The organism is Streptomyces sp. CA-106110 (assembly GCF_050936285.1).
GTDB lineage: Bacteria > Actinomycetota > Actinomycetes > Streptomycetales > Streptomycetaceae > Streptomyces.
The window spans coordinates 11,360,607-11,416,604 of sequence record NZ_JBNJNB010000001.1 but is presented as its reverse complement, the minus strand read 5'-3'; the positions used below and the strand labels follow the sequence as shown (position 1 = coordinate 11,416,604).

The following is a 55,998-nucleotide window of genomic DNA, read 5'->3' as shown; positions in this document are numbered from 1 at the left end:
GCAGGCCCTGGGGGAGAGCGTTGTCCGATGGCATACCAGATGTATACCAGTTGAATTAAGGCCAGTTCAATACCAGATTGAGACCATTGACGACCAAGACGCATACCAATAGCATTCCGGAGACGTTTCCGGAGGCATGCGTACCGTTTCGGGCCGCGCTCTTCGGCGAACCTTGGAGCGGATCATGTGGAACCCCTTGGACGAAGTGGTGCGACGCCAGAAGGCAGGTGAGCCGCACGGCATCACCTCTGTGTGCTCGGCCCACCCGCTGGTCATCGAGGCATCCGTACGCCAGGCGCTCGCCTCGGGAGGCACCCTCCTGGTGGAGGCGACCTCCAACCAGGTCGACCAGTACGGCGGGTACACCGGCATGCGGCCGGAGGACTTCCGCGAGCTGGTTCACGGCATAGCCACCGAGCACGGCCTGCCGCTGGACCGGGTCGTCCTCGGCGGTGACCACCTGGGACCCAACCGGTGGCGCTCGCTGCCGCCGCAGGAGGCGATGGCCGAGGCGGACGCCCTCGTCGCGGCGTACGTCCGGGCGGGTTTCACGAAGATCCACCTCGACTGCAGCTTCTCCTGCGCCGGCGACCCCGTACCGTTGACCGACGACGTGGTCGCCGAGCGCACCGCCCGCCTGGTGCGGGTGGCCGAGGAGACCGCGGGCGGCTCCGCCGGCGCCCTGCGCTACGTCATCGGCACCGAGGTGCCGGTGCCGGGAGGGGCCCACGAGACCCTGGAGGACATGGCGGCCACCAGCCCCCCGGCCGCACACCTGACCCTGGAGCGCAACCGGGACGCGTTCGCGGCGCACCACGTCGCCGAGGCCTGGCCCCGTGTGATGGCCCTGGTCGTGCAGCCGGGTGTCGAATTCGACCACCTTCAGGTGTTCGACTACCGGCGCGAGCGGACGACCGAGCTGCGTGAGGTCCTGGCGGGCGAGCCGAACATGGTCTTCGAGGCCCACTCGACGGACTACCAGACAGTCGACGGGCTGGCCGCCCTGGTGGAGGACCACTGGGCCGTACTCAAGGTGGGGCCCGGGCTGACGTTCGCGCTGCGCGAGGCCCTGTTCGCACTGGCTGCCATCGAGGACGAGCTCGTTGTCCCCGGGGCGCGCTCCGGAATCACCGATGTGGTCGACCGCCGGATGCGCGACGAGCCCTCCTGGTGGTCGGGGTACTACGGAGGAGACGCCGCCGAGCAGCGGCTGGCCAGGCGATACAGCTACAGCGACCGCATGCGCTACTACTGGCCGGACCCCGAGATAGCCGCCGCGCAGGACCGCCTGTTCGCCAACCTCTCGGCCCTGGACATGCCCCTTCCCCTTTTGAGCGCCCACCTGCCCGACCAGTACCGGCGGGTTCGGACCGGCGCTCTGACCGCGAAGCCTCGGGACCTGGTCGTCGACCGGATCCGAGACGTCCTGCGCGACTACGACCGCGCATGCCGTGTTCAAGACAAGGAGTACGTGTGACCACCTCCACCCACAACGCGATGCCCCAGGGCGGCGGGGCCGACCACACGGTCGCGGAGATCACCCAGCAGCCCTCGGTATGGCGTGAGGTCGGTGTGATCGTCGCCGACGGGCGGGACCGTCTGGACACATTCCTCAAACCGCTGCTCGCCGAGAAGGAACTGCGAATCGTCCTGACCGGAGCCGGTACCTCGGCGTTCGCCGGGGAGGTCGTCCGGTCGGCGATAGCGCAGGCCACCGGCCGGCGCGTGGACGCGGTGTCCACCACCGACATCGTCGCTGACCCCTACGCCTCCTTCCCGTACGACGTCCCCACGCTGCTCGTGTCCTTCGCGCGTTCCGGGGACAGCCCCGAGAGCGTCGCGGCCACCCGGCTCGCCGAGCAGGTCCTGACCCGCGTGAACCACCTCGTCATCACCTGCAACAGCGCCGGACACCTGGCCCGGACGCACGGCGAGAACCCCGCGTCCCACGTCCTGCTCATGCCGGCCGCGGCCAACGACCAGGGCTTCGCCATGACGTCGAGCTTCACCAGCATGCTGCTGGCGTCCCTGCTCGCCTTCGGTGCGCTGGACAACGACGGCATCGAGGCACCGGCCGCGGCGGCCGAGCACATCACCGCAGGAGGTCTGGACCAGGCCATCGACGCCCTGCTGGCCCGCCGTCCCGAACGGCTGGTCTACCTCGGCAGCAGCAGCGCGCTGAAGGGCCTGGCCCAGGAGTCCGCGCTGAAGCTGCTGGAGCTGACCGGGGGCGCACTCGTCGCGTCCTCGGAGTCCTCACTCGGCTTCCGCCACGGCCCCAAGTCGGTGCTGAACAACCGCACGGCCGTCGTCGTGTACGTATCCAACGACCCTTACACGCGCCGCTACGACCTCGACATCATCACCGAACTGCGCGCGGGCCTCGCGCCCGGCAGCGTCGTGGCCGTCACCGCGTCGCCCCACGGATTGCCCGGGGACGACACCTGGCTGCTGCCCGGGCTCGCCGGCGCCGACGACGCCGCCCTCGCCCTGCCCGCCGTGGTCACCGCGCAGCTCATCGCACTGCGTTCCTCCATGGCCCGCGGCATCCGGCCCGACAACCCGTTCCCCTCGGGAGAGGTGAACCGCGTGGTGCAGGGCGTGACCGTGCACCCGCTCCCCGAGCGACGGAACGACGTCGCGTAACAGCATCCAGAGAAAGCCGAGCGGAGGAACAACGATGTTTCTGGGTGTGGACGGCGGAGGCACGAAGACAGCTTTCTGCCTGATCGACAGCGCGGGCACCATCCGGGCCCGAGCGCTCGGAGAGGGCGCCTACTATTTCGCAGACAACGCCACCGGTGGCGTCGATCACGTCGTACGGGTCCTCGAACAGGGGATCGGGGCCGTGACCAAGGCCGCGGGCATCACACCCGCGGACATCGACCACGCGTTCCTGGGCCTGCCCGGTTACGGAGAGGTCCCCGGCGACGTCGCCGCGCTGGACGCCGCCCCCGGCCGGGTACTGGGGCACCAGCGCTACGCGAGCGACAACGACATGATCTGCGGCTGGGCTGGTTCGCTCGGCGCGGTGGACGGCATCAACGTGATCAGCGGCACCGGCTCGATGACCTACGGCGAGCGGCAGGGCCACGGCGTCCGCACCGGCGGCTGGAGCGAACTGTTCAGCGACGAGGGATCAGCGTACTGGATCGCCGCCCGGGCACTGAACGTGTTCTCCCGGATGAGCGACGGCCGGTCGCCCGAGGGCCCTCTCGCGGAACTGCTGCGCCGGCACCTCGGGCTGACCTCGGACCTCGAGGTGATCGACGTCGTACTCAACCGCTGGCAGGGACACCGCAGCGAGATCGCCTCACTGACCCCTCTGGTGGTCGAGGCGGCCGAAGCGGGCGACACGGAGGCCGCCGCCATCCTCACAGAGGCCGGCAGGGAACTGGCCCTGCTGGTGGACAGTGCCCGACGCCGCCTGAGCTTCTCCCCCGACGAGACCGTCCTCGTCTCCTACTCCGGCGGCGTCTTCCGCTCGGCCCGCGTGCTCGACGCGTTCACCACCGCGCTCAAGAGCAGCGCGGTCGAGTACGAACTGCGCCAACCCTTGTTCGAACCGGTGGTGGGCGCCGCGATCTACGCTGCCAAGCTCGCCGGCACCCCTCTCGACACCGAGGCACTGGCCACCCTGCGCTCCAGCTCGAACATAACCACCACGGAGGACAACCATGACGACGCGTGACAAACGAACCTGGATCCTCTACGCGGGCCTGCTGGTGCTGTTCTGGGGCGTCTGGGGAGCGTTCTCCAGTCAGCCGACCGAGCGCTACGGCTATCCGGACGAGATGATCTACGTCATCTGGGCCTTCACCATGCTCGTCCCGGCCGCGGTCGCACTGCGCCGGGAAAGGTTCGACCGCCGCCCGATCGCCGCGGTGTACGGGCTCGCGGCCGGACTCACCGGAGCCGGCGGTCAACTCCTGCTGTTCCAGGCGCTGTCCGATGGTCCCGCGTACCTGATCTTCCCCGTGGTCTCCCTCTCCCCCGTGATCACCGTCCTGATGGCCGTGGCACTGCTCCGGGAGCGGATCGGGAAGCTCGCCGTCATCGGAGTGATCGCCGCGCTGATCGCCATCGTACTGATCAGCATCCCCGCGGGCGCGGGCGGCTCGGTCAGCACCGGGTCCTGGCTGCTGTTGGCTGTCCTCATTTGCGTGGCCTGGGGAGCGCAGGCGTTCTTCATGCGAAAGGCCGCCCTCGCCGGCGTCAACGACGCGACGACGTTCGGTTGGATGACCATCAGCGGACTGCTCCTCGTCCCTGTCGCCATTCTCATGATGGGCGGGCTGCCCGACGCGCCCTGGCAGGCCCCGGCGCTCACCGCCGGCACCCAGATCCTCAACGCCGTGGGCGCACTGTTCCTCGTCATGGCGCTCAGCCGCGGCAAGGCCAGCGTCGTCGCACCGATCACCAACGCCCTGGCGCCCGTCCTGACGATCGTGCTGTCGCTGGTGGTCTATCAGACCCTGCCGACGATATGGGCGACGATCGGCATCGTGCTCGCCCTCGGCGGATCGACGCTGATGGTCTACGCCGACGAGAAGCGCGAGGAGATCCCCCAGGCCCTGGAGCCGTCGACATCGGCCGTCGGCTCATAATCCCCGCCGCACTCCTGCAGCTTGGACCTGGCCCGCCCCAAGGGCGGGCCAGGTCGCTCCCCCACTGCAAGCCGAGCCCCCGTACGAGGAGTACGCACATGTCCTTGGTCCCCACCGGAGACCTCGTTGCCCGGGCCGCCGCCCACCACGGTTGCGTCACCGCCTTCAACGTCATCACCCTGGAGCACGCCGAGGGCATCGTGACGGGCGCCGAGGCCGCCGACCGGCCGGTGATCCTGCAGATCAGCGAGAACGCTGTGCGGTACCACGGTGGACGGCTCACTCCCCTCGCACTGGCGGCGTCCTCCATAGCGCAGACGGCAACGGTCGACGTCGCCCTCCACCTCGACCACGTCACCGACGTGGACCTGCTGCACCAAGCGGCCGACACCGGCTTCTCCTCGGTGATGTTCGACGCCGGGGCACTGCCCTACGCCGACAACCTCGCCGCCACCGCCTCAGCGGCACGGTGGGCACACGAAGCGGGCCTCTGGATCGAGGCTGAACTGGGGTACGTGGGCGGCAAGCCCGGCTCCCCCGCCAGTGCGCACACCGAGGGAGTGCGCACGGACCCGGCGGAAGCCGCCGACTACGTGGCGCGTACCGGTGTGGACGCCCTGGCAGTCGCGGTCGGCAGCAGCCACGCGATGACCGAGCGGTCGGCGGCCCTGGACCACACACTCATCGCACGCCTTCGGGAAGCTGTTCCGGTCCCGTTGGTGCTGCACGGATCATCCGGAGTTCCCGATGCAGAACTCCGCGCCGCGGTCCTGGCTGGCATGGTAAAGATCAACATCGGGACAGCGCTCAACATCTCGTTGACCCATACCGTCCGCGATGTGCTGCTCAGGGAGCCAGCGCTGACGGACCCGCGCAAATACCTCGGCCCCGCCCGCGACGCCGTGGTGACCACCGTGCGAGACGTCCTCACCGTACTGGCGATCTGACCACGACACACCCGCGGCCCTCACGTTCCGCCCACGTTCAACACCCCCGTCAGAAATCATGTCCCGAGCAGGTAGGAGGGCGCCCAGGTCTCGGGAAGGCCAGCTTCTTCAGCCCCTGGCATCAGCCCTTGATGCGGTGTCCCTAAGGTCTGGCCACGGCGCAGTGTGGCCAGACCGTCTGGCGTGTGAGCTGTGCGGCGTGGCCTGTGTTCCCCTGTTCCATGCCGTCGTCGGCGTGGACGCTCGTGCCGCTTCTGCCGGGTTTGCAGGAGCGGGAGCATGCTCAGTCGGTGTGGCGTTGGGTGGGGTCGAGTCGGCTGAGGACGGCGCGTACCAGGTCGCGACTGTGGGCGGAGCAGGGTGCTGTGGCGGCCGTACACACGCTCGAAGCCGTCTGCGATCAACTGCCCTTCGTCCCAGGTCTCAGCCACACGGGCTGCCGCTCGACCGCCGCCTCTTCTTGCCTCAACTCAACGTCCTGCTCAAGCACTTGACGTATCTCCCTTGATCGGCAGATCCGCCGTTAGTTTGGCCCTGGCTCACATTCGGTGGTGGCGAAGCGTGAGGTCGTCTGAGGAGAGTGCGGTGACGTAGGAGCGTGAAGCGTGCCCGCCCATACATTTGCCTCGCGATGAGCTTGGTGTTGGTGTTCACGCCTTCGGTCGGTCCGTTGCTGTATGGGGGAGTGAGCGCGGCGATGACGGCATCGCGGTCTCGGTCCGGGCCCCGGGTGAAGGCGTGCAGATGGGGCAGGTCGACTGCGCGGACCTGGGCCGTCCAGCGCGGGAGGGTGTCGGCATTTGCTGGGTGTGGTGTCAGGAGCTGCGCGAAGTCCCTGACGTGGGTGGCCAGTTGAGTCATCTCGGTGCAGGCGGCGGTGAGCCGGGCCAGAAGATCTTGGTGTTCGGCCTTGAGGTTGTCGGGCCTGGTGAGCAGCATCCGGGCGAGTCTGCGTGCCGAGATGTGACTGCGGTCGGCATCCGCACGGCCTTGGTTGATGTACTTGTGCAGGAGGTTGAGGCAGCACGTGAAGCCGAGGGGCCTTGGTCTCTTCGAAGAGGTGCGGGACGGGGACGGCGGGGTCTTCGACCCGGCGTTTACGCAGGTGCTCGCGGTAGGGATCGACAAGGCTGGCACGGTACTTGGGAACGTGGAGCATTCGTTCCGGGGGACGGGATGTCCGCGCCGGCCGAAGCCGTGGAGCGCAGCGCGGTGGCGCTTGCCTGAGCGTCCAGGTGGACCCACTTCGCCACCGAGGGCACGCCGTTGGCGTCGACCGCGAAGAGCATGTACCAGCCGGGCGGGGCCAGATTCGGGTTGCTGGTGACGTTGAGGTCAATGGTGGTGCCGTTGACGGTCATCGGCAGGTCGATGAAGGGCTGGTTGGGGTCGGAGGAGTGGGTGACTGCGGCCGGGCGGATCAGTTCGGCTCTGGCGATGGTGCGGTCGACGGTGATCAGCGGCCTGAGCCCAGCCCCCCGGATCCCCACGACACCCTGACATGCCGTCAAGCGATGACATCCTCGCCAACGTGACAACGCCGCCCCGGACGGTGTACGCCGGGCCAGCGCGGCGCCGCCTTCGCGCTCGAGAGACTTGATCTGCTGGCTGGGCGAGGGTGCGCTGAGCCGCAACCGCTGTGCCGCTCTCGTCAGATTCCCCTCCTCGGCGACCGTGCAGAAGGATCTGAGCTGTCGATGTTCCACAATCTCCCGTCGCCAGTTGTTGGGCCCGTGTCGAGCCCGGCGAGGTCGGCCATTGCGAGGATCTGGTGCTCGAAGTAGTCCCGACGCGCGTCAATCAAGTTGTCGAGTCGGCCGAAGACCTCGAAGGTGACCAGGCCGAAGAGCTGCGTCCACAGGGTGAAGGCAATGGCGATGACCGACTCGGGCGCCGGGTCGGTCCAAGCGGGCTTCGGTTTTGGCGACTGGCTCAGCAGTCGGCGCAGGTCCGCGGCGGTCGCCGCGGGCAGCGGTCGGGGCGGGACCGTCGGGCGCAGCCCGCGTTCGGCGGCGTCGAACAGGATGCCGATCAGTGTCACCACGACCCCCGAGGCCGGGCCGACCATCTCGGGCGGCGCCGCGTAGCCCGGAACCGGGCTGCCGTAGATGAGGGCGTACTCGGCGGGGTGGTTGAGAGCCCACGAGCGCACCCCGTGGCTGAGCGCCAGGAACCGTGCCCGCAGGTCGTCGCGGGGCGCGGCGGCTTCGGTGGCCTTTGCGCTCGCCGCCAGTGCAGCGTAGGCGTCCGTGATCAGCGCGGTCAGCAGGGAGTCGCGGCTTGGGAAGTAGCGGTATAGCGCCGACGGAACCAGGCCGGCATCTCGCGCGACCGCGCGCAGGGACAGGTTTGCACCCTCTGTGGCCAGGTGCCGCTTCGCGATGGCGCGGATCTCCTCGGCCGTCTCGGCGCGGATCCGCGCGCGCAGTGATGGCACCGACATGACGACATTCTCGCACAGGTGCGAGAACGGCCAACCGAAGAGAGAACAGTGTTCTTGACAATCTGGTCGACGGCGACAGAATCAATCGCGAGAACACTGTTCTCTGAACGAAACGCCGTGCATCCTCGGAGGTAGGGCCATGTCTTTGCACGTCATTGTCGGTGCCGGACCGGTCGGGTCGGCCACCGCGCGCCTGCTCGCTGGCCGGGGCGAACAGGTCCGCGTGGTGACGCGGCGCGGGACCGGCCCCGACCATCCCGCCGTCGAGCGGGTGGCCGCCGACGCCACCGACGCGTCAACCCTCGCCCGCCTGTGCGCCGGGGCGGCGGCGTTGTACAACTGCGCGAGCCCGCCCTACAACCGGTGGCCTACCCACTGGCCGCCGCTGGCCGCGGCATTCCTCGACGCGAGTCGAGGCAGCGGCGCCGTGCTCGTCAGCACCAGCAACGTCTATGGCTACGGCCCGATGGACGGCGCGATGACAGAACAGCATCCGCTGCGGGCGACCGGCATGAAGGCCCGCGTCCGGGCGAAGATGTGGACTGACGCGCTGGCCGCGCACGACGCCGGCGAACTGCGCACCGCGGACGTGCGCTCGTCGGACTATCTCGGCGCGGGTACCCAGTCGATGCTCACGATGGCCATCCTGCCCAAGGCGCTGGCGGGAGCGCGCGTGCGCGTGCCCGCAGATCTGGACGCGCCGCACAGCTGGACCTACGTCGGCGACGTCGCCCGCACGCTGGTCGCCGTCGCGGCCGACGAGAACGCCTGGGGCCGGGCCTGGCACGTGCCAAGCGCCGCCCCGGTGTCCCTACGCGACCTCACCGCCCGCGCGTGCGAGCTGGCCGACGCACCCACGCCCCAGCTGTCCGTCATGCCGACGGCAGTGCTCTGGCTCGGCGGACTGGGCAACCCACTGGTCCGTGAGCTGCGTGAGACGCAGTACCAGGTCCGTCGGCCGTTCGTGCTGGACTCCTCTGCCGCGACCGCGGCCTTCGGCATCCAGCCCGTCCCGCTCGACGTGGCTCTGCGCGAGACCATCGCGGGACTGCGCGACGGCTCAGTCGCGCGCACCGATTCTTCGGCTACGGCGTCTGAGGAAGTCCGGTGAGCCGGGCGCTCTCGTTCCACAGCCGATCACAGCATTCGGCATCGGTGGTGTGCGGCGCGGTCTCCACCTGCTTGCGCTTAACGAAGAACCGTGACCCCTCGACGTCCGGCGAGGTCGCCACCCATGCGAGCGTATTGGCCCCGGTGTCGGGGCCCGGCGAGAGTGGGCTCAGTACCGAGCTCAGGATCGTCAGCGCGCCCCGGGTGTCCCGGCCCAAGTCCCGTTCCCTTGATGGCGCCCGGATGCGCGCCGTTCACCGCGATCCGGGTCTCGGCGAGCCGCCGGACGAGGCCGTAGACGACCATGGCGCTCATGTTCTTGCTGTGGCCGTAGCACGCGGACGGACGCAGGCCGTTAAGCCGGACTACTCGCCTTTGGCGGCTACCTTGAGCTTGCTGCCCGCGGAGACCTTCACGCTGTAGCCGGCCGGAATGTCGATGGGCTCGCCGGTCTGCGGGTTGCGGGCGGTGCGAGCGGCACGGTGGGTGCGCTCGAAGGTCAGGAAGCCGGGGATGACGACCTTCTCGTCGCCGTTGGCGACGACGTCGCCGACGGTCTCGGCGAACGCGGCCAGCACGGCGTCGGCGTCCTTGCGGGTCACCTCGGCGCGCTCGGCGAGCGCTGCCACCAGTTCACTGCGGTTCATGGAGTACTCCGTATCTGTGCATCGTCCCCGCCGCGCGGCGGGGACAGGTTTCAGGCAATCCTGTCACTGGCCTCTGACATTGACTCGTTCCGCCCTCGATGCCGTCCCCTCCAGGGGCATGGTGCGTGGGGTCACGGGACGCTGGAGTGTGTCTGGCGTGCGAGAGGGGTTGCGAGGCCGACTTGTCGGCCCGGAAGAGTGCCGCGATGGCAATGGCGTCGGTGATCGCGCTGCCGGCACTCTGCTCGGCCTGGGCGAAGGTGACCCGTCGGACGCGGCGGATGCCTTCTGCGCGCCCGCCCCGGCCGACCTTGTCGATGTTGGCGGCGTACAGCCGGACCGCCTGTCCCAGCATTGCGGTGTCGGGATGGAGCACGCCCATGTCGATGACATCGCGGACCCGCGCGCCGATCTCTTCCCTCCTGCCGACCCGGACGTCACTGGCGCGTGGCTGTACGTCGAGGTCGAGCCGCTCGCGAAGGAGGCTGGGTGGGAGCTGGGCGGCTGGCACGCCGCGCACCTGGTCGGCGAGTTCCCGCACGAGGAGATCGACGGGGCCGACGAGGAGCCATATATCACCCCCGCCAACGACACCCCGCTACGCCGCACCGACAAGGCAGGCCGCCCCTGCCACTGGATCCTGGGGATCCATCTCGTCGATGAGCCAAGGGAGTTCGGCGGCTTCCCGAGGAGCTGCGCACAGCTACACGGTTGGCGCGGGGTCCAGCTGGTCATGTCCAATGTCCACGCCGGTCTGGTGGACGCGAACGGCGCGGTGCTGCCGGGCGCCTCGTGGCAGCGATGTCGCACGCACTGAAATGCCCGGCGGCCCAGTCCGTGGACCGGGCGGTGGCCGTGGCGGCTCAGCGGAGAGCCAGTCAGCGTGTTCTCACAGGAAGAGGCACGGGCTGCGCGAGCTCCTCGGTAGCCGAGCAGCCCGGAGAGCAACCCGCGTAAAACGCCACCAAGAGCCTGGTGGACCGCATGGCCATACGCTCGGCTCCAGCGCGGGGACCGGAGCACACCCTATGACGTGAAGAGTCCGTCTGCGAAGAGGTCTGGCAGCCTGCCGGGCCCTGCGGGCACCTCAGTCCAGATCGTCTTTCCCGCGGAGGTGTATCGCGTCCCCCACCGCTCCGTCAGCTGCGCGACAAGAAACAGGCCACGGCCGCCTTCCTCATCGTTGGTAGCTCGCCGCAGGTGCGGGGAGGTGTGGCCGCCGTCGGAGACCTCGCATACCAGGCCTTCATCACGGATGAGCCTGAGATGCACCGGAGCATCACCGTAGCGGATCGCGTTGGTGACCAATTCGCTGACCACAAGTTCGACGACGAACGCCGAGTCCTCGTACCCCCATGCAGCCAGCTGGGCGCATGCCAGGGCGCGCGCCTGGGCGACCTCACTGGCGTCGGAGGCAATGTGCCACGTGGCCACCCGGTCGGCGGGCACGGCGTGAAGGCGCACCAGCAGCAGAGCCGCATCGTCGTCCGGCGCGGAAGGCAGAAGGACTGACATCGCCTCGTCGCACACCTGGTCCAACGGGCGAGCAGGCCGGGACAGAATTTCACACAACTGTTTGATTCTGATGTCGATGTCACCGTCCCGCCTCTCGACCAGCCCGTCCGTGAACAGGGCCAGGAGACCGCCTTCCGGGACAACAAATTCGGTGGTCTCGAACGGCAGTCCGCCCAGGCCCAACAGTGGGCCGGCAGGCAACGGAAGCAACTCCGCCCGCCCGTCCGGGGTGACGAGAACGGGGGGAACATGACCAGCGCGCGCCATGACGCAGTGTCGCGAAACTGGGTCGTACACGGCGTAGAGGCAGGAGACGCCCACTACCTGGGAGCCGAGGCGGCCAACCACGTCATCCAGCCTCGAGAGCACCTCGTCAGGTGCCAAATCGAGCGTGGCCAGTGCCTGGACCGTGGTGCGCAACCGCCCCATGGTGGCTGCCGCGTCGAGGCCGTGACCCGCCACGTCCCCAACGACCAGGCCGACCCGGGTGCCGGACAGAGGAATGACGTCGTACCAGTCCCCACCCACACCCGCAGGCCCAGCAGCCGGTGCGTAACGGTGGGCCACCTCCACACCCGTCGGCTCAGGGATGTGTTCGGGAAGCAGATTGCGCTGCAATGTGAGAGCGATCATGTGCTCACGGAGGAAACGGCGGGCATTGTCCACACAGACCGCCATCCTGGAGACGAGCTCCTCCGCCAGCGCGATCTCCTCGCCATCGAACTCGCTCGGTCCGTTCCGCGCGAGCAGTACCAGACCGAGCACCGTGTCCCGGGCGCATACCGGCACCAGGAGTTCTCCGGCCGTGATACCCCCAACCGGAACGCCACGGGCGAGGCAACGCATCCGCACGGAATCCAGCGGACTCACAGGGGGTTCGCCGCTCACAGAGCGCTCTGCTATCCGCCGCAGCCCAGACCGTTCTGTATCGCCCCAGGTGCCGGGCTCCTCTCCGTCCAGAACCCGCTCGTAAAGCTCCACCGCAACCGCGTCCGCGAATTCCGGGACGACCAGGTCGGCCAGCTCCTCGGCGGTCCGGCGGATGTCCAGACTGCGGCCGATCCTGCCGCCGGCCTTGCTGAGCAAGTCGAGACGCTGCTGCGCCACATACCTGTCTGTGATCTCGAAAGACGCCTCGAAAGCACCGATCGGCCGCCCCTTTTCGTCATTCAGGCGGAAGTAGGAGCAGGACCAGATGCTCGGACGGTGCGGATTGCGGGGTGTGGGGCTGCGGAAGCGGGCGTCGATCACCGGCTGTCCAGTGCGCACTACCCCCCGGATCAGGTCATCCTCGTCCGCGGGCTCGTCCGGCGCCAGCAACTCCCCTTCCGGCAGGATCTCCCGCCAGAACCTGCCGAGCACCTCTTCCGGTGGTATACCCAACTGCTCTTCGATCGCCGTATTGATCCACCTCACCCGCGCTTCGGCGTCGTAGACCGTCAGCAGGATCGGCGCCTGACGATGGAACCCTGTGAGCATCGCGTGATCGACCGCCCACCAGCGCATTTGCTCCACGCTGACCGCCCAGACCAGCCAGGCCGCCCCGGAGTCGCCGTGCGCCAGCGGATTGAGGGTCACCGCAACCGTCGCGGTCCCTCCATCACGGTGGCGAACCGTCCGGGTGCCACTCCGGGTCTCCCCCTCCGGGATCAGCAGCTGATCCGAGCGGAACAGAGGTCGTCCCCCGGCGCCCTCGCCGAGGACGGCGTCGGCCCTGCGCCCCAGCGCCTCCTCAGGTACGAGCCCGAACAATTCCGCCGCCGCGGGGCTCCATCCGATGACCGTCCCCGAGGCGTCGAGCACCGCCGTCGCGACGCTGGTGACACTGAAGAAGCGACCGCGACCGGGTATGGATACCGGACTTTCCGAGCTCACATAAGACTCCACCCACCGGCGCAGGCCGAGCCCCGCCGCTGTGAAACCAACGTACGCCGCCGCCCACACCACGCCAACTCGGTCTGATCCTGGCCGGCGGCCTCGGCCACGTGCGTGGCACCGAGCCGCGGAAGAGATCCCTAAGACCTGCGTTCCGCGTAATTCAGCGGCCTGGACCCGGGTTCGACAGTTACGGGTCGTGCCTAGGACACGAAAGTGCGGCCTGACCTGCGGGAACGCGTGGGGGCGCGCTGAAGGCGCGTGTCACTAGGCGCGGGTGTTCGTGCTGGTCAGCGCGTTGCGGTGAGTTCGATGACCTTCTTGGGCACGGGGAGGTTGAGGGCGGTGAGGATGTCGCGCTGGGGCTTGGTGGGCTCGGAGGTCTGGCGGTAGGTGCCGGCGGGTCCGGTGAAGGTGGCGGCCTGCAGGCGCTGGAGTTCGGCGCGCAGACGGTTCCAGGTCTGGCCGGTGGCGTTCTCGGCGACGCGGATCAGCAACAGGGCGAGCCAGCACAGCAGGACGTGGGCGCGGATGCGGTCCTCGCGGCGATGGTAGACCGGGCGCAGGTCCAGGAGTTGCTTCATGTCCCTCCAGCCTCGTTCCACCTCAAGAAGCTGCTTGTATCCCAGGGCGATGTCCTCGGTGGACAGTTCTGGGTCGGAGGACCGCAGCAGGTACTTGCCGTCGAGCTTCTCCTCTGCGGCGATCTTCTTCTTGTCGATGCGCAGGAGGCCGCCGGGGGTGGTCCGCAGGTACCGCTTCATCCCTGGTTTGGTGGACAACTGCCCGGCCAGGTGGGCGCGTTCGGCCGCGTTCAGCTTGTCGGTGCCGGTGATGGCCTCTTCGAGTTGGGTGACCAGGCGGGCGCGGATGGCGGCGTCGCGGGTGGCCTGATCGGGGTTGAAGCAGATGATGTACCGGTCGTCGGAGCCGATGTTGACTTCCTTGACCTGCATGTTGTCGCGGACGGTCGCGTAGCGGCCGGGGCGGGCGAGGGCGGCCTTGACCTCGGCGGAGCCGGAGCGGAGCTTCTCGCCGATGATGTAGCCGCCGCCTCCTTGCATGAGCGCGCGGCGGTTGGCGGCGGAGGTGAAGCCGCGGTCGGCGACCCACACGACGCGGGAGAGGGACCACTCGCGCAGGTCGCGTTTGACCTGGCGGATCAGGTCGCTGTCCGCGGTCGAACCGGGCCATGACCACACGCGCACCGGGATGCCGTCGCGGGTGACGGCCATGCCGACGACGACCTGGGGCAGGTCGTCGCGGGAGTCCTTGGACTTCCCGAAGGCGCGGAACCCCCGTTCCTTGTCGATGAGTTCGGGGTCCGCGTCCTCGGGCAGGCGGCGGCCGTCGGCGTCGCGGGGGACGGGTTCGTCGGCGTCCTCGGTCTCGAAGTAGGTGCTGGTGGTGTCGAAGAACAGCAGGTCCACTTCCAGGTTGAGCAGGTCGGTGACCTGGAAGTACGCCTCCTTGGCCAAGGCCGGTTCTATCTGGAGCAGCCAGTCCATGGCCCGGTAGCAGGACTGTTCGTCGATGGCGGGCAGGCCCTCGATGTGGACATCGTGGCTGATCCAGTCGGTGGCGGCGAGCTTGCTGGAGGCGTCCAGGGCCCGGTTGGCGACCAGTGCGAACAGCACCCGCTCCACGCGTGGGTCCAGGCGGCGGCCGGTTAGCTGGCGGCGCATCACCTGGTCCAGGCCGAGCCGGTGCCACAGTCCGTCCAGGACGTGGGTGCCGCCGAGCGGGCGGGCCTCGGTGAAGGCGAGTTCGGCCGGGCCGGTCAGCGCGGCGGCGCGGGCCGGGTCCAGCAGCCGGGTCAGCGCGGTGACCAGACGCTCGATGGCGTCGCGGTCGATCTCGTCCTCGCGGCCGAAGGAGTGCAGCACCTTGGTACGCGACACCCCCGCGGCCGGGTCCCACTCGTTGTGGGCGAGCTGGAGGTACCGCACCACTTGCCCGGACTTGTTCCTCCGCGAGGACGTACGCACATACACGTGGCTAGACGATACACACTTGTTCGCAGGTCAACGCAGTGTGATCACGCGAATCGTGTCACTAGGGCTTTCACGGGTCTCGCGACCCGGAGACCGTCCTGACCTGCACCTTCATTCGATCCCGTGCCCAAAACCGGCCCACAACTGTCGAACCCGGGCTGGAGTCATAGATCTGGGGTGTGCCCTACGCGGACATGGGTGAGGGCGTCTGAGAGGCGTTTCTCTAGGCGCTGGTGTTCGTGCTGGTCAGCGGAGTGCGGGTTCGAGGGCGATGATCTGCTTCGGTGGGGGATGCCGAGCTTGGCCAGGAGGTCGGTCTGGGTCGCTGTCACGTCCTGCGCGAGTTCGAAGACTTCTACAACTCCCATCGGCCTCATCAGGGCATCGCGAACGCCCGGCCGCTGCACCCCTTGCCTGAGCCGGGAGGCAGCCCCCTGTACATGCGCCTGTCAGTCGACACTGCCCGGGTGACCACCCAGCGGTGCGACTGCCGGGTGAGAGAGGCGATCATCTCGAAGTCCCCGTCGTAGTGGAGTACCACAGCACCGTGACGCTCCGCGGTTGCCGAGATCAGCAGGTCGGCCATAGACGTTGCGCGGTGGAACCCTGCTTGCAAGGCGAGTTGCTGGACCTCGAGGGCCCGATCCCATACCTCGTCGACGCAGTGCAGGTAGTCGAAGGCGCCCAGGAAACCGGCCAGGCGTGCAGCTTCCGCCTTGTCGCGGGCACTGTGCATCATCTCGATGCCTTTGGGGGCGCCTCGGTGTACAGCCGTGGAGGCCATGCACGTGCTCGACGTGACCCGCGATCCCAACGTTGGCCGTGGACAGGGTCTGGTGGTGCTGGACGTCGAGTCCGACGCCGATCTGACCGGCTGTCCGTACTGCGGGGCGGTCGCGGTCGGCCGCGGCCGGCACGTCCAGGTCCTGCACGATGCCCCGTACTTCGGCACACCGGTGCGGGTGCCGTGGCGCAAGCGGATCTGGCGCTGCCCCGAACCCTCGTGTCGTCGAGGGACCCGGACCGAGGAGCACGACTTCGCGCCGCCGCGGGCGTTTGGAACGGCTCTGGAGCAGCTGCACGCGGTCACGGTGCGGGACCACCAAGGACTGCGGCCGCGAAGTCGTCTGTGCTCCGCCGCCAGTCTGGGTAGCCTTCGTGGATGAGGATTCTTGAAATTCCCCATCCATGCTCAGACCGTTCACCAGACCTGCTCTTGCTCCCCACCTCGCGGGGTGGGGGATGCCGGTGAAGCGGCCCGCCTGGTGAGAGAGCGAGTGTTCAGGGGGTGCGTGGCAGTCGGTGCCCGGTGGAGGCCGATGGTGCCTGCGGAGGCGTCTGCCGGGAGATGAGCGTCTCCTTGCGGGCGGAGGGCCTGGCGGGACCGGGCCGCGGGTTGTCGATGAGGTGTCAATGCCCAGCGGTCCGGTGCCGGAGCTCCGGGCTCAGGACCGACGGCCGAGAGCTGCGCCGAGCGCGGCGATCCAGATCAGCAGCAGGGGCAGTGATAGGAACGCCATCGGGGTCAGGGCGGTGGACAGCAGCAGATAGCCGATGCCGGACGCGGTAATCGTGGCGGCGAGGACCCAGCCGGTGACGGCCTCCCAACGCCGCAGCAGTGAGCCGTGCCGCGAGGCCGCGCAGGCTGCAGTGGCGAGCGCGGCGAGCGCGAACATCTTGACGCCGTCCAGGCGCTGGACCACCTCGAACAGTGCGCCGCTCCTGCCCGGTGACGCCGGATCGGCTCCGGACACGGCGATCAGCTCCATGACGAGTTGCACGGACGCGAGTGCGGCCGCGACCGTTCCGGCCCATCCGGCGAAGCGAGCCGTAGCGTTGCCGGTCCGGCGGGCCCAGCCGAGCAGTCCGGCTCCGACGACCACAAGGCTGGCGGCCGCCACACCGTGCACAAGCAGCGCCTGGGCGATCGCCTGGACCGTCCGGTCGGCGTACGCGGTCGCGATCCGGGCGTATGTGTCACCGACTTCGGGTGTGGCGCCCCATGCGACGGCGAGCCCGACGATCCATGCCGCGGCGTGTGTGTATCCGGCGGCGCGGGAGGCGGTGGCCGGCCCCGTAGCGATCACGGTCATGCGGTGTCTCCCTGGCTTTTGTCGTGGATGGCATGGGCGAACGCCTCGCAGGCGATTCGCCATGCGGCGTCCAGGTCTGCGCCGGGCGGGAAGCGGCCGTCGAGTTCGAGCACGACCATGCCGTGCGCGAATGCCCAGAGCGAGCGCGCGATGTCGATGTCACCGTGCGCCACGCGGACCAGCGGCATCGCCGCGCGGTCCTCGAGCCCTTCGGGCAGTGCGGTGCGGACGAGCGGCCGGGTGTGGGTGATGCGGTAGAGGTGCGGGTTGGCGAGGGCGTGCCGCCGGTAGGCGCGGGCGAGCGCAGACATGGGCGGTTCGACGCCGATCTCGGCTTCGGCGGCCTCCAGTTCCTGCGCCAACTGGGCCATGCCCTGCGCCTGGAGGGCGGCCTCGACGGCGGCCTTGTCGGGGAAGTGCTTGTACAGGGACGGTGCCCGGATGCCGACGCGCTCGGCGATGCGCCGCATCGACAACGCGTCCGGCCCTTCGGTCTCGAGCAGTTCCCGGGCGGCGGCCGTGATCTGCTGCGCGCGCTCAGCCACGGCGCGCCGTCCGCGCGATTGCGATGCTGGTGGGCCGGCCGGGCCCGGCGGCGGGCAGGGTGCTGCCGGTGGTCGTGGTAGTGGTCACGGTGGCCCTTCCGCGTCGAGACTGATCCGATTGAGCTAACGTCGTTAGCCGTGTGGTCGTCACCATATGGCTAACGTCGTTAGTCATCAAGTCTGGAGCGTGTCAAAACTCCGATCAGGCCGCTGAGCTGGGGGCGTTGTCAGGTTGGTTGATGGCGTGCCGGTAGGGTGATCTTCGGGTTGGTTCACCGGTTCGGGGAGGGGCGGCGTGGAGGCTGCGGGGCCGTCGTACAAGGGGTTCCGGTTCCCGGCGGGGCGGCGTTGTCACGTTGGCGAGGATGTCATTGCTTGACGGCATGTCAGGGTGTCGTGGGGATCCACCGGGGGGCTGGGCTCAGGCCCCCCCGCGGGCAGGCCGGTGCTGCCGGTGATCTGGTCCCAGATCGCGAAGCGGGTGGTCATCTCGAGGCGGTGTTCGGTGGCGGTGAGCAGGTTGTGTCGGGGGCGGAAGTGGGGTGAGATGCTGCTGAACGCGGCCGGGAACCGCTGCCCTGCGCCGACGCTGCGGAAGCCGTTCATGGCGCGCTCGCGCTGCTTCGTTGGCTGGTGGGAGTTCTCGGCCCGGTTGTTCAGCCCCTTGTGCGAGCGGTGCTCGACCGAGGGCATGACCTCGCGGTGGGCGGCGCCGTAGGAGCGGTACGTGTTCGCCGCGATCGAGCACGTTAATCGGCGGATCCGGGTCCTGGGCGCGACCGCGCATCCGACCGCGTCCTGGGTGGTCCAGGCGGCGAGGAATCTTGTCATGGACCTCGAGGGCGCCGGCTGCCGGGCGCGCTATCTGATCAGGGACCGGGATGGGAAGTTCCCGCGGTTGTTCGACGAGGTGCTCCAGGACGAGGGTATCGAGGTCGTGCTCAGTGGCGTCCGGATGCCGAGAATGAACTCGATCACGAAGCGGTGGGTGCAGACCTGCCGGTGAGAACTGCTGGACCGCATGTTGACCTGGGATCAGCGTCATCTCCTGCACGCACTGCGCGAGTTCGAGACCTTCTACAACGAGCACAGACCGCACCAGGGCCTTGCGAACGCCCGCCCCCTCCACCTACTGCCCGCTCTGATCGAGGACCAGACCGGATCGCCCGTCTGAACATACGACGGACGATCGCGGCTTGGCGGCACCCTCCACGAGTACCAACATGCGGCCTGACCAGCACGGATGAGGTATTCGGCAAGCGCAACGCTTGCGCGTGCGCCTCTGCCGGGTGTGCGGGCGCCCCGTCCGCTGCCATGGAACCGCCGATCGCCGCGCCCGTCCCTCGCCTCACCTCATCGAAGAGCCCTGCACCACCGCGTCCGAGTCCTGCCGCCCCGGCGCTTCACCCGCTGCCGAGGCGGTCGCGGCTGCGTCGGTGATGTCGGCGCGGTGCGACTCCCGCGTCAGTGCGATCGCCGCCGCGCTGAGGAGGCACACGCCGATCAGGTAAACGCTGACCGTTGCGGAGTGGGTGCCCCCGCCGGCCCCGGCGAGCAGGCTGCTGGCGATCAGCGGCGCAGTGCCCGCGCCCAGCGTGGAGGAGAGCTGGTAGCCGAGCGAGGCGCCGGTGTACCGGGCACGCGTGCCGAACATCTCGCTGACGAATGCCGCCATCGGCCCGTACATGGAGGCCTGCAGGATCGGGTTGCCGATGATGTACGCCGCGAAGAGGAGCACTGCAGAACCACTGTTGACCAGTGCGAACAGCGGGAACGCGGCAGCGGCGGTGACCAGCGCGCCGGTGATCATGACGGGGCGGCGACCCACCCGGTCCGAGAGCATCGCGAACGCGGGGATCGTGAAGATGTGCAGCGCCGAGGAGACCGTCTGCGCGAGCAGCACGGTCGAGCGCTCAAAGCCGACACCGGTGGCGTACGTGAGCATGAAGGTGGCGAGGAGCGACTGGAGGACGAGGGCCGCGCAGCCGCCTAGGCAGGACAGAACGATGTTCTTGCGGTAGCGGCGCAGGACGGTGAGAAGGGGCGCTTCCTGCTTGGCCGCCTCCTGCGCGGCCCGACGCTGCGCCTCGGCGAAGACCGGGCTCTCGCTGGCCTTGAGCCGGATGAACAGGCCGATCACCATGAGCAGCAGGCTGAGCAGGAACGGCACCCGCCAGCCCCAGGCCAGGAAGTCGTCCTCGGGCAGCGCGGAGAAGGCGGCGAAGACCACGGTGGCGAGCACGGCCCCCGCGGGTCCGCCCATGTTCGCGAATGACGCCATCAGACCGCGACGCCCGGTGCTCGCGTGTTCCATGGCCATGAGGGCGGCGCCGCCCCATTCGCCGCCGACCGCGATGCCCTGGACCAGTCGGCAGACGACGAGCAGCATCGGCGCCCAGATGCCGATGGTGCCGTAGGTGGGCAGCAGGCCGATGGCGAAGCTGGCGAGCGCCATCAGGGTCATGGTCAGCACCAGCATCGACTTACGGCCGACTCGGTCGCCGAAGTGGCCGAAGACGATGCCGCCCAGAGGACGTGCGACGTAGCCGACGGCGAGGGTGCCGAATGCGGCGATCGTGCCGGCGAGCGCGTTCAGGTCGGTGAAGAACAGCTCATTGAAGACAAGTGAGGCGGCGGCGCCGTACAGCAGGAAGTCGTAGAACTCGATGGCGCTGCCGACAAAGCTGGACAGGGCGATTCGTCGTGACTCGGCGCGACGCGCAGCGTCGTTGAGGGGCATCTGCGGCTCCGTGGGTTCGGTGCGCTGCGGAGGGCACCCGGGGCGGCAGCCGGGTCGTCCACGGCCACCACGCGTGTGTGCATTTTCCGCACAGGCGTATGTAGATAGCGAACACCATGCGGGCGGCCCGGGAGGGTGTCAAGAGTCGTCCGAATGATCGATCAAACCGGCCGCGGCGCATACGAAGCAGGCCCCCACGACAACGTGGGGGCCCTGTAGGCAGCGCGGGGAGGTGCGACGGCGCGGCTCAGCCCAGGGCCGTGATCTCCTTGGCGACCGCCCGCATCGCGGGCACGGATGCGTCGGCCACGTCCTCGCGCGACGTGATGAGGTTGACGCACATGTGCAGCGCCGGATCGGCCATGCCCAACGGCACGGCGACGCCGTACGCGCCGGGCTCGATCTGCCCGAAGGTCCGGGCGTACCCCTGGTCACGGGCCTGCGTGACGTCGGGCGACTCCCCCGGCACGGGCGGGCGCAGCGCCGCCAGAGCCAGGCCGGCGGCGCCGACGCCGACGGGGTGGCGACTGCCGACCCGGTAGCTGAGGTGGTAGTCCACGGACCACGGTTCGACCACGGCGACGGCGACGGCCTCGTCACCCTCCGCCGCGATCAGCGCCACCGTGGCGCCGAGCTTGTCGGCCGTACGGCGCAGCACGGGCAGAGCGGCCTCGCGGACACCCGCCGCGTATCCGCGCGCCAGCGTCACCGTGCCGGACCCGGCCCGGTAGCGGCCGTCGGACGCCCGTACGACCAGATGGTGCTCGGTGAGCGTGACCAGGATCCGGTACGCGATGGTGCGGTGGACGCCCAGCCGCTGCGCCACGTCCTGCACGGCGAGCCCCTGCGGCTGCGCGGCGACAAGTTCGAGGGCGAGCAGCCCACGCGCGAGCGTCTGGGACCCGACGGCCTTGCCCGCCGTCCCGCTCCCCCGTCCCGCGGTGGGCCCGGATCCGCCGCTCGGCGCACCTTGCGTGTCCGCCACCGTCTGGTTGTCGCTCATCCGCTCAGTCTACGTGCACAGCAGTGACACACCGTCACCCCCGGGGCGCCGGCACCGTCCCGTACAGTCGGAACACCGCGCAGGACGTCACACCTGCCTCCCTGACGAGACGACCTTGGCGTCGTGTGCCGCAGCACACCGGACGTCCCCGGAAGGAAGAACCCTTGAGCGACGACGCGCCGAGCGGCGTGCTGGTCAAGGCCCTCACCGTGCTGCAGACCTTCACCGTCGAGGACACCACCCTGGGGTTCGCCGAGCTGCAGCGGCGTACGGGCTTCGCGAAGAGCACACTGCACCGGGTCCTCGGCGATCTGGTGGCTACCCGGCTCCTTGACCGCGTCGAGGGGCGCTACCGCCTGTCCGGCCTCGTCTTCGAGCTGGGGATGCGCGCATCGGTCGAGCGCGGACTGCTCGAAGTGGCCACGCCCTTCCTCGAGGACCTCTATGTGCGCACTCACGAGCTCGTCCATCTGGGCACGCGCGAGGGCTCGGAGGTCGTCTACGTCGCCAAGATGGGCGGCCACCAACAGGCGGATTCGCCGTCGAGACTCGGCGGACGGATGCCGCTGCATGCGACGGCGCTCGGGAAGGTGCTGCTGGCCCACGCCCCGGCCGAGGTGCGCGAGGCCACGCTGCGCGGCCCCTTGGAGCGCAAGGCACCCCGGACCATCACCAACGTCGACGTCCTGACGCGGCAGCTGTCCGACGTCGTCACGAAAGGCGTCGCCTTCGAGTACGAGGAGTCGGCGGTCGGCATCGTGTGCGTCGCGGCCGGGGTCTTCGGACCGTCGGACGAGATCGTGGCGGCAGTCAGCGTGACGGGCCCGGTGCACCGGTTCCAGCCCGCCCGGCACGCCACCAGCGTGCGCGCGGCCGCGGCAGGGATCTCCGCAACGCTCGGTCGCCGCGCGGAGCTGCGCAACCACTGACCCTTGAACGGCCCGAAGTCGGGTGAGTTCCGCCAGGCGGAACTCAATGCTGGGCGTGGGGCGACCCCTTTGTCCAAGCTGAGGGCATGAACGAGATTTCCCCCGGCAACGACGCCGTGGTGCAGGCGGGGCAGCGGCTGCTGCGCGCCGCCGCCGACCGCGTGCCCTGTCCCCCGGTGCGCGACCTGATCGGCAGCGACGACGTGAAGGCTGCCTACGCCGTCCAGGAACTGCTCACCACACACCGTCTCACTGCGGGCGCCCGCATCGTCGGCCGCAAGATCGGCCTCACCTCGCCCGCGGTGCAGCGGCAACTGGGGGTGGACCAGCCGGACTTCGGCGTGCTGTTCGCCGACATGAGCGTCAAGGACGGAGCGTCCGTGCCGGTCGGGGAGCTGCTCCAGCCCAAGGTCGAAGCGGAGATCGCGTTCGTCCTGGGCACGGACCTCGCGTCCGGGCCGCTTGACGACGCCCAGATCCGGGCCGCCGTGGCGCACGCGGTCCCCGCGCTGGAGATCGTGGACAGCCGGATCGCCGACTGGGACATCACCTTCGGTGACACCGTCGCCGACAACGGCTCCTCCGCGCTCTACGTCCTAGGGACCCGGGCCAAACCGCTCGCCGAGTTCGAGCCGGTCGAGGCCGTCATGACCTTGAAGCGGCACGGCGAGACCGTCTCCAGCGGTGACGGCGCCGCCTGCCTGGGCGACCCGCTCACCGCGCTCGCCTGGCTCGCCCAGACCGCGCTCGACGTCGGCGACCCACTACGCGCGGGCCAGGTAGTGCTGTCCGGCGCCCTCGGCCCGATGGTGCCCGCAGTGGCCGGCGACGCATTCACCGCCGACATCACCAGTCTCGGGTCCGTCTCCGTCCGCTTCCACGACGCGTCCGGCGTCTCCGACTCCTCCGGCGAAGGAACCTCCGCATGAAGACCAAGGTGGCCGTCATCGGATCGGGCAACATCGGCACCGATCTGATGATCAAGATTCTCCGACTGTCGGACACCCTCGAGATGGGGGCGATGGTCGGCATCGACCCCACGTCCGACGGACTCGCCCGAGCCGGGCGGCTCGGCGTTCCGGTGACCGCCGAAGGCGTCCAGGGGCTGATCGCGATGGAGGGCTTCGAGGACATCAAGATCGTCTTCGACGCGACGTCCGCGAAGGCTCACGTCACCAACGCCGCGGCGCTCGCGCCGTACGGCAAGCAGCTCATCGACCTGACCCCCGCCGCCATCGGCCCGATGGTGATCCCGGCGGTCAATCTGACCGACCACGTCGCAGCGGACAACGTCAACATGGTGACGTGCGGCGGCCAGGCCACCATCCCGATCGTTGCGGCGATCTCCTCGGTGGCGCCCGTCCCGTACGCGGAGATCGTCGCCTCGATCGCGTCGAAGAGCGCCGGTCCCGGCACCCGCGCGAACATCGACGAGTTCACCGAGACGACCAGCCATGCCATCGAGACGGTCGGCGGTGCAGACTGCGGCAAGGCCGTCATCATCCTGAACCCGGCGGAGCCGCCGCTGATCATGCGTGACACCGTGCTCGCGCTGGTGAACGCGCCCGACGAGGCCACGCACGACGCGATCCGTGCGGCCATCGCGAAGCGGGTCGACGAAGTGTCGGCGTATGTACCGGACTACCGCCTCAAGCAGCAGGTGCAGATCACGCCGGTCCCCGCCGACCAGCCCATCCACACCCTCACCACGGCGCCGGTCACCCATCAGGTCTCCGTCTTCCTGGAGGTCGAGGGAGCCGCCCACTACCTGCCGACGTACGCCGGAAACCTCGACATCATGACCAGCGCGGCCCTGCGGATGGCCGAGGCCATGGCCGCCCGCGCCAACGAACTCCAGGGAGCCGACGCATGACCGTCGCCAAGCTGTTCACCCAGGACGTCACCCTGCGCGACGGCATGCACGCCATCCGGCACCGTATCGAGCCCGAGCAGGTCGGCCGGATCGTGGCCGCCCTCGACGCGGCAGGCGTCGACGGGATCGAGGTGTCCCACGGCGACGGACTCGCCGGCGGGTCCCTCAACTACGGCCCCGGCAGCCACACCGACTGGGAGTGGATCGAGGCAGCGGCGGCCCACATCAAGAACGCCCGCCTCACCACCCTCCTCCTGCCCGGCATCGGCACCATCGAGGAGCTCAAGCAGGCGTACGCGCTCGGCGTGCGTTCAGTGCGGGTGGCCACGCACTGCACCGAGGCCGATGTGTCGGCCCAACACATCGCCACAGCCTGCGAGTTGGGGATGGACGTCTCCGGCTTCCTGATGATGAGCCATATGGCCGACGCCAGGACGCTGGCCCAGCAGGCCAAGCTGATGGAGTCCTACGGCGCCCACTGCGTCTACGTCACGGACTCCGGCGGCCGCCTCATGATGGACGGCGTCCGCGAACGGATGCGCGCCTACCGCGACGTGCTCGACCCCGCCACCGAGATCGGCATCCACGCCCACGAGAACCTCTCCCTCGCCGTCGCCAACTCCATGGTCGCGGTGGAGGAGGGCGTGACCCGCGTGGACGCGTCCCTGGCCGGCCAGGGCGCGGGCGCCGGCAACTGCCCCATCGAAGCGTTCATCGCGGTCGCCGACCTCAACGGCTGGAACCACGGCTGCGACCTCTTTGCCCTGCAGGACGCGGCCGAGGACCTGGTGCGCCCCCTGCAGGACCGTCCCGTCCGCGTGGACCGCGAAACCCTCACGCTCGGCTACGCCGGCGTGTACGGCTCGTTCCTGCGCCACGCGGAAACCGCGGCCGAACGCTACGGCGTCGACGTCCGCACGATCCTGGTGGAGGTCGGCAAGCGCGGCCTCGTCGGCGGCCAGGAGGACATGATCGTGGACGTGGCACTGGGACTCGCGCAGGCAAGCTGACGCCACGTACGACACAGGGCCGGGAGGGCAGGATCTCCCGGCCCTGCTCGGCGTGCCGTCGTGGCCGCTCCACGGCGGCCGCGTGACACCGGCCGACCCCGGGCGACGTGATGAAGCCCCCTTGACATTCCAGCCGAGCAAGCGTTCCATCGATATGACGACGGTGTAAATAACGCTCGTTAGCGTGCACATAAAGAACGAGGAGCCGGATCGTGTCCCTTACCAAGGAAGCCGCGTCGCACGACATCGCCCTTCCGTCGGGCCTGCGCATGCGCTATTACGAGGCTGGGAAGGCCGAGGCCGCACCGGTCGTGCTGCTGCACGGTTCCGGCCCCGGCGCGACGGGGTGGTCGAACTTCTCGGGCAACATCGGTGAGATCGCCAACGCCGGATTCCACGTCATCGCCCCCGACATGCCTGGCTGGGGCGACTCCGACGCCCAGGTGACCAAGGACATGGACCACGACGCGACGCTCGTGGAGTTCCTCGACGCGCTGGGCCTCGCGAAGGCCGCCCTTGTCGGCAACTCGATGGGCGCCCACACCGCGGTCCGCTTCGCCACGCTGCACCCGGAGCGCATCACACACCTGGTGACGATGGGCGCCTCACTCGGCCGCGGCCCGGCCTCTCTGTTCGGCGCGGGCGACGGCCCGAGCGAGGGCCTGACGGTCCTGGTCAAGGCGTACAAGGACGCGAGCCCAGAGAACATGAAGGCGCTCGTCGAGATCATGACGTACGACAAGGCGCGCTTCGCGACGCCGGAACTCACCCGGGCCCGCTCGGAGGCGGCCCTCGCCCGCCCTGACCACCTGAAGAACTACGTCGAGGGCCTCGCGCACGGCGCCCCCATTCCGATCAAGGTCGACCGCGACCAGATCCCCGGCATCCAGACGCCGACCCTGCTGATCCACGGCAAGGACGACCGCGTGCTGCACTACGAGACCAGCCTGTGGCTTCTGGCCAACATCCCCAACTCGCGTCTCGTGCTGCTCAATCGGTGCGGCCACTGGGCGATGATCGAGCACGCCGCCGAGTTCAACCGCCTCGTCATCGACTTCCTGTCGCACAACTGAACCGGCAACCGAATCGATCGGAACACCCCCATGACCACCTTCGACACCGACGTCGTTGTCATCGGAGCAGGGCCCGTCGGCCTCACCCTCGCCAATCTGATCGGCGTACGCGGTCACCGGGCCACTGTCCTGGAAGCCCGCCACGAACTGATCGACTACCCCCGCGGCGTCGGCCTCGACGACGAGTCGATCCGCACCCTGCACACGGCGGGCCTGTGGGATCGGATCCAGCCGTTCACGGTCCCGCACCACGTGGTACGGCTGGTCAACGGCACCGGCCAGGTCCTCGCCACCAACAACCCGAAGACGCAAGAGTTCGGCTACCCGCGCAAGCACGGCTTCGTCCAGCCGCTGGTCGACAAAGAGCTCGCCGCCGGCCTCGACCGGTTCCCGGACACCGAACTGCGCTTCAGCCACAAGGTCGTCGGCCTGGAGGATCGCCGTGACCACGTCGTGGTCACCGCCCAGCGACTCGACGCCAAGGGCGAGGTCACCGGCACGGTCACCGTCACCGCCAGGTACGCCGTCGGTTGCGAGGGCGGCAGCTCCTTCACCCGCAAGTGGATGGGCGCGCAGTTCGAGGGGAAGTCGCCCTCGACCCGCTGGGTGGTCGTCGACGTGGCGAACGACCCGATCGGCACCCCGTCGGTCTACCTCGGCGCCGACCCGCGCCGCCCGTACGTGTCCATCGGTCTGCCCCAGGGCATCCGCCGCTGGGAGTTCATGCTCCACAACGACGAGCCGACCGAGCTGTGCGACGACCCCGCGTTCATGCACTCCCTGCTCAAGCGCCACGTCCCCGACCCGTCGGCGCTGAAGGTCATCAACCAGCGCACCTTCACCCACCACGGCCGCGTGGCCTCCGACTTCCGCAAGGGCCGGGTCTTCCTCGCCGGCGACGCCGCGCACCTGATGCCGGTCTGGCTCGGCCAGGGCTGGAACTCCGGCATACGCGACGCAACGAACCTGGCGTGGAAGCTCAGCGCCGTCCTCGCCGGCGACGCGACCGACGCTCTCCTGGACACATACACCGAGGAACGCCGCAAGCACACCTCCGACATGATCGATGTGAACATGGCGGCGGGCACGGTCATGAAAATGGGCCGTTTCGGCAGCACGGTGCGCGACGCCGCCGCGTCCGCGCTCAACCTCGTGCCGAAGTGGAAGTCCTACTTCACCGGCTTTCTCCGAGGATGCCCCGGCCTTCAGGCCGGGGAGGAATCGGACTCCTGCGGAGCAGGGCAGGGACAGCCGGATCGCCGTCAGGGCGATCCGGCGTCCACTCCGCACGGTCGTGATGCCGCCCACAACGGTCAAGAACTCTCAACTGTCAGTCCTCCCAGGTAGGTTCGGATGCATGACGACAGAAGCGACCACGAAGGACACCGGGCATGCCCGGTACACCTTCCGTGTACGCCTGTCGAAGACAGCCCGGCGCGCACTCGAAGCCGAGTGGGATCGCTGCCGGTGGCTCTGGAATGAATGCGTGGCCAAGTCCCGGCAGGCCCACGCGCAGAGCAGAGCGGGCGGCGAGAAGTTGACGTGTGGTCCGGCGCAGTTGGACAGGATGCTGACCGACGCCCGCGGGGTGATGCCGTGGCTGGCTGAGGGCGCGAGCGTGCCGCAGCAGCAGGTGATCCGGGAGTTCGCCAGGTCGAGGGCGAAGGCGCTGAAGGACATCAAGGACGGGCTTGCGCAGCACCGCCGGGCGGGGATGCCCCGCTTCAAGCGCAAGCGTGACAGCCGACCGTCGCTGAACTACACCCGGCGCGGTTTCCGCCTCAAGGAGGGCCGTCTGCACCTTGCGGGCCAGATCGTGCTGAGCGTGGTGTGGTCGCGGGCTCTTCCGGCCGACCCGTCGAGCGTGCGCGTGTACCAGGACACGCTCGGGCATTGGTACGCCTCCTTCGTCGCCCCGGCCCAGGTCGAGCCGCTTGTGGAGACCGGCCACGTCCTGGGCGTGGACTGGGGTGTAAAGGAGACCGCGACCACCACGGATGACGCCTACGACCTTCCGCATGCCGAACACGGCAAGCGGTCCGCTCAGCGGCTCACGAAGTACCAGCGGATGATGGCCCGGCGCCGGCGACCGAAAGGACAGCGTGCATCCACCGGCTACCGGAAGGCGCAGGCACAGGCAGCGAAGCTGCACAGGAAGATCGCGCGGCAGCGAGAGGACACCGGCCGCAAGTGGGCCAAGGCCGTCATGCGCGATCATGACGGAGTGGCGGTGGAGGACTTCCGCCCGAAGTTCCTCGCGAAGACCACCATGGCCCGCAAGGCGGCCGACGCGGCCATCGCGGCGACGAAGCGCGCCCTGATCGAGATGGGGCGCAAGCACGCACGGGACGTCCGTCTGGTGCACCCGGCGCACACCACGATGGACTGCGCAACGTGCGGGGCGAGAACCAAGCACGCACTCCCTCTCTCGATGAGAACGTATACCTGCACCGTGTGCGCAGCCGTGTCCCCCAGGGACAAGAACTCCGCCCGCGTGATGCTGGTCCGGGCAGGTTGGAACCCGGACGGTGTCGAGGGCGTAAGACCACCTGAGCCGCTGGCTCCGGTGGCAGCCTGAGCCGTACATCCCCGCTCAACCCTGGAGGGTGGAGAATCCCCTCCCTTCAGGGAGGGGAGCCTTCAATGAACTGCGGTTCAAGCCCATGCCGCGCTACGCCGCCGGTGTCGTGGTCGACCAGGCCACACTCACCCCGGGCACGGCGCGGGCCGGCTTCAAGCGCCGCGGCCGACTGGCCCCGCTCATCGACTCCGCCGGCGACCTGTCGCCGGTCGGCCTGCAGTTCATCCAGCCCCGGGTCAACACCGCGGACGCCACGAACGTCCTCCTTGACGACGTCACCGGCGACTGGTGGACGCTGGCCACCTGGGGCACCGACCCGACGGCGTACCTCACCGACGCCGACCTCGCGCTCGTCCGCCGCCACCGGATCAGGCTGGTCTCCTTCATGCCCGAGACCCAGCGCACCTGGGCCGAGCAGCAGTACGCGAGCTCCCCGGCACCCGTCACCGTGGTCGGCGACACCACCGGCGCCCTCAAGGACTGGTTCGACGTCCGCGCCTGCGGCCTCGTCGTCCTGCGCCCCGACCACTTCGTGGCCACCGCCGCCCTCGCCCGGCAGGCACCCCAGGCCCTCGCCGCGCTACGCAAGGCGGCCTCGCTCACCGAGCAACCCGCCGAGGAGTCCGTCAACGCGCCTGTAGAGGAACTCGCCACGGAAGGAGCCCCGTCATGACCGTCGCCCTGGTCACCATGTCGCACAGCCCGCTGTTGGAATTCGCCGACCCGCCCGCCGAGGTGGTCGACGCTGTCCAGGGCGCCTTCTCCGCGGCGCGGACCTTCGTCAGGAAGTACGACCCCACACTGATCGTCTCCTTCGCACCCGACCACTACAACGGCTTCTTCTACGACCTGATGCCGCCGTTCTGCATCGGCTACGAGGCCCTGGGCGTCGGCGACTACGGCACCGCCGACGGCCCGCTCAGCGTGCCGACCGAGCGCGCCGAGGAACTCGCCCAATGGGTGGCGGAACGCGACATCGACGTGGCCATCTCCCGCCGGATGGAGATCGACCACGGCGCTATCCAGCCGCTGGAGATCCTCTTCGGCGGCATCGACACGGTGCCGACCATCCCGGTCTTCGTCAACGGCGTGGCGAAGCCCTTCGTCACAATGCGTCGCGTACGACGGCTCGGCGAGGCCATCGGTAGCTTCCTCGCCACCCTCAAGGACGAGCGCGTCCTCGTCATCGGCTCCGGCGGCCTCTCCCACGACCCGCCGGTCCCCCAGTGGGCCACCGCCAACGACACCACCCGCGCTATGCTGCTCAACGGCAGGCATCCCACGGCCGCGGCCCGCGACGCCCGCCAGCAAAGGGTCATCGACGCGGCGAATGCGTTCGCCGCGGGCACGGCCACGATCCAGGACCTCAACCCTGAATGGGACCGGGCCCTGATGACGACACTCGCCTCGGGCGACCTCTCCCCCATCGACGAGATGACACCCGCGCAGATGGCCAAGGACGCCGGCAACTCCGCCCACGAGGTGCGCACTTGGGTCGCCGCCTTCGCGGCACTCGGCGCGGCGGCCCCGTACGACGTGACGTACTCCTTCTACCGACCGATCAAGGAGTACATCGCCGGCTTCGGTGTGATGGCAGCGTGCACCACCGCGTAAGTGCCCAGTAGTACTTCGTCGGCTTCTAGCGGTGCAGGTGCCCGGTCCAGCGCCGCAGCAGGTCCTGGAGGAGGTTGAGGACCTTGTAGAGAATCAGGATGCTCGATCCGCCAGCCAATATGACGGCTCCGATCTACTGCGCCGCATCCACTACGGCACCCGCACCGCTCCAGATTGGCTGCACTGCTCGTGACCTGGGATGACGTCCCCCTAGGCCGGTACGGCACCATCGGTTCTTGTGCTCGTGCGGATGCTCTACCTGATCACTACGCGGATCTTCGCGTGGCTTGCCCTGCTGTCCCGATCCCCTGCAGCCAAGGAGGCCGAAATACTGATCTTGGGGCACGAGGTGGCGGTGCCGCGCCGCCAGGTTGCCGCTCCGAGGCCCACCTGGTCGGACCGTTCACTGCTCGCGGCCCTCGCCCGGCTACTCCCCCGAGCGCTGCGCAGCCACCGGATCGTCTCCCCACGCACCCTGCTCGCCTGGGGCCAGCGGCTGATCAAGCAGAAGTGGACCCGGCCCCCGTCCGCGGGACGCCCCCGGTGTCCGAGGAACTGCGCGAGATGATCACTCGGCTCGGCGCCGAAAACCCGCGATGGGGCTTCATACGCGTGCACGGCGAACTCCGACGCCTCGGGCACAAGGTCAGCGCGGCCACCGTGCGCCGGGTCCTGCGCGCCGCCGGCCCGGGTCCCGCCCCACGACGCCATGCGGCGCGCGGCGAGTGGGCCTCATTCCTCAAAGCCCAGGCCCACGGCCCGGTCGCTACCGACCTGTTCCACATCGACATCATCGGACTGCAGCGGCTGTACGCCCTGTTCGTCATAGAGGTACGCACGCGCACCGTGCACATCTTCGGCGTCACCGAGCACCCCACCGCCGCGTGGGCTACCCAGCAGGCCCGCCAACTGCTCTGGCAACTCGACGACCGCGGCACTCAGTTCACTCATCTCATCCGGGACCGGGACGCGAAGGTCACCGCCGCGTTCGACACCGTCTTCGCCAGCCAGGGCATCACCGTGGCCAAGGTCCCCCCGCGCAGCCCCAACTGCAATCCGCACGCGGAACGGTTCATACGCTCCGTACGGGAGGAGTGCACCGACCGGGTCCTACTCTTCGACCGCGGCCACGCCGAGAAGATCCGTCGACGACCTCGGTCTCGCGGGTGCCGCAGGTCGCCTCCTGGCACGCCTGGCGGACCGCGACGCCGGCCTCCCCGACCACCGGAAGGAACGCCGTGCCGGGCGCTACGGTCAGCCCGCCGGTGGCCGGTTCGACCTCGAAGGCGTCGGCGCGAGCCGGTGCGTCGGGCTCCCCCGAGCTGGAGCGGAAGCGGCGCCGGTGGGCGGCTACGCCGCGGCGTGCTGACCGAGTACGTCCAGCACTACGACCGGCACCGCCCCCACCAATCCCGGCAGCAACTATCCCGGACAGCAGTATTGAAGGCTCCCCTCCCTGAAGGGAGGGGATTCTCCACCCTCCAGGGTTGAGCGGGGATGTACGGCTCAGGCTGCCACCGGAGCCAGCGGCTCAGGTGGTCTTACGCCCTCGGCACCGTCCGGGTTCCAACCTGCCCGGACCAGCATCACGCGGGCGGAGTTCTTGTCCCTGGGGGACACGGCTGCGCACACGGTGCAGGCATACGTTCTCATCGAGAGAGGGAGTGCGTGCTTGGTTCTCGCCCCGCACGTTGCGCAGTCCATCGTGGTGTGCGCCGGGTGCACCAGACGGACGTCCCGTGCGTGCTTGCGGCCCATCTCGATCAGGGCACGCTTCGTCGCCGCGATGGCCGCGTCGGCCGCCTTGCGGGCCATGGTGGTCTTCGCGAGGAACTTCGGGCGGAAGTCCTCCACCGCCACTCCGTCATGATCGCGCATGACGGCCTTGGCCCACTTGCGGCCGGTGTCCTCACGCTGCCGCGCGATCTTCCTGTGCAGCTTCGCGGCCTGTGCCTGCGCCTTCCGGTAGCCGGTGGATGCACGCTGTCCTTTCGGTCGCCGGCGCCGGGCCATCATCCGCTGGTACTTCGCGAGCCGCTGAGCGGACCGCTTGCCGAGTTCGGCATGCGGAAGGTCGTAGGCGTCATCCGTGGTGGTCGCGGTCTCCTTCACACCCCAGTCCACGCCCAGGACGTGGCCGGTCTCCACAAGCGGCTCGACCTGGGCCGGGGCGACGAAGGAGGCGTACCAATGTCCGAGCGTGTCCTGGTACACGCGCACACTCGACGGGTCGGCCGGAAGAGCCCGCGACCACACCACGCTCAGCACGATCTGGCCCGCAAGGTGCAGACGGCCCTCCTTGAGGCGGAAACCGCGCCGGGTGTAGTTCAGCGACGGTCGGCTGTCACGCTTGCGCTTGAAGCGGGGCATCCCCGCCCGGCGGTGCTGCGCAAGCCCGTCCTTGATGTCCTTCAGCGCCTTCGCCCGCGACCTGGCGAACTCCCGGATCACCTGCTGCTGCGGCACGCTCGCGCCCTCAGCCAGCCACGGCATCACCCCGCGGGCGTCGGTCAGCATCCTGTCCAACTGCGCCGGACCACACGTCAACTTCTCGCCGCCCGCTCTGCTCTGCGCGTGGGCCTGCCGGGACTTGGCCACGCATTCATTCCAGAGCCACCGGCAGCGATCCCACTCGGCTTCGAGTGCGCGCCGGGCTGTCTTCGACAGGCGTACACGGAAGGTGTACCGGGCATGCCCGGTGTCCTTCGTGGTCGCTTCTGTCGTCATGCATCCGAACCTACCTGGGAGGACTGACAGTTGAGAGTTCTTGACCATTGTGGGCGGCATCACGGCCGTGCGGAGTGGACGCCGGATCGCCCTGACGGCGATCCGGCTGTCCCTGCCCTGCTCCGCAGGAGTCCGGTTCCTCCCCGGCCTGAAGGCCGGGGCATCCTCGGAGAAAGCCGGTGAACCGCCCGCCCTGGCCAACGTCACCGACCTCCGGGCCCACCGAATCCAACGACGGTCCGTCCTCGGTGACCTGATCAACGAGTACCGCCACGCTGCCTGGCCGGAAGGACACCGCCGCAGCTCACAGCACCGAATCCGGTTGCAGACCGTGGTTCGCAGGGAGCTTGGGTCTCCTCTACCACTCCCCACGGGGACGGCCGCATCCCCGCGCCCTGTTGAAAGGCCTCGGCGCCGCCTTGATCAAGCCCCGTGGAGAATTCGTGGACGGCACGACGCGAGGCCGCCTCTCACCTGCTTCCGTCCGAGGCAGCGCCATCCACCGGCGCCGGGATCCGCTACCGGCCGCGGGGAGTCGCGGAACAACGAGGTCAAGAGTCGTAAACTTTCCCCATGCACCTTGTATCGTCCCGCCGTCGTGAGGCCGCCCAGTGATCGCGGACCACCAGGAGGGCTGGATCGACGCCACGGCCGGTGTGGCGGGGGACATGCTGCTCGGTGCACTGCTCGACGCGGGCGCCGGGCTGCCAGCTGTTCAGGCAGCGGTCGACGCGGTGATCCCCGATACTGTACGGCTGTCCTGGAAGCGGGTTCACCGTGCCGGGCTGCGCGCCACGAAGGCCGAGGTCGAGCCGCTGGCCAAGGACTATCCCCACCGCACCTGGCGGTCCGTCAAGGACTTGATCGCGCAGGCCGGTCTGCCCACTCCGGTACGGAACCGGTCGCTGGCCGTGTTCGGCCGTCTGGCCGAGGCGGAGGCGCAGGTGCACGGCGTGCCGGTCGATGAAGTGCACTTCCACGAGGTTGGTGCGTGGGACTCGATCGCCGATGTCGTGGGGGTGTGTACCGCACTGTACGACCTGGGTGTCTCGCGGCTCACCGCGAGTCCGGTGGCCCTCGGGTCCGGCCGGGTGCGGGCCGCTCACGGGGACATCCCGGTGCCGGTGCCCGCGGTCCTCGAACTGTCGGCGGGCTGGCAGGTGATGAGTAACGGTGAGGGCGAGCTCGCCACGCCGACCGGCATGGCCCTGGTGACCACGCTGGCCGAGCGCTGCGGCGCTCTGCCCCCACTGCTCGTACGGCGGACCGGCATGGGCGCGGGCACGAAGGACACTCCGGGCCGCCCCAACGTCGTACGGGTCGTGCTCGGTACGCCAGTACCGGCCGGCCAAGACGAGGAGCGGGAGGCGACGGACGTGGTCCTGGAGGCCAATGTCGACGACCTGGATCCGCGGTTGTGGCCTGGTGTGCTGGCTTCCCTGCTTGCGGACGGAGCGTCGGATGCCTGGCTAGTGCCGATTCTGATGAAGAAGGGCCGGCCGGCGCATACTTTGCGGGTGCTGGCTCCGCAGGTGCGGATCGCGGCGCTGCGCGAGCGGGTGTTCCAGGAGACCAGCACGATCGGGGTGCGTGAGTCGGTCGTACGCAAGACGGTTCTGGAGCGTACCTGGGTGAGGGTCACGGTGCTGGACGGGCAGTCCGTGCCGGTCAAGGTCGCCCACCGGAAGGGGACGATCGTCCGGGCGACACCGGAGTTCGAGGACGTGGCCGCGCTGGCCGCAGCTCATGGGTTGCCCGCCGTCACCGTGCTGGAGGCCGCGAGCGCGGCGGCGGTGGCGAGGGGGCTGGTAGCGGGTGCGGAGCTGCCGTCGGGCGACGCCGTGTGACACGGCGTCGGCCGCGAGCCCCGCGTCCGGCACCCGTCAGTCCCCGAACGGGGCGGCGATCTGGGCCGCCAGGTGACCTCCACCGTAGCCGTTGTCGATGTTGATCACCGCGACGCCCGGGGAGCAGGCGTTGAGCATGGACAGCAGTGGGGCCAGCCCTCCGAACGCGGCGCCGTAGCCGACCGACGTCGGGACCGCGACAACGGGGGCGGCGATCAGCCCGGCCACCACACTGGGCAGTGCCCCGTCCATGCCTGCAACGACGACCACGGCCCGCGCTGCGCGCAGCACGTCGAGCTTGCCTAGAACGCGGTGCAGACCCGCCACGCCGACATCCACGACGAGTTCGGTGTGGCGGCCGAGGTAGCGCGCGGTCAGCAGCGCCTCGCGGGCAACGGGGACGTCGGAGGTGCCGGCGCACACGACGGCCACCTTGCCACCGGTGGGCGGCGGCGCCGTGGGCGGCCAGGCGAGCAGGTGGGCGTCGGTGTCGTAGTAGGCGTCGGGCAGTTCGGCGAGGACGGCCTTGGCGTGCTCCTCGCCAGCCCGGGTGAACAGGGTGACGGGGCCGACGCCCTTGTCCCGTACGGTGGCGGCGATGGCCGCGACCTGGGCGGGGCTCTTGCCTTCACAGTAGACCGCTTCCGGGTAGCCGCGGCGGCCGGCCCGGTCGTGATCCAGGTCAGCGACGGCGGCCAAGTCCAGCGAGGACTCCCGGTCTCCGGCGGGATCCTGCGGTACGGACGGAGCGTTGGGGGTCTCAGGCACGGTCGGCACCTCCCGTAACTCCCACCAGCGGCAGCGTGAACGCGCCGGACTGGATGCCCGCCAGGTCGACGGCCACCATGCGGAAGCCCGCGGCCTTCACCGCGGCCAGGACCGCGTCGCGGAGGTCGGGCGAGGCAGCTCGGGCGATCTCCTCGGCGGGCAGTTCGAGACGGGCGATGTCGCCGTGATGGCGGACCCGCGAGTCGCTGAAGCCGAGTTCACGCAGGGCCTTCTCGGCCTTCTCGATCTGGCCGAGCTTGGTGGGCGTGACCTCTTCGAAGTGTGGGATGCGGGAGGCCAGGCAGGGCGCGGCCGGCTTGTCGGCACTGGGCAACCCCAGGGCCCGGGCGAGGCGGCGAACGGCAGCCTTGTCCAGGCCTGCGTCAGCGAGCGGCCGCAGCACCCGGTGGTCGGTGGCGGCGCGGCTGCCGGGCCGGTCGGGACGGCGGGCGTCGTCGGCGTTCTCGCCGTATGCGATCGCGGCCAGGCCGTGGGCGGCGGCTACCTCGTTGGAGATGCGGGTGAACAGCTCGTCCTTGCAGTGGAAGCAGCGGTCCGGGCCATTGGCGCGATAGGCGGCCGACTCCTCTTCGTGCGTGGTGACCTCCACGACGCGGGCCCCGAGGTAGGCGGCCACGTCATGTGCGGCGAAGCGCTCGTCAGCGGCGAGGCTGGGCGAGACGCCCAGGACCGCGACAACCTGGTCGGCGCCCAGAGCACGGATGGCGAGGGCGAGCAGCAACGAGGAGTCCACGCCACCGGAGAAGGCGACGCCCAGCGGCGCGGCGCCACGCAGCAGTGCGACGACCGCTTCAGCCGCTTCGGCGTCGGCGCCGTCGAGTCGTCGCGTGTCCTGTGTCGTCATCTGTCCTCCATTGCTGTCCGGCGTGGATGGCCTGGCCCGTTGGCGGTGCGGGGTCGGGCCGCTCCGCGTGGGTGCGGCCGCGCCACTGCGGTTCGCGGCGCTCCGTCCTGACGGTGGGGCCCGTGATCAGGCCGGGCCCCACCGGGCTTTCACTGCACCGTGCCATGCGCGGTTTCGGCGCCGGCGCACGGTGCTGTCGGTCAACGGATCGCGATGTCGGGAACGATGTCGTTGCAGCTCGCCGGCACCGGCATCTCGCGAGACGCGGGGAGCGAGTCCCGCCACCATCCGGCCGACCGGCCCGTACCCTCGGCGTCCAGCCGGAAAGCCCACAGTCTGTTCAGGTTCTTGCACTCTCGCGTTGCGGTGTCCTGGGGCCTGAACATCCCGTTCTCCTGACTCGTCTACGGCGTCTTCGCGGCGCGGTGTGCCGGGGTATAACGTTCAATTAATTGACGGCGGCAGGAGACTGGCAAGCGGTTGCCACCTATTGCCCTGGCCTCAGGGCAATAGCCCCGCACCAGCACGTTCGGCACGCCCCGCGCGCCGCCGACCGTTCGTGCCAGACCCCTCGAACACTAGGAGCATCGTGGCGGACACACCGTCTGCGCAGGCCGGCGCGTCGCGCTCGCCGACCATATATGACGTCGCGGCGGCGGCTGGTGTGGCTCCGTCCACGGTCTCCCGGGCGTTCTCCCGGCCGGGCCGGGTGAACGCCGCGACGGCGGAGCGTATCCGGCAGGTCGCCGCTGAGCTGGGTTACCACGCGAACCCGCTGGCCCGTGCGCTGCCGACCGGCCGCACGACACTGATCGCCTTCGTGATCGCCGACATCGCCAATCCGGTCTTCGCCCAGATCGTCATCGGTGCGCAGACGGCGGCGCGCGAGGCCGGCTATCTGATCCTCCTGGTAGACGCGCAGGAGTCAGACCAGCTGGAGCGCGAGTCGCTGGAGCGGATGCTGCCGGCGGTGGAGGGGATCGTCCTGGCCAGCTCCCGGATGTCGGACTCCGCGATCCGGATGATCGCCAAGCAGCGGCCGCTGATCGTGCTGAACCGTGTGGTCACCGATGTGACGAGTCTGGTCAACGACGATGTCAACGGGATGCGCCAGGCGATGGAGCACTTGGTCGGGCTGGGCCACCGCACGATCACCTACGTGTCCGGGCCCGAGGCCTCCTGGGCGGGCGGGGTGCGCTGGCAGGCGCTACGCGAGGCGTCCTCGGACCTGAGCGTAAGGGTGCGGCGCACCGGTCCGTACCCGCCGACGGTGAGAGGCGGACAGCAGGCCGCGGAGGAGTTGCGCCGGCCGAAGTCCTCGGCTGTGATCACGTACAACGACCAGGTCGCCATAGGTCTGATGCGCGGCTTGCACGCGGCTGGCCTTCGGGTGCCGCACGACCTCAGCGTGGTCGGATTCGACAACATCAGCGGATCCGGGCTGGTAACGCCGGGGCTGACCACGGTTGCCGTGCCGGCCCGTACTCAAGGCCACACCGCTGTCCGGACACTGCTGGCGGAGGTGGGTGCCTCGCAGACTCACTCCGGTAAATCGGCGATGCTGCCCACCCGGCTGGTGGTCAGGGAGTCGACAGCGCGGCGGGTACGGAAGCGGTCGGTCGACGGTTCCCGACAATCCCCCGCCTGCTGATCATTGGGCGCGGCCCCTATGCCGCCTCGCGGTCCGCCCTCAGCCGGTACAGGACTTCGCCGGCCTGCGGGACCACCAGGGTGTCCTGGTCGGCCTCGTACGCGGCGATGTCCACGAGGGCGGGGTCGAGGTAGTTGAGGTTCGCGCCGCGCACGACGTCCTCGGGGATCCCGGTGGCGAGAGTAACGGTGACGCGGCACCGCTCACCGCGCACCTCGTCGTACGTGCCCGCGCCGCGCAGATGCGTGGAGTGGGCCAGCACACCCCAGTGCAGGTCCTTGAAACGGTCCCACTGCTTGGTGAAGTAGTCCCGACAGTGGTATCCGATCTCGGCGATCTCCGGGTGCATCTCGGAGATCTCGGTGACGTGCGGGGCGTAGAGAATGACCTCACCGCCGTCGGCGACGACCGGCTCCAACTTGTAGAAGCCCTTGGCGGCGGTCCAGATGTCCTCGTACTTATCCGGCATGATCGACAGCACCCGCTTGACGGGGTTGTCGAGATAGCGCACGTGGGTCTCGGCCGAGACGTCGGCGGCGGCGGCCCAGGCATCCTCGGGCGTGCCGAAGCAGGCCGAGTGCAGTGCGCCTGTGCCGGACTGGGCGACGACGCAGAGCGCGAGGCGGCGGCTGGGGATGAGTGCCGCGGCCTCGTTGATCAGGGCGCGTACGGGCGTGATGCCGCGGGTGCCGATGATGTCGGCGCTGGTGATGAGGGCGCCCAGCCAGTGCGAGAGGTCGATGATGTCGGCGCCCGCGACACCGGGGAAGAAGTACTTGTTGCCGCCGGAGAAGCCGACGACCTCGTGCGGGAAGACCGGGCCGAGGACGAGGGCGACGTCGTGGTCGGTGACAGCGCGGTTGAGACGGACATCGACCGCGTGGTGGAGCAGTCCGCTGGAGAGTTCTCCGACCCGGTCGGCGGAGATCGTGCCGAGCGAGACGAAGGTCTGCGGGTCCCACCACTCGTGGTTGACCACGGTCATGCCCGGGTAGCGGGACGCGAGGTCGTCTTCGGGGTAACCGAGGTGCCGGGCCAGGTGGGCCTCGTCCATGGCTGCGTGGGTGCCCAGTGCGATCAGTACGGTCAACCGGCTCACCCGCCCGGCCAGCGCGCCGTGCACGGCGGAAAGGAGCAGCGGCAACGGACAGCTGCGTGTGGCATCGGGGACGACGACGCAGACGCTCTGGCTGTCCAGGCCCGCGCCGGACAACTGCTTGGTGACGAACTCCGTGACCTGTGCGTCGGTGAGGACCGCGCCCGGCCCTCCAATGTGGGCGGCCGGCAGGGTCGCCGCAGTGGTGGGGACCTGCTGGGCATTCACGACTGCACTATCGCTCATGGCGGCACGATGACGCCCTGGCAGGGTCTGTGCAAGGCGGTAGGACAACTTGTGGCAACCGATTGCCCATACGGGTCGGCGTGCCGACACTCCTGGTTATGCCACGTCCCACACCCCCTAGGCAGCTGCATCCCGACCGTCTTCTGCCTGCCGACCCGGGCGTACGCGCCATCGCGCGGCGACTGTACGACACCGTGCGTGAGCTGCCGATCATCTCACCGCACGGGCACGTCGATCCCCGCATGCTGCTGGACGACGAGCCGTTCCGCGACCCGGCGAGCCTGCTTGTCACCCCGGACCACTACGTGACCCGGATGCTGCACGCGAGCGGGGTGCCGCTGGCCGAGCTGGGCGTGAGCCGCGGCCCGCTTCCGGAGTCCGAGTCGCGTGCGGCGTGGCGACATCTGTGCGGCAACTGGGCGGTGTTCCGCGGCACTCCGGTCCGCTACTGGTTCGACGCCGAACTGTCGGAGATCTTCGGCGTCCACGAGCATCCCAGCGCGGACAACGCCGAGCGCCTGTACGACAGGATCGCCGAGCAGCTCGCACACGAGAAGTTCCGGCCGCGCGCGCTCTTCCAGCGCTTCGGCATCGAGGTGCTGGCCACCACGGACGACCCGTGCGACGACCTGAGCGCACACCGCGCCCTGGCCAACGACCCCACCTGGGGCGCCCGTGTCATCCCGACCTTCCGCCCGGACCGCTACCTCGAACCGGCGCACACGGGCTGGCGGGACGCCGTCCTCCAGCTGGGCGAGACTTCCGGCGCGGACACCGGTTCATACAAGGGTTACCTCCGCGCCCTTCAGGCACGCCGCCAGTACTTTGTCGAACACGGTGCGACCTCGGCCGACCACAGCCACCCGGACGTGCGCGCCGAGCCACTCCCCGCCGCGGAGGCCGCCCGGATCTACACGGCGGCACTGGCCGGCACCACGACCGACGCCGAGGCGACGGCCTTCCGCCGCCACATGCTTTTCGAGATGGCCCGGATGTCCACGGAGGACGGGCTGGTCATGACCGTGCACCCGGCGGTGCACCGCAACCACCACACGCCCACGTACGAGCAGTTCGGCGCGGACACCGGCCACGACATCCCGGTCCGGGCGGAGTTCACGCGGGCGCTGCAGCCGCTGCTCGCCGCCTTCGGTACCCATCCGGGCTTCCAGCTGGTGCTGTTCACCCTCGACGAGACGGTCTTCTCCCGCGAGATCGCCCCGCTGGCCGGCTTCTATCCGTCGGTGTACGCGGGTGCCCCCTGGTGGTTCCTGGACGCGCCGGATGCGATCCGCCGGTACCGCAAGGCCGTCACGGAAACCGCCGGCTTTTCCCGCACGTCAGGCTTCATCGACGACACCCGAGCGTTCTGCTCCATCCCGGCCCGGCACGACATGTCACGCCGGCTCGACAGCGGTGTGCTGGCCGAACTGGTCGCCGAGCACCGTTTGGACGAGGACGAGGCACTGGAGACCGCCGTCGAACTCGTGACCGGCAATCCGCGAAAGGCGTTCAAGCTGTGAGCACCACCTCTGCGGTCGCCCGTCGCCTCTCCCGTGTGACGTACGACGTCCGCCCCGCTGCCCCGGTCCGTATCCTGCACCTGGGCCTGGGCAACTTCTTCCGCGCACACCAGGTCTGGTACACCGACCGGGCGCCGGGCGCCGACGAATGGGGCATCGCGGCCTTCACGGGCCGTCGACCCGACGCCGCCGAAGTCCTCCACGCGCAGGACGGCCTCTACTCCCTGATCACCCGCGGCCCCGACGGCGATCGCTTCGACGTCCCCGCCGCGCTGTCCGCCGTGCATCCCGGCACGGACCACGCCGCCTGGCTCGACTACTGGCGGCAGCCCGCACTCGCTGTGGTCTCACTGACCGTCACAGAGGCGGGTTACACCCGCAGCGCGGACGGCGGTCTGGGTCTTGACCGCCATGACGTCCGCGCCGACATCCACGCGCTGCGCGAGAACCCCTCGGCACGTGTCCTTACGGCCGCCGGCAAGCTGGTGGCCGGCCTGGAAGCACGCCGTGCCGTAGGGCTCGGCCCGGTCGCCCTGATGCCCTGCGACAACCTGCCGGGCAATGGCGCGGTGCTGGAACGGGTCGTACGCGAACTGGCTGAGCGGACCGGCCGCCCCGAACCGGTCGAAGCGGTGGACAAGCAGGCCGCATTCGTCACCACCATGGTCGACCGCATCACCCCGGCCACCACCGACGAACACCGTGCCGCCGTACTCGCACAGACCGGTCTCATGGACGCCTCCCCTGTGGTCACCGAACCGTTCACCGAGTGGGTGATCAACGGTGACTTCCCCGCCGGCCGGCCCCGCTGGGAGGAGGCCGGAGCGACGTTCACCGATGACGTGACGCCCTATGAGGAACGCAAGCTGTGGCTGCTCAACGGCGCCCACTCGCTGCTGGCGTACGCGACCCCCCTGCGCGGCCACGAGACGGTCGCCGAGGCCGTCGCCGATCCTGTCTGTCGCGAATGGCTCGAAGACTGGTGGATGGTGGCGTGCCGCCACCTCACGCTGCCGCAGGAGGGACTGCGGGACTACCGGGCCGCGCTGCTGAAGCGGTTCAGCAATTTCCGTATCCGGCACGGGCTCGCGCAGATCGCCGCCGACGGCTCGCAGAAACTGCCCGTCCGCATCGTGCCCGCGCTGCGCCGCGAGCGTGAGCGGGGTGAGCTGCCGCTCGGTGCGACGCGCGTGCTGGCCGCCTGGGTGTGCCACTTGCGGGGCGTGGGTGCGCCGGTGAAGGATGCCGCCGGTGCCTCGCTGCCGCAGGTCGGCGGCACAGTCCCAGACGCCGTGCGTGCCGTGCTCACCCATCTTGATCCGGTTCTCGCGGCCGACACCCCCGTGGTGAACGCGGTGCTGGCGCAGGTCACTGAGCTGGCCGGAGAGGATCCGGTGACCTCATGACAGTCTCTGCGACGGACCAAACGCCTGGCGAGATCGTCATCGGGCTCGATGTGGGCACCACCGCGGTCAAGGCGGTGGCGTTCGGCGTCGGAACCGCCTGGCGCCGTACCGCGGTCCGCGAGTACCCCTTGCTCACCCCCAGTCCGGGCCGGCAGGAGCAGGACCCGACCGCCATCGCCGCCGCGGCCTTCTCGGCCCTTGAGGCGTGCGCCGAACAGTGCGCCGGCTCCCACATCCTCGCCGTCTCCGTCAGCACCGCGATGCACGGTCTGATCGGCCTTGACGCCGGGTGCCGGCCGCTCACCCCGCTGGTGACCTGGGCGGACGACCGTGCCCGCGAGGAGGCTGCGCAGCTGCGAACCACCGGGCGAGCCGCGGCACTCCACCAGGCCTCCGGCGCTCCGGTCCATCCGATGACACCGCTGACCAAGCTGATGTGGTTCCACCACGCGGAGCCGGAGCTGTGTACCAAGGTGCGCTGGTGGGTGGGGCTCAAGGACTACGTCCTGTGGCTCCTGACCGGTTCGCTGGTCACCGAACTGTCCTCGGCGTCCGGCACCGGTCTGCTGGACCTTTCCACGCGGACGTGGCATCCCGCGGCGGTGGACCTCGCCGGCGTTGCTCCGCAACAGCTGCCGCAGATCATGCCGACCACCTCCGTGCTGCCGCTGTCCGCCGCGGCGGCCGGGGACGCCGGCCTGCCGTCCGGCACCCCGGTGTGTGTGGGCGCCGCCGACGGACCGCTGGGAAATCTAGGTTCGCAGGCGATGGAACCGGGCACGGTGGGCCTGTCGCTGGGCACCAGCGGCGCGGTCCGGGCCATAGTGCCCGAACCGTTCGTCGCTCCGGGCGGCAATCTGTTCTGCTACGCGCTCACCGACACCGCGTGGGCGGTCGGCGGCGCGATCAGCAACGGAGGCGCCGTGATGCGCTGGGCGGGCCGTACGTTCGGCCCCGCCACCAGCAGTGACGACGCGCTGTCCGACGAGGACACACTCTCGCTGGCCGCAAACGCGCCAGCAGGCTGCGACGGCCTGGTCATGCTTCCCTACCTGCTCGCCGAGCGGGCCCCGCTGTGGGACCCCGATGTGCGCGGCGCGTACCTCGGAATGCGGCACGCGCATACCCGTGGCCACTTCGTACGGGCCGCGCTGGAAGGCGTGGCACTACAACTGTGCACCATCGTCGACGAGCTGGACCGCATCGAGCCGGTGAAGTCCGTGCAGGTCACCGGCGGCGCCTTTCGCTCGCCGCTGTGGCGCTCGGTGATCGCCGCGGCACTCAACCGCCCTGTACACATCGCCGCCGTCACCGAGGGCTCGGCCCTGGGCGCCGCTGCGCTTGGGCTGTATGCACTCGGACGGGCCACCCAGCTCGCCGACGCACCTGCGTTGCTGGGCACGCCTGCGCCGCGAACCGGCAGGCCGGTCCCCATCATCCCGGCAGACGCCGAGCTGTACCGGAACCTGCGAGCCGCGATCCCCCGTTTGCTCGCGTCGTACGCAGCGGTCGCCGACCTGTTCGCGTAAGGAGACCGACCGTTCCCGACAGCCGCCCCTCCTCGTCCTGACGCATCGCTGCCCGACCCCATCCACAATAAATCGGCAGGATCCAATCACTATGACTACAAAGACTGACGTAGGTGTCATCAGTCCGGCCGTGATGGGCCGCAATCCAGCCCGGAACTTCGCCCGCCCCGGCTTCACGGTCGCCCTGTACAACCGCTCCGGCGCCAAGGCCCCTGCGCTGACTGAGGAGTTCGGGCACGAGAGGACCTTGGTCCCCACCGATTCCGCTGCTGGTTTCCTCGCCGCCCTGGAGCGGCCTCGCCGCCTGGTCATCACGGTCCAGCCCGCCGCCACGACGGACGCGGTCATCGAGCAGCTCACGCCGATGCTGGAGCCCGGCGATGTGATCACCGACGACGGTGACTCCCACTTCGCCGACGACGAAGAACGGCACTCAGGTCGGGGGCACATCGTGCTGCACGCAGTCCGGCATCGCCGAGGCGGTCTTCGCTCGTTCTCCGGTCACGCCGCGGACCCACGACTGCCAACCCCGTCGGCCGACGAAAAATTCGTCAAGGGGCTGGGCGCGGCTCAGGACGCCTGGCGCGAAGTGGTCACCACCGGTGCGCGCCTGGGTATCCCCACCCCCGGCTTCTGCGCCGCACTGGCGTCCTCGGACACGCTGCAAAGTGAAAGCCTGCCGACGGCTCTGACTCACCCACGGCGGGAATTCTTCGGAGCGCACACGTACCGCCGGGTAGTCCAGGAGGGGAGCTTCCACATCCAGTGGGGCGGTGACCGCGTCGAGGAACGAATCGAGTGAGGCCCGATGTTCGAAGTCGAATTCCACCAGTACATGGGCGCTTCCGGCCGCGCCGTGAGTGTCCTGCGGCATTCAGGGCACGACCTCGGCCGGCCCTTGGTCGAGGCCGCCCACGCGACAGCCGGATACCGCTTCCTTCCCGTGTTCTACCTGGCGCATGCGGCGTACCTCGGCTGGTCCCCCAACACCGAACAGATGCTTCCGGGCGTCTTCCGTCCTGGCCAACGATTGACCAGGACGGAAGACGCGGGCCCGGAGACTTTGATGGCGTTGTTCACCCTCCAGTACGCGGAGAGGTTCGCCGATGACAACTGGGCCGAGCTACTCGATCCGCATTTGGTCCGCGGAGTGGCGCACATCTCCGCCGGAATCGGTCTCCCCTTCGCTGAGGAAGGCTGGACACGCGCACTGTCCGGCGGCCTGGCTTCGTGGCGGGACCTACGCACAGGAAAAGGCACCAGCGTGCTCGTCGACACCAGGCACCAGCGCCTCAACATCATCCCCTACTGACCTCGCCCCGCTGTCTGCCCGGGACAGCGAACACGCCCGCACCGACTCGCAGGCGGTGGTCACGGGCACCCAGCCGACCCCGCAGTCCGCTCCTCGCACCGCAAGCCCTGTGGCACAGCCCCGGGCAGAGAGAGCGCCGCCGTCCGACTCACCGGCGCCGCGGTCATTCACCCCGTGGCCCGAAGCTGGCGCCTGTCGCCCCGGTTGACGGTTGCGCCGGGCACGCTGTGTGGGCAAGCCCGCGAGCAGGCGCCCATGCGGCCGATGTAGCGGTTCTCCTCGTCGGCGCCGTTGGCGTTGCCGAAGCAGACGTCCTCGATCCGGGACGGCTCCAAGTCGGGTTTATTGGCGTGGAGTTCAGGGATCGTATGGGCGGCCAACCCCGACCGCACTCCGCTACGGCCATATAAGTCGGCAGCTGAGCACCAGATCGCGGAGGAATTTCTATGCCAGCCATTGACACGGTCTGCAAACGATTGCAGAGTTCAGCGCGATCACCCCCACCTCGACCGTTTCCGAACTCTGCAACCGTTTGCAGAGTTCGGTGCGATCAGCCCCACCCCGATCCGTATCGCCTGCATCCCCGAAGAGGTCCGGCATGGCTGTAACGATCCGTGACGTCGCGAAGGCGGCCGGCGTCTCAGCTTCCACGGTGTCACGAGCACTGTCGCAGCCGGACATGGTCGACCCCTGCACCCGCGAGCGGGTGCTGACGACGGCAGCCAGGCTGGGCTACCAGCCCAACCGGGCGGCACGCGGACTGATCACCGGGCGCACCGGCAACCTGGGGCTGATCGTCCCCGACCTGGCCAACCCCTTCTTCCCCATGGTCATCAAGGGGATCCAGGCGCAGGCCAGGGATGCCGACTACGCGGTCTTCCTCGCCGACAGCGACGAGAAGCCCACCCTCGAGATCGGTCTGGTGCGCGCCCTGGCCATACAGGTCGACGGCATCATCCTGTGCTCTCCTCGGATGTCCGACGCCGAACTGCGCGAGGCGGCGGGATGCGCACCTGTCGTCCTGGTCAACCGGCGCTCCGGACGGCTGCCCGCCAGCCTGGTGGACAACGCCGGCGGCCTGCGCGAGGCGGTCGATCACCTCGTCGCGCTCGGCCATCGCCGGATCGGCTTCGTCGCCGGCCCGCGTTCCAGCTGGTCGAGCGGCGAGCGGCTGCGCGGGCTGCGGGCAGCCGTCGAGGCGGTACGGGTGGAGCTGGTGGAGATCGGCAACTTCGCCCCGCAGTTCGAGGGCGGTGTCGCGGCAACCGACGCCACACTCGCCTCCGACATCACCGCCGTCATCACGTACAACGACCTGATGGCACTGGGGCTGATCCAGACCCTGGCCTCCCGCGGCATCGAGGTGCCGCAACGGTTGAGCGTCATCGGCATCGACGACATCCCCACGTCTGCAATGGTGCACCCCTCGCTCACCACCCTCTGCGTTCCCAAGGAGCAAGTCGGGCGCGCGTCCGTCGATCTCATGGTGCAGCTGCTGGGCGATCCCCAGGCCGGCTCCCGCCCGCAGCGAGAGCTTCCCACCAGGCTGATCGTCCGCAACACCACCACCGTTCCTCCTCTCTGACCTCCAGGCCCTCGCGCCTCACACGTTGCGCAGGCGCCGAGAAGGGACCCAACTCATGCGCACTTCCCGCTACACAGCCGTGCTCGTATCCACCGCGGTGGCCCTCGGCCTCCTCACCGCCTGCGGCGCCCCGGCCACCTCCGGCCAGGACCGGGGCGCGACCTCCGGAGCCGTCCCGGAGACACCGTCCAAGCCGGTCGCCCTCAACGTGCTGGACGTTGCCGGCAACCTGCAGCTCACCCAGGGCATGATCGACGAGTTCGTCAAGCAGAACCCCAAGGTCGTCTCCAAGGTGACCTACTCCCAGGCGCCCGCCCCCGACCTGGTCGGCAAGATCAAGGCGCAGCAGGGAGCCGGCCGGGTGGACATCGGTCTGGTGCTGACCGGCGTCGACGGCATGGCGGCCGGCGTGGAGCAGGGGCTCTGGGAGCAGTTGCTGCCCGAACATGCGGACCGGCTCACCAATATGAAGGAGTACCAGGAGCCCGCCGCGAAGATGCAGGAACTCGCCGGGGATTATGGCGTGACCGTGACCTACTACCCGTCGGGCCCGCTGCTGGAGTACCTGCCGGGCAAGGTGGCGAAGCCGCCGAAGACGGCTCAGGAGCTGCTGGACTACGCCAAGGCGCACCCGGGCAAGGTCGAGTACGCCCGTCCCGCCAACTCCGGCCCCGGACGTACCTTCCTGATGGGTCTCCCGTACATCCTGGGTGACAAGGACCCCAAGGACCCGGTGAACGGCTGGGACAAGACCTGGGCGTACCTGGGAGAGCTCAACAAGCACGTGCACACCTACCCCTCCGGCACCACGCAGACGATGAAGGACCTGGCGAACGGCACCGCCGACATCATCGTGAGCACGACCGGCTGGGACATCAACCCGCGGGTGCTCGGCACCGTGCCGAAGGAGGCAAAGGTCACCACCCTGAAGGGCTTCCACTGGGTCACCGACGCGCACTACGCGGTGATCCCCAATGGCGCCTCCACCGACCAGCAGTCGGCGGTGCTGAAGCTGATCCAGTTCATGCTCACCAAGAAGCAGCAGGCCAAGGCGTACGACGACGGCTACTTCTACCCCGGCCCGGCGGTCAAGGGCGTCGATCTCTCCATGGCGCCGCAGAAGAGCCAGGACGCGATCCGGACGTTCGGCCGGCCGGAGTACGACGCGCTGATCGCCGACAACCCCAAGGAAGCCCCGCTGGACGCGAAGTCCGTCGTCGAGGCCTTCGACCGTTGGGACCGCGAGATCGGCGGGGCGAAGAAGTGACGGCTAGTCAGAATCGCTTCACGGAACTGCGGCTCGACGGGGTCGGCCGCCGCTTCGGCGGCCAGGACGCCCTCAGCGGGCTGGACCTCAGCGTCCGGGCCGGTGAATTCATCGCCCTGCTCGGACCGTCGGGCTGCGGCAAGTCCACCGCACTGAACTGCCTGGCCGGGCTGCTCCCGCTGACGGCGGGCAGCATCTGGCAGGACGACCGTCGGATCGACGTGCTGCCGCCGGAGAAGCGCGGGTTCGGCATGGTGTTCCAGAACTACGCGCTGTTCCCGCACATGTCGGTGCGCGGCAACATCGCCTTCGGTCTGAGGATGCGGCGGCTGCCCAAGCCAGAGGTTCAGCGCCGCACCGACGAGGCGATCCGCCTGGTCCAGCTCGAGGAGCACGCCGGCAAACTGCCCGGTCAGCTCTCGGGCGGCCAGCAGCAAAGGGTGGCGATCGCGCGCGCCGTGGTGCTGGAACCGTCGCTGGTGCTGATGGACGAGCCGCTCAGCAACCTCGACGCCAAGCTACGGCTTGAGATGCGCACCGAGATCCGGCGGCTGCACCAGAGCCTGGGACTGACGACGGTTTACGTCACGCACGACCAGGAGGAGGCACTGTCCATGGCGGACCGCCTGGTGGTGCTGCGCAGTGGTCGGGTGCAGCAGGTCGGCACCCCTCAGGAACTGCACAACCGGCCGGCGAACCGGCATGTGGCGGACTTCATGGGGTTTCGCAACCTGCTGCCGCTGACCGCCGGCGCCGGGGACGCTGGCGGGCTGGTGGTGGAAGGGCTCGGGTTGCGGCTTCGTGCCACGCCGGTCGGCCGGATAGCGGCCGGGTCGCCGCTCGTGGTGGGCATCCGTCCGGAGGACCTCACGGTAGTGGATCCGAAGGCCGCCAACGGCGCCCCGGGTACGGGCGCACCGTCGGACACGCTCCAAGCGGTGGTGGAAGTAGTGGAGTACCAGGGCCGCGAACTGGCGGTCGAGGCCCGCACGGCGGAGGGACTGCGCCTCCACCTGAAGAGCCGCGAGCGGCCGGCGCCGGGCGACGTGCTGACGCTGACGGCCGCCCCCTCCCGCGTGCTGGCGTTCCCGGCGGAGGATGACGAGCCGCTGCCGCCGGACGCGGCCACCGCATCCCCTGCGGCCCTCCCGGCCGAGGCGACCACCGGGGGTGCGGCGTGACCGGCACAGTGCCGCGCCCGCTTGAAACCGCCCCCCGCCCGCACAGTGGTGCGGGCTGCCCCGGCCTGCGGCACCGGCTGGCGGAGCGCGGTGTGGACAGCCGGCTGCTGCTGCTGGTGCCCGCGTTCGTCTTCGTGCTCGGCCTGTTCATCTACCCGTTCCTGTACGGCCTGGGGCTGTCGTTCCAACCGACCTCGGGCGGCGGTCCCTTCGCGGACTACCAGCGGTTCTTCGCCGACTCGTACCAGCGGGGCACCATCGGCAAGACGCTGGGGCTGGCCGTGCCGGTCTCCCTGTTGAACGTGCTGGCCTCGGTGCCGATCGCGCTGCGCATGCGCGGTAGGTTCCGTGGTAAGCGGCTGGTCACGACCCTGCTGGTGATCCCGATCACGCTGGGCACGGTGCTGGCTGCCGAGGGCCTGCTGAACTTCCTCGGCCCCACCGGGTGGTTCAACCGCATCCTGCAGGGGGCCGGTCTCACCGACCATCCGGTGCAACTGGTCAACAACTACTGGGGTGTCTTCTTCTCCTTGGTGATCACCGGGTTTCCGTTCGCGTTCCTGCTGATCCTCTCGTACCTGTCCGGTATCGACCCGACGCTGGAGCGCGCCGCCGCCACCCTGGGGGCGGACCGGTGGGCACGCTTCCGTCGCATCACCCTTCCGCTGCTGGCTCCCGGCCTGGCGACGACGTTCTGCCTGACGTTCGTGCTGGCGTTCAGCGTCTTCCCGTCGGCGATCCTGGTCGGCAATCCGAGCGGGGAGACCAGGGTGATCTCCATCGCCGCCTACCAGGCGGCGTACGAGCAGTACGACTACCCGTTCGCGTCGGCGATCGCCGTGGTCATGGGCGTCGTCGAGCTCCTGGTGATCGCGGTGGTCATGTTGTGGCGCTCGCGCCTGTACACCGGATCGACGGGAGGCAAGGGCTGATGGCGGACGCACTCGGTGCACCCGTCGACGCCGCGGCAGTGCGGACGCGGCGCAGGATTGTGGCCGGCCCCGGGGCGTGGCTGGTGTGGGGGGCGGTGGTCCTCTTCCTGGTCGGCCTGCTCGGTGTCGTCGGCTCGGTGCTCGTCAACTCCTTCGGGACCCAGTGGTTCGACACCTGGCTACCGCAGGGGGTGACCACCCGGTGGTACTCGACGGCATGGCAGGACTTCGAGCTGCTGCATGTGATCATTGTGACCCTGGAGGTGTGCCTCGCGGTGGTAGCGCTGTCCGTGCTGGTCGGTGTCCCAGCCGCGTACGTCCTGGCGCGGCGCGACTTCCCCGGCAAACGGATCGTCTACCTGGCATTCCTGCTGCCGATCCTGATGCCCCCGATCAGCTACGGTATCCCGCTGGCGACCGTGCTCTACAAGTTCGGCCTGGCCGGCCATCTGTCCGGTGTCGTGCTCGCCAACCTGGTGCCGTCGGTGCCGTTCGTCATCATGACGATGACGCCGTTCATCGAGCAGATCGACCCGGCGATCGAACGGGCGGCGCGAATGTCGGGCGCCCGGCTGGGGTCGGTGTTCACCAGGATCCTCGCGCCGCTGTTGGTGCCGGGCATCCTGGCGGCGGCGATCCTGGTGTTGGTACGGACCGTGGGCATGTTCGAGCTGACCTTCCTGACGGCCGGGCCGGACTCGCAGACGCTGGTGGTCGCGCTGTTCTACTCGATGTCGGCCTCCGGCATCCGGGCGCAGCAGTCGGTCGATGCCATGGCCGTGATGTACATGGCCATGATGCTGGTCCTGTTGGTGGCGGCGCTGCGCTTCGTCAACCCCACCCAACTGGTGGCCAGGGTGAAGGAGGAACCGGAGCCCTGACACGTGGTCGGCAGGCAGGCCGGGAGGCGCCATCGGGTGCCTCCCGGCCTGCCTGCTGTGGAGGGCGGGACAGGAAAGCCGACGACTGCGCGGGCGGTTCAGGGACCGGCGCAGCACCGCCTTGCACGTCCGGATGCCTGATACGGGTCCGCGTCCGCGGCTTCCCCGGGGAAGGGAGCCACGAAGGCGGTCCCGTACGGTGTGCTCGGCCTGGACGCCCATACCGGCTGGATCTCGGCGGACTGCACAGGCGATGCCGCCGCGTTCGCGGTCGCCACCCTGCGCCGCCGGTGGGAGAGGGATGGTGGGAGTCGCCGTCCGGCAACGACCCGACTGCAGATCACCGCAGACGAGGACGGTGGCGCGGGTACCGGGTGCGCGCCCGAAAGAAGGAGCCAGCCAGCTTCGCCCACGCGGCCGGCCTCGTCGAGGGTGTGCAGCTTCCCAGTGGGAACGCAACGCCCTTGCTCGAGCACGACAAGCACATGGGGCTTCCCCCGCCGAGTAGCCGAGGGGATTCTCACCCCTCGGCCCTCACAGATCCGTACGTGACGATCTCTCGTCATACGGCTCTTGTCGCTCTGGTCACCAGACGCGGGGAGCATGGGTGGTCCAGGCCCAGTGGGCGAAGAACCGAGGTCGTCGTGAGACGGCCTGGTTCCACGCCATTTGGGCTTTCTTCCTGCCCCGCAGCCGTTTGAACTTCTTGCGCATCCACCGCATCACGTAGGCATTGACGCGTTCCAGGAGGGGATACAGGGCCGACTGGTAGAAGGCCCCGTAGTACGCCATCCATCCCCGAATGATCGGGTTGATGAACCGTGCGAGGTCTGCTTCGGTCAGGCTGGTGCGGTGGTGCAGCCGCCAGGACCGCACCTCGGAACTGATACGGCGCAGGGCCTCCCCGCTGACGGCGGGGAGGAACGACCGGAACATCCGGCCGTCCTTGCGCACCGCGGAGCGTGTGCGGAAGGTGAACCCCAGGAAGGTGAACTCGGTCTGCTCGTACGAGGCACGCCGGTTGGCATCCTGGCAGTACACGATCCGGGTTTTCTCCGGGTGCAGTTCAAGCCCCACCTCGGTCATCCGCTTCTCGATCGCCTTGAGCACGAAGCGTGCCTGGCGTTCGCTGACGCAGTGGACCACCGCGTCGTCCACGTAGCGTTCGAACCCGATGGCGGGGAAGTTCCGCGCCATCCAGGAATCGAAGGCGTAGTGGAGGAAGAGGTTGGCGAGGACAGGCGAAACCGAAGAGCCCTGGGGCGTCCCCCGGTCCCGCTCGCGCCGTGTCCCGTCGGGCAGTTGCAGCGGTGCGGCCAGCCAGCGCCGCACGTACAACAGGACCCAGGACTGGGACGGATCAGTGTGGGCAGCGACCGCCTTGAGGACCAGATCCCACGGAACGCTGTCGAAGAACGCGCGGATGTCCAGGTCGATGACCCAGTCCGCCTTCCAGCAGCGCTCCCGGCACCGGCCCACAGCGTCGATCGCCGACCGCCCGGGACGATAGCCGTATGAGTCCGGGTGGAAGACCGGTTCGGCCTTCGCCTCCAGCACCCCGGCAACCACCGTCTGAGCGATACGATCCCCGATCGTGGGCACGCCCAGAATCCGGACGCCCCCTTTCTTCAGGGCCCCGGCGAGTGCCTGGATCGTCCTGGCCTGGGGTGTTGATGTCGGTGGTGGGCCCCGGAAGCAGGTGAACACGGCACCTGTGGATCATGTAGTTCTCTACGCTCCAAGATCCACGAAGGTGCCGTGTTCGTTCCTCCATCATCCCCTGTCGCTGTCCCCGTGCCTCATGCGCCCTGCCTGGAAGCCCTCGGCCAGGGTGCCGCCAAGGACCAAGTCCGCAGCCTGGTCACGGAGTTCGAGTCGGTCACCGACCCGAGAGGGGCTTGCGGAGTGCGGTACCGGCTCTCCTCGCTGCTGGCCCTGGTGGTCTGCGCGATGACCCCGTCCGGCCACGACTCGATCACCGCGGCGGCGGAGTGGTGCCGACGTGCGACGCCGGAGGAACTGGCCGCCTTCGGCCTGCCCTACCACCCACTCCTTGGCCGCTACCGGGTGCCGAGCGAGAAGACCCTGCGCAGCGTCCTGGGGCGGCTCGATCCCGGTGAGATCGGCGCGGCCGGTTACGACTACCTTCGGCCCTTGCTGTCCACACAGCCCCGCCGGCCGGAGCCGGTGATGCCCGACGGCGCAACCGAGCGTGAACAGCGCCGGGCTCACCGGGCGGCCGCCCGCGCCGAGCCGGCACGGCTGAGGCGGCGGGCGATCGCGGTGGACGGCAAGTGCCTGCGTGGCGCGAGGCGCCCGGACGGCAGTCGGGTCTTCGTCCTGTCCGCCGTCCGTCACGGCGACGGTGTCACTCTCGCCTCCCGCGAGATCGGCGCGAAGACCAATGAAATCCCCGAGTTCGCACCTCTTCTCGACCAGATCGACGACGCGGATCTCGCGGGGGTGGTCGTTACCGCCGATGCCCTCCACGCCCAACGTGACCACGCCACCTACCTGCGCGAACGCGGCGCTCACTACCTGCTGACCATCAAGAACAACCAGCGTGGCCAGGCCCGTCAACTCCACGCCCTGCCCTGGAAGGAGATCCCTGTGATCCACCGCGACGACGCCCGGGGCCACGGCCGTCACGAGCAGCGGCTCGTGCAGGTCGTCACCGTCAGCGGACTGCTCTTCCCGCACGCGGCCCAGGTCCTGCGGATCCAGCGCCGCCGCCGTCTCTACGGAGCGAAGAAATGGTCCAGCGAGACCGTCTACGCCATCACCGACCTGCCCGCCGAGGAAGCGAACGCAGCCGAGATCGCGTCCTGGGCTCGCGGGCACTGGACCGTGGAAAATACCGTCCACTGGTGTCGAGATGTCACCTTCAACGAGGACAAGTCCCAGGTCAGGACCCACAAAGCGCCCGCCGTACTCGCTGCCCTCCGCGACCTGATCCGCAGCGCGCTCAAGCTCGCCGGCTACGTCAACACCGCCGCCGGACGACGAGCCCACACCGAGCGCCCCCGCGTCCTCACCCTCTACGGCATCACATGATCAAACCGGACGATCCCGGCACTCGCCGGGGCCCTGCCCCTTTCTTCGGGATCTCCACCGCACGCACCGGGGGTGGGAAATAGGTGCCGGAGGAGAGACGGTTCCAGATCCGGTACAGATTGTTCTTCAGATCCTTCTCGAACTCTTCCATCGACACCGCATCCACACCCGCAGCGCCCTTGTTCGACCTGACTTTCTCGTACGCCTCCCAGACGGACTGCTTCGAAATATCAAATGGCTTGCCTGATGCTTTCAACTCGTTCACGCGACTCCTCCCGGGAAACACCCGGTTGATCGAATAAACATAGTCACGAACGACCCGGCCCCTTCGCTCCGCCCCCATTACAGGGGCTTCATCACTACTACGAGCCGGTCCGCCGGCGTGCCTGGCATCGGTACTCAGTCCCTCACGGCTTCGGACCGTCCAGGACGCTCCCTTTCTCCCCGCTCACCAGCGGAGACGTATCCAGGCCCGCCTTCTCCTGTTCCGCACGAAGGCCGCAGACCGGGCTCGCGCCGCCTGCATGCCGGACACCGCCTGGCCAATAAACGGGCACCCGCCAGACTCCTCCCGGGACTGCCTTGACACCCCGGTTCTGATGTCAACTCTACTTTTCGACACGTCAGCAGCGATTCACTTGCGTTCGCCTTCCCGATCCCCACCTGACACCGTTTTCCGGCGCCTTTTCCTCATCGTTCACCACGGCAGTCTTCAGCTAAGCGGATGACCTGAAGTTCTGCGCGGAATCCGGGGCGGCGGCGTCGGCCGGGCGCGATGGCCTCGATGACACGGGGACCTCGCCGGGTGTTGTATCGAGGTTGAACAAACTATGACAAAACCGGCGAGGTCAAGGCCAGTATGCGTCCGGCATCCGTGTTCGCCAACCCTCCCGGCGTGGCGGACCAGCACCTGTACCACCTGCTGCACCACCGCTGGCGGGAGGCCGCCCGCGTCGTGATGGTGCTGCTGTCCGCCGCCGGCCTGACCGCAGGAGAGATCGGCGAGCTGCTCGGCTACCACCCGGCCACGGTGCGCCGCTGGATCCACCGCTACCACGCCGACGGCGCCCCGGGCCTGGCCGACCGCCCCCGCCCAGGACGCCCCCGGCTCGGCGGGCCGAGGTTGAGCGAGCGCATCCGCCGCCTGCTGACCCGCCCCGGGCCGTGGACCGTCCGCCGGATCCACCACCGCCTGGGCCGGCCGAAGATCAGCCCGCGCACCGTTTACCGGCGCACGCGCGAGCAGGCGGCCTGGCGGCGGCCCCGCCTGACGGCCAAGGGCGACCCGAACCGGCGGCGCGTCCTGGCCGCCCTGCGCCGGCAACTGCGGGCCCTGCCCCGTGGGTCGGTGGTCCTGGCCGAGGACGAGACCCACCTGCACCTGCTGCCGCACATCCGGGCGAGCTGGATCCTGCGCGGGACGCGGCAGCAAGTGGCCACCCCGGGAAAGAACCGGCAGACCACCGTCTTCGGTGCCCTGGAGGTGGCCACCGGCGCCTGGGTCTACACCCTCGACCGCCGCCGCAGTGCCG

Annotated in this window: 52 protein-coding genes and 8 pseudogenes (2 of these 60 running past the window's edge); 37 read left to right on the top strand and 23 right to left on the bottom strand. The window is 69.2% G+C overall.

Annotation, left to right across the window (positions count from 1 at the left end):
• Positions 1-34, bottom strand: partial view of a GntR family transcriptional regulator gene (locus tag ACQEXA_RS52705; protein ID WP_432922072.1) — the start only. It extends 755 nt beyond the left edge of the window; 34 of the gene's 789 nt are visible here — the first part of the coding sequence; the start codon lies at positions 32-34; its stop codon lies off the left edge, out of view.
• A gap of 150 nt (positions 35-184) precedes the next feature.
• On the opposite strand from ACQEXA_RS52705, the gene ACQEXA_RS52700 reads away from it, so the two are divergent.
• The 5 genes from ACQEXA_RS52700 to ACQEXA_RS52680 all read left to right on the top strand — a co-directional run bounded on the left by ACQEXA_RS52700 (position 185) and on the right by ACQEXA_RS52680 (position 5,554).
• Entirely contained in the window at positions 185-1,477 is a 1,293-nt protein-coding gene (locus ACQEXA_RS52700) for a D-tagatose-bisphosphate aldolase, class II, non-catalytic subunit (RefSeq protein WP_432922075.1), read from the top strand.
• Positions 1,474-2,646, top strand: a complete 1,173-nt coding sequence (locus ACQEXA_RS52695) for an SIS domain-containing protein (protein ID WP_432922078.1) — start codon at positions 1,474-1,476, stop codon at positions 2,644-2,646. Before ACQEXA_RS52700 ends, ACQEXA_RS52695 begins: the two co-directional genes overlap by 4 nt.
• Before the next feature lie 34 nt (positions 2,647-2,680).
• Positions 2,681-3,691 carry an N-acetylglucosamine kinase gene (locus tag ACQEXA_RS52690; protein ID WP_432922080.1) on the top strand — a complete coding sequence of 337 codons (1,011 nt, stop codon included), beginning with the start codon at positions 2,681-2,683 and terminating at the stop codon, positions 3,689-3,691.
• Complete coding sequence (locus ACQEXA_RS52685; protein WP_432922083.1) at positions 3,678-4,607, top strand: DMT family transporter; 930 nt, start codon at positions 3,678-3,680, stop codon at positions 4,605-4,607. Before ACQEXA_RS52690 ends, ACQEXA_RS52685 begins: the two co-directional genes overlap by 14 nt.
• A gap of 98 nt (positions 4,608-4,705) precedes the next feature.
• Positions 4,706-5,554, top strand: coding sequence for a class II fructose-bisphosphate aldolase (locus ACQEXA_RS52680; RefSeq protein ID WP_432922086.1), 849 nt, complete (start codon positions 4,706-4,708; stop codon positions 5,552-5,554).
• A gap of 573 nt (positions 5,555-6,127) precedes the next feature.
• Here the strand turns inward: ACQEXA_RS52680 and ACQEXA_RS52675 are convergent.
• From ACQEXA_RS52675 to ACQEXA_RS52660, 4 genes and pseudogenes are all read right to left on the bottom strand, one after another.
• Positions 6,128-6,746, bottom strand: a pseudogene (locus ACQEXA_RS52675) (ISL3 family transposase); the annotation flags it as partial.
• Positions 6,742-7,011: pseudogene (locus ACQEXA_RS52670) on the bottom strand (galactose oxidase early set domain-containing protein); the annotation flags it as partial. The pseudogenes ACQEXA_RS52670 and ACQEXA_RS52675, both read right to left, overlap by 5 nt.
• A 138-nt stretch (positions 7,012-7,149) precedes the next feature.
• A pseudogene (locus tag ACQEXA_RS52665) lies at positions 7,150-7,209 on the bottom strand (hypothetical protein); the annotation flags it as partial.
• Entirely contained in the window at positions 7,206-7,997 is a 792-nt protein-coding gene (locus ACQEXA_RS52660) for a TetR/AcrR family transcriptional regulator (RefSeq protein WP_432922092.1), read from the bottom strand. The gene ACQEXA_RS52660 and the pseudogene ACQEXA_RS52665, both read right to left, overlap by 4 nt.
• Before the next feature lie 139 nt (positions 7,998-8,136).
• Between ACQEXA_RS52660 and ACQEXA_RS52655 the strand changes: the two genes are divergently transcribed.
• The gene (locus tag ACQEXA_RS52655; RefSeq protein WP_432922095.1) at positions 8,137-9,108 is read left to right on the top strand and encodes an NAD-dependent epimerase/dehydratase family protein; all 972 of its coding nucleotides are present in this window, start codon (positions 8,137-8,139) and stop codon (positions 9,106-9,108) included.
• On the opposite strand, the gene ACQEXA_RS52650 is transcribed toward ACQEXA_RS52655, so the two are convergent.
• Positions 9,083-9,325 carry a hypothetical protein gene (locus ACQEXA_RS52650; RefSeq protein WP_432922098.1) on the bottom strand — a complete coding sequence of 81 codons (243 nt, stop codon included), beginning with the start codon at positions 9,323-9,325 and terminating at the stop codon, positions 9,083-9,085. The two genes, ACQEXA_RS52655 and ACQEXA_RS52650, sit on opposite strands and share 26 nt — an antisense overlap.
• Before the next feature lie 147 nt (positions 9,326-9,472).
• On the bottom strand, positions 9,473-9,754 hold the full coding sequence (locus ACQEXA_RS52645; protein WP_433133639.1) for an HU family DNA-binding protein: 282 nt from the start codon (positions 9,752-9,754) through the stop codon (positions 9,473-9,475).
• A gap of 424 nt (positions 9,755-10,178) precedes the next feature.
• On the opposite strand from ACQEXA_RS52645, the pseudogene ACQEXA_RS52640 reads away from it, so the two are divergent.
• Positions 10,179-10,439, top strand: a pseudogene (locus ACQEXA_RS52640) (M24 family metallopeptidase); the annotation flags it as partial.
• Between the two features lie 24 nt (positions 10,440-10,463).
• Positions 10,464-10,568 (top strand): annotated as a pseudogene (locus ACQEXA_RS52635) (transposase); the annotation flags it as partial.
• 212 nt (positions 10,569-10,780) lie between these two features.
• On the opposite strand, the gene ACQEXA_RS52630 reads toward ACQEXA_RS52635, so the two are convergent.
• From ACQEXA_RS52630 to ACQEXA_RS52620, 3 genes are all read right to left on the bottom strand, one after another.
• Positions 10,781-13,216 (bottom strand): SpoIIE family protein phosphatase, encoded by a 2,436-nt coding sequence (locus ACQEXA_RS52630; RefSeq protein WP_433133637.1) that lies wholly within the window; start codon positions 13,214-13,216, stop codon positions 10,781-10,783.
• Between the two features lie 218 nt (positions 13,217-13,434).
• Positions 13,435-15,138: an IS1634 family transposase gene (locus ACQEXA_RS52625; protein ID WP_433129969.1), complete on the bottom strand. Its 1,704-nt coding sequence runs from the start codon at positions 15,136-15,138 to the stop codon at positions 13,435-13,437.
• A gap of 376 nt (positions 15,139-15,514) precedes the next feature.
• Positions 15,515-15,877 carry a PIN domain-containing protein gene (locus tag ACQEXA_RS52620; RefSeq protein WP_433133635.1) on the bottom strand — a complete coding sequence of 121 codons (363 nt, stop codon included), beginning with the start codon at positions 15,875-15,877 and terminating at the stop codon, positions 15,515-15,517.
• Positions 15,878-15,920: 43 nt separating this feature from the next.
• On the opposite strand from ACQEXA_RS52620, the gene ACQEXA_RS52615 reads away from it, so the two are divergent.
• Positions 15,921-16,304 carry a transposase family protein gene (locus ACQEXA_RS52615; RefSeq protein WP_433133633.1) on the top strand — a complete coding sequence of 128 codons (384 nt, stop codon included), beginning with the start codon at positions 15,921-15,923 and terminating at the stop codon, positions 16,302-16,304.
• A gap of 279 nt (positions 16,305-16,583) precedes the next feature.
• Here ACQEXA_RS52615 and ACQEXA_RS52610 read toward each other — a convergent pair whose 3' ends face one another.
• The 3 genes and pseudogenes from ACQEXA_RS52610 to ACQEXA_RS52600 all read right to left on the bottom strand — a co-directional run.
• Positions 16,584-17,231 carry a hypothetical protein gene (locus tag ACQEXA_RS52610; RefSeq protein ID WP_433133631.1) on the bottom strand — a complete coding sequence of 216 codons (648 nt, stop codon included), beginning with the start codon at positions 17,229-17,231 and terminating at the stop codon, positions 16,584-16,586.
• Positions 17,228-17,776 (bottom strand): TetR/AcrR family transcriptional regulator, encoded by a 549-nt coding sequence (locus tag ACQEXA_RS52605; RefSeq protein ID WP_433133629.1) that lies wholly within the window; start codon positions 17,774-17,776, stop codon positions 17,228-17,230. Before ACQEXA_RS52605 ends, ACQEXA_RS52610 begins: the two co-directional genes overlap by 4 nt.
• Positions 17,777-18,208: 432 nt before the next feature.
• Positions 18,209-18,502 (bottom strand): annotated as a pseudogene (locus ACQEXA_RS52600) (DDE-type integrase/transposase/recombinase); the annotation flags it as partial.
• Between the two features lie 103 nt (positions 18,503-18,605).
• On the opposite strand from ACQEXA_RS52600, the gene ACQEXA_RS52595 reads away from it, so the two are divergent.
• Both ACQEXA_RS52595 and ACQEXA_RS52590 read left to right on the top strand, forming a co-directional pair.
• The gene (locus ACQEXA_RS52595) at positions 18,606-18,782 is read left to right on the top strand and encodes a hypothetical protein (protein ID WP_433133627.1); all 177 of its coding nucleotides are present in this window, start codon (positions 18,606-18,608) and stop codon (positions 18,780-18,782) included.
• Positions 18,783-18,797: 15 nt separating this feature from the next.
• Entirely contained in the window at positions 18,798-18,950 is a 153-nt protein-coding gene (locus ACQEXA_RS52590; RefSeq protein WP_432922119.1) for a hypothetical protein, read from the top strand.
• Between the two features lie 174 nt (positions 18,951-19,124).
• Here the strand turns inward: ACQEXA_RS52590 and ACQEXA_RS52585 are convergent, their stop codons facing one another.
• Both ACQEXA_RS52585 and ACQEXA_RS52580 read right to left on the bottom strand, forming a co-directional pair.
• Positions 19,125-20,516, bottom strand: coding sequence for an MFS transporter (locus ACQEXA_RS52585; RefSeq protein ID WP_433133625.1), 1,392 nt, complete (start codon positions 20,514-20,516; stop codon positions 19,125-19,127).
• 247 nt (positions 20,517-20,763) lie between these two features.
• On the bottom strand, positions 20,764-21,519 hold the full coding sequence (locus ACQEXA_RS52580; RefSeq protein ID WP_432922124.1) for an IclR family transcriptional regulator: 756 nt from the start codon (positions 21,517-21,519) through the stop codon (positions 20,764-20,766).
• A 164-nt stretch (positions 21,520-21,683) separates the two neighbouring features.
• Between ACQEXA_RS52580 and ACQEXA_RS52575 the strand changes: the two genes are divergently transcribed.
• The 11 genes from ACQEXA_RS52575 to ACQEXA_RS52525 all read left to right on the top strand — a co-directional run bounded on the left by ACQEXA_RS52575 (position 21,684) and on the right by ACQEXA_RS52525 (position 32,090).
• The gene (locus ACQEXA_RS52575; protein WP_432922127.1) at positions 21,684-22,448 is read left to right on the top strand and encodes an IclR family transcriptional regulator; all 765 of its coding nucleotides are present in this window, start codon (positions 21,684-21,686) and stop codon (positions 22,446-22,448) included.
• 86 nt (positions 22,449-22,534) lie between these two features.
• Positions 22,535-23,377 (top strand): 2-keto-4-pentenoate hydratase, encoded by an 843-nt coding sequence (locus ACQEXA_RS52570; protein WP_433133622.1) that lies wholly within the window; start codon positions 22,535-22,537, stop codon positions 23,375-23,377.
• Complete coding sequence (locus tag ACQEXA_RS52565; RefSeq protein ID WP_433133620.1) at positions 23,374-24,321, top strand: acetaldehyde dehydrogenase (acetylating); 948 nt, start codon at positions 23,374-23,376, stop codon at positions 24,319-24,321. The genes ACQEXA_RS52570 and ACQEXA_RS52565 overlap by 4 nt, the downstream gene beginning before the upstream one ends.
• A complete protein-coding gene (dmpG, locus tag ACQEXA_RS52560; RefSeq protein WP_432922136.1) occupies positions 24,318-25,331 on the top strand; it encodes a 4-hydroxy-2-oxovalerate aldolase in 1,014 nt (337 codons plus the stop codon). The genes ACQEXA_RS52565 and dmpG overlap by 4 nt, the downstream gene beginning before the upstream one ends.
• A 212-nt stretch (positions 25,332-25,543) precedes the next feature.
• Complete coding sequence (locus tag ACQEXA_RS52555) at positions 25,544-26,404, top strand: alpha/beta fold hydrolase (protein ID WP_432922139.1); 861 nt, start codon at positions 25,544-25,546, stop codon at positions 26,402-26,404.
• Positions 26,405-26,434: 30 nt separating this feature from the next.
• Entirely contained in the window at positions 26,435-27,751 is a 1,317-nt protein-coding gene (locus ACQEXA_RS52550) for an FAD-dependent monooxygenase (protein ID WP_433133618.1), read from the top strand.
• A 10-nt stretch (positions 27,752-27,761) separates the two neighbouring features.
• Entirely contained in the window at positions 27,762-28,982 is a 1,221-nt protein-coding gene (locus tag ACQEXA_RS52545) for an RNA-guided endonuclease InsQ/TnpB family protein (RefSeq protein ID WP_433133616.1), read from the top strand.
• Between the two features lie 85 nt (positions 28,983-29,067).
• Positions 29,068-29,658: a hypothetical protein gene (locus ACQEXA_RS52540; RefSeq protein WP_433133614.1), complete on the top strand. Its 591-nt coding sequence runs from the start codon at positions 29,068-29,070 to the stop codon at positions 29,656-29,658.
• Positions 29,655-30,599, top strand: a complete 945-nt coding sequence (locus tag ACQEXA_RS52535; protein ID WP_433133612.1) for a 3-carboxyethylcatechol 2,3-dioxygenase — start codon at positions 29,655-29,657, stop codon at positions 30,597-30,599. The genes ACQEXA_RS52540 and ACQEXA_RS52535 overlap by 4 nt, the downstream gene beginning before the upstream one ends.
• A gap of 238 nt (positions 30,600-30,837) precedes the next feature.
• Positions 30,838-31,167: an integrase gene (locus ACQEXA_RS52530; protein WP_433133610.1), complete on the top strand. Its 330-nt coding sequence runs from the start codon at positions 30,838-30,840 to the stop codon at positions 31,165-31,167.
• Positions 31,143-32,090: an integrase gene (locus tag ACQEXA_RS52525; RefSeq protein WP_433133608.1), complete on the top strand. Its 948-nt coding sequence runs from the start codon at positions 31,143-31,145 to the stop codon at positions 32,088-32,090. The genes ACQEXA_RS52530 and ACQEXA_RS52525 overlap by 25 nt, the downstream gene beginning before the upstream one ends.
• Positions 32,091-32,105: 15 nt before the next feature.
• Here the strand turns inward: ACQEXA_RS52525 and ACQEXA_RS52520 are convergent, their stop codons facing one another.
• The gene (locus ACQEXA_RS52520) at positions 32,106-33,326 is read right to left on the bottom strand and encodes an RNA-guided endonuclease InsQ/TnpB family protein (protein WP_433133606.1); all 1,221 of its coding nucleotides are present in this window, start codon (positions 33,324-33,326) and stop codon (positions 32,106-32,108) included.
• A gap of 611 nt (positions 33,327-33,937) precedes the next feature.
• Between ACQEXA_RS52520 and larC the strand changes: the two genes are divergently transcribed.
• Entirely contained in the window at positions 33,938-35,173 is a 1,236-nt protein-coding gene (gene larC / locus ACQEXA_RS52515; protein WP_433133604.1) for a nickel pincer cofactor biosynthesis protein LarC, read from the top strand.
• A gap of 36 nt (positions 35,174-35,209) precedes the next feature.
• Here larC and larB read toward each other — a convergent pair whose 3' ends face one another.
• From larB to ACQEXA_RS52500, 3 genes are all read right to left on the bottom strand, one after another.
• The gene (gene larB, locus ACQEXA_RS52510) at positions 35,210-35,941 is read right to left on the bottom strand and encodes a nickel pincer cofactor biosynthesis protein LarB (protein WP_433133602.1); all 732 of its coding nucleotides are present in this window, start codon (positions 35,939-35,941) and stop codon (positions 35,210-35,212) included.
• A complete protein-coding gene (locus ACQEXA_RS52505; RefSeq protein ID WP_433133600.1) occupies positions 35,934-36,806 on the bottom strand; it encodes an asparagine synthase-related protein in 873 nt (290 codons plus the stop codon). The genes larB and ACQEXA_RS52505 overlap by 8 nt, the downstream gene beginning before the upstream one ends.
• 200 nt (positions 36,807-37,006) lie before the next feature.
• Entirely contained in the window at positions 37,007-37,192 is a 186-nt protein-coding gene (locus tag ACQEXA_RS52500) for a hypothetical protein (RefSeq protein ID WP_432922167.1), read from the bottom strand.
• 203 nt (positions 37,193-37,395) lie between these two features.
• Between ACQEXA_RS52500 and ACQEXA_RS52495 the strand changes: the two genes are divergently transcribed.
• Complete coding sequence (locus tag ACQEXA_RS52495; RefSeq protein ID WP_432922170.1) at positions 37,396-38,457, top strand: LacI family DNA-binding transcriptional regulator; 1,062 nt, start codon at positions 37,396-37,398, stop codon at positions 38,455-38,457.
• A gap of 16 nt (positions 38,458-38,473) precedes the next feature.
• Here the strand turns inward: ACQEXA_RS52495 and ACQEXA_RS52490 are convergent, their stop codons facing one another.
• Entirely contained in the window at positions 38,474-39,799 is a 1,326-nt protein-coding gene (locus ACQEXA_RS52490) for a lactate racemase domain-containing protein (RefSeq protein WP_433133598.1), read from the bottom strand.
• A 98-nt stretch (positions 39,800-39,897) separates the two neighbouring features.
• Here ACQEXA_RS52490 and uxaC point away from each other — a divergent pair, with 98 nt between their 5' ends.
• The 5 genes from uxaC (at position 39,898) to ACQEXA_RS52465 (ending at position 45,566) form a co-directional block, all read left to right on the top strand.
• A complete protein-coding gene (uxaC, locus tag ACQEXA_RS52485; RefSeq protein ID WP_433133596.1) occupies positions 39,898-41,319 on the top strand; it encodes a glucuronate isomerase in 1,422 nt (473 codons plus the stop codon).
• A complete protein-coding gene (locus ACQEXA_RS52480; protein ID WP_432922176.1) occupies positions 41,316-42,725 on the top strand; it encodes a mannitol dehydrogenase family protein in 1,410 nt (469 codons plus the stop codon). Before uxaC ends, ACQEXA_RS52480 begins: the two co-directional genes overlap by 4 nt.
• Complete coding sequence (locus ACQEXA_RS52475; protein ID WP_433133594.1) at positions 42,722-44,254, top strand: gluconokinase; 1,533 nt, start codon at positions 42,722-42,724, stop codon at positions 44,252-44,254. Before ACQEXA_RS52480 ends, ACQEXA_RS52475 begins: the two co-directional genes overlap by 4 nt.
• 91 nt (positions 44,255-44,345) lie before the next feature.
• Entirely contained in the window at positions 44,346-45,056 is a 711-nt protein-coding gene (locus ACQEXA_RS52470; RefSeq protein ID WP_433133592.1) for an NAD(P)-binding domain-containing protein, read from the top strand.
• A gap of 6 nt (positions 45,057-45,062) precedes the next feature.
• Entirely contained in the window at positions 45,063-45,566 is a 504-nt protein-coding gene (locus tag ACQEXA_RS52465; protein WP_432922185.1) for a hypothetical protein, read from the top strand.
• 200 nt (positions 45,567-45,766) lie between these two features.
• Here ACQEXA_RS52465 and ACQEXA_RS52460 read toward each other — a convergent pair.
• Positions 45,767-45,997: pseudogene (locus ACQEXA_RS52460) on the bottom strand (hypothetical protein); the annotation flags it as partial.
• Positions 45,998-46,164: 167 nt separating this feature from the next.
• On the opposite strand from ACQEXA_RS52460, the gene ACQEXA_RS52455 reads away from it, so the two are divergent.
• From ACQEXA_RS52455 to ACQEXA_RS52430, 6 genes and pseudogenes are all read left to right on the top strand, one after another.
• Positions 46,165-47,151: a LacI family DNA-binding transcriptional regulator gene (locus ACQEXA_RS52455; RefSeq protein ID WP_432922188.1), complete on the top strand. Its 987-nt coding sequence runs from the start codon at positions 46,165-46,167 to the stop codon at positions 47,149-47,151.
• A gap of 55 nt (positions 47,152-47,206) precedes the next feature.
• Positions 47,207-48,418, top strand: a complete 1,212-nt coding sequence (locus ACQEXA_RS52450; RefSeq protein WP_433133590.1) for an extracellular solute-binding protein — start codon at positions 47,207-47,209, stop codon at positions 48,416-48,418.
• On the top strand, positions 48,415-49,599 hold the full coding sequence (locus ACQEXA_RS52445) for an ABC transporter ATP-binding protein (RefSeq protein WP_433133588.1): 1,185 nt from the start codon (positions 48,415-48,417) through the stop codon (positions 49,597-49,599). The genes ACQEXA_RS52450 and ACQEXA_RS52445 overlap by 4 nt, the downstream gene beginning before the upstream one ends.
• Complete coding sequence (locus ACQEXA_RS52440) at positions 49,596-50,531, top strand: ABC transporter permease (RefSeq protein WP_432922194.1); 936 nt, start codon at positions 49,596-49,598, stop codon at positions 50,529-50,531. The genes ACQEXA_RS52445 and ACQEXA_RS52440 overlap by 4 nt, the downstream gene beginning before the upstream one ends.
• A complete protein-coding gene (locus tag ACQEXA_RS52435; RefSeq protein ID WP_432922196.1) occupies positions 50,531-51,412 on the top strand; it encodes an ABC transporter permease in 882 nt (293 codons plus the stop codon). The genes ACQEXA_RS52440 and ACQEXA_RS52435 overlap by 1 nt, the downstream gene beginning before the upstream one ends.
• 165 nt (positions 51,413-51,577) lie before the next feature.
• Positions 51,578-51,874 (top strand): annotated as a pseudogene (locus ACQEXA_RS52430) (ISAzo13-like element transposase-related protein); the annotation flags it as partial.
• A 123-nt stretch (positions 51,875-51,997) separates the two neighbouring features.
• On the opposite strand, the gene ACQEXA_RS52425 reads toward ACQEXA_RS52430, so the two are convergent.
• The gene (locus ACQEXA_RS52425; RefSeq protein WP_432922293.1) at positions 51,998-53,014 is read right to left on the bottom strand and encodes a reverse transcriptase domain-containing protein; all 1,017 of its coding nucleotides are present in this window, start codon (positions 53,012-53,014) and stop codon (positions 51,998-52,000) included.
• 156 nt (positions 53,015-53,170) lie between these two features.
• Between ACQEXA_RS52425 and ACQEXA_RS52420 the strand changes: the two genes are divergently transcribed.
• On the top strand, positions 53,171-54,466 hold the full coding sequence (locus tag ACQEXA_RS52420) for an ISAs1 family transposase (protein WP_432920765.1): 1,296 nt from the start codon (positions 53,171-53,173) through the stop codon (positions 54,464-54,466).
• Here ACQEXA_RS52420 and ACQEXA_RS52415 read toward each other — a convergent pair.
• Complete coding sequence (locus tag ACQEXA_RS52415) at positions 54,459-54,731, bottom strand: hypothetical protein (protein ID WP_433133586.1); 273 nt, start codon at positions 54,729-54,731, stop codon at positions 54,459-54,461. The genes ACQEXA_RS52420 and ACQEXA_RS52415 overlap by 8 nt on opposite strands.
• Before the next feature lie 594 nt (positions 54,732-55,325).
• On the opposite strand from ACQEXA_RS52415, the gene ACQEXA_RS52410 reads away from it, so the two are divergent.
• On the top strand, positions 55,326-55,998 hold the 5' portion of the coding sequence (locus tag ACQEXA_RS52410) for an IS630 family transposase (RefSeq protein ID WP_432920584.1). 365 nt of this gene lie beyond the right edge of the window; the window shows 673 of its 1,038 coding nt (coding positions 1-673); the start codon lies at positions 55,326-55,328; the stop codon falls past the right edge of the window.

Coding starts and splice junctions, on each gene's coding strand:
- ACQEXA_RS52570 (WP_433133622.1), top strand. CDS start 22,535: ATGAACGAGATTTCCCCCGGCAACGACGCCGTGGTGCAGGCGGGGCAG.
- dmpG (WP_432922136.1), top strand. CDS start 24,318: ATGACCGTCGCCAAGCTGTTCACCCAGGACGTCACCCTGCGCGACGGC.
- ACQEXA_RS52470 (WP_433133592.1), top strand. CDS start 44,346: ATGACTACAAAGACTGACGTAGGTGTCATCAGTCCGGCCGTGATGGGC.
- ACQEXA_RS52610 (WP_433133631.1), bottom strand. CDS start 17,231: ATGACCGTGATCGCTACGGGGCCGGCCACCGCCTCCCGCGCCGCCGGA.
- ACQEXA_RS52535 (WP_433133612.1), top strand. CDS start 29,655: ATGACCGTCGCCCTGGTCACCATGTCGCACAGCCCGCTGTTGGAATTC.
- ACQEXA_RS52545 (WP_433133616.1), top strand. CDS start 27,762: ATGACGACAGAAGCGACCACGAAGGACACCGGGCATGCCCGGTACACC.
- ACQEXA_RS52490 (WP_433133598.1), bottom strand. CDS start 39,799: ATGAGCGATAGTGCAGTCGTGAATGCCCAGCAGGTCCCCACCACTGCG.
- ACQEXA_RS52450 (WP_433133590.1), top strand. CDS start 47,207: ATGCGCACTTCCCGCTACACAGCCGTGCTCGTATCCACCGCGGTGGCC.
- ACQEXA_RS52595 (WP_433133627.1), top strand. CDS start 18,606: ATGGACCTCGAGGGCGCCGGCTGCCGGGCGCGCTATCTGATCAGGGAC.
- ACQEXA_RS52655 (WP_432922095.1), top strand. CDS start 8,137: ATGTCTTTGCACGTCATTGTCGGTGCCGGACCGGTCGGGTCGGCCACC.
- ACQEXA_RS52685 (WP_432922083.1), top strand. CDS start 3,678: ATGACGACGCGTGACAAACGAACCTGGATCCTCTACGCGGGCCTGCTG.
- ACQEXA_RS52615 (WP_433133633.1), top strand. CDS start 15,921: ATGCACGTGCTCGACGTGACCCGCGATCCCAACGTTGGCCGTGGACAG.
- ACQEXA_RS52500 (WP_432922167.1), bottom strand. CDS start 37,192: ATGTTCAGGCCCCAGGACACCGCAACGCGAGAGTGCAAGAACCTGAAC.
- uxaC (WP_433133596.1), top strand. CDS start 39,898: ATGCCACGTCCCACACCCCCTAGGCAGCTGCATCCCGACCGTCTTCTG.
- ACQEXA_RS52585 (WP_433133625.1), bottom strand. CDS start 20,516: ATGCCCCTCAACGACGCTGCGCGTCGCGCCGAGTCACGACGAATCGCC.
- ACQEXA_RS52435 (WP_432922196.1), top strand. CDS start 50,531: ATGGCGGACGCACTCGGTGCACCCGTCGACGCCGCGGCAGTGCGGACG.
- ACQEXA_RS52580 (WP_432922124.1), bottom strand. CDS start 21,519: ATGAGCGACAACCAGACGGTGGCGGACACGCAAGGTGCGCCGAGCGGC.
- ACQEXA_RS52520 (WP_433133606.1), bottom strand. CDS start 33,326: ATGACGACAGAAGCGACCACGAAGGACACCGGGCATGCCCGGTACACC.
- ACQEXA_RS52645 (WP_433133639.1), bottom strand. CDS start 9,754: ATGAACCGCAGTGAACTGGTGGCAGCGCTCGCCGAGCGCGCCGAGGTG.
- ACQEXA_RS52565 (WP_433133620.1), top strand. CDS start 23,374: ATGAAGACCAAGGTGGCCGTCATCGGATCGGGCAACATCGGCACCGAT.
- ACQEXA_RS52690 (WP_432922080.1), top strand. CDS start 2,681: ATGTTTCTGGGTGTGGACGGCGGAGGCACGAAGACAGCTTTCTGCCTG.
- ACQEXA_RS52550 (WP_433133618.1), top strand. CDS start 26,435: ATGACCACCTTCGACACCGACGTCGTTGTCATCGGAGCAGGGCCCGTC.
- ACQEXA_RS52620 (WP_433133635.1), bottom strand. CDS start 15,877: ATGATGCACAGTGCCCGCGACAAGGCGGAAGCTGCACGCCTGGCCGGT.
- ACQEXA_RS52540 (WP_433133614.1), top strand. CDS start 29,068: ATGCCGCGCTACGCCGCCGGTGTCGTGGTCGACCAGGCCACACTCACC.
- ACQEXA_RS52700 (WP_432922075.1), top strand. CDS start 185: ATGTGGAACCCCTTGGACGAAGTGGTGCGACGCCAGAAGGCAGGTGAG.
- ACQEXA_RS52660 (WP_432922092.1), bottom strand. CDS start 7,997: ATGTCGGTGCCATCACTGCGCGCGCGGATCCGCGCCGAGACGGCCGAG.
- ACQEXA_RS52505 (WP_433133600.1), bottom strand. CDS start 36,806: ATGACGACACAGGACACGCGACGACTCGACGGCGCCGACGCCGAAGCG.
- ACQEXA_RS52465 (WP_432922185.1), top strand. CDS start 45,063: ATGTTCGAAGTCGAATTCCACCAGTACATGGGCGCTTCCGGCCGCGCC.
- ACQEXA_RS52590 (WP_432922119.1), top strand. CDS start 18,798: ATGTTGACCTGGGATCAGCGTCATCTCCTGCACGCACTGCGCGAGTTC.
- ACQEXA_RS52475 (WP_433133594.1), top strand. CDS start 42,722: ATGACAGTCTCTGCGACGGACCAAACGCCTGGCGAGATCGTCATCGGG.
- ACQEXA_RS52455 (WP_432922188.1), top strand. CDS start 46,165: ATGGCTGTAACGATCCGTGACGTCGCGAAGGCGGCCGGCGTCTCAGCT.
- ACQEXA_RS52680 (WP_432922086.1), top strand. CDS start 4,706: ATGTCCTTGGTCCCCACCGGAGACCTCGTTGCCCGGGCCGCCGCCCAC.